This window comes from Flavobacterium sp. HJSW_4, assembly GCF_042436695.1.
Classification (GTDB): Bacteria; Bacteroidota; Bacteroidia; order Flavobacteriales; family Flavobacteriaceae; genus Flavobacterium.
In genome coordinates this window covers 1-57,671 of sequence record NZ_JBHNPP010000024.1, presented here as the reverse complement: position 1 = coordinate 57,671, position 57,671 = coordinate 1, and the positions used below count along the sequence as shown (strand labels likewise).

The window sequence follows — 57,671 nt, the reverse complement described above, 5'->3', positions numbered from 1 at the left end:
TGTTCATACTTTAATGGCAAATCCAACGCGTTCGGTTTTTGATGCGAATGGAAATTACACGAATTTCAACATGAATGCGCATTACAATCCAGCGTATTTGTTGAGTATTTACCAAGATCAAACGAGAACTTTGAGAGTTTTAGGAAACTTAGAAGCTTCTTTAAGAATTATTGACGGATTAGAATATAAATTAAATATTGGTGTTGACCGTTCGATGGCGGAAAGAAACACGACTATTTTTCCAAACTTAACAGATTTGAATCCGAAAGGGAAATATGTTCAGAATAATTTAGATTCTAAAAACTCTTTGGTTGAGCATTATTTGACTTACAATTTAAATTTAGATAAACATAAAATCGAAGCTTTGGCTGGTTTCTCTTACCAAAAATTTGAAAGATCAGGAACAAGTTTCAGTATTGACGGAATCTCTGATCAAGGTGTTGGAGTTCCTCCATCAATCAATCCTGGATTTAAAGGAACACAATCTGGAACAACGGGTTATGCTCAAGAAAACGAATTGCAATCTTATTTCGGAAGATTGAATTATAGTTTTGACAACAGATATTTGGTAACGGCTTCTATGAGAGGTGACGGATCGACTCGTTTTGGTAAAAACAATAAATACGGTTATTTCCCATCTTTCGCTTTAGGATGGAATATTGCTAACGAAAGTTTCTTAAAAGAGTCTTCTACTTTAAACAATTTAAAATTAAGAGCGAGCTGGGGGCAAACAGGAAACCAAGAAGTTGAAAATAAAATTACGCAAGCAAGTTATTCATTGTCTGGAGCTGATGGATATTATTTATACGACGATTTAAATCTAGTAAACGGAGTATCTGTAAATAGAACACCAAATCCTGATTTGAAATGGGAAGTTGTAACGCAGTATAACGTAGGTTTAGATTTCAATTTATGGAACGACAAATTGTACGGAACATTAGATTATTTCAATAAAACAACAACAGATGCAATTTTGAATGTTCCTTCTCAAGCTTTGAGTCCGACAACTACAATTTGGACAAATATTGACGGTAAAATCATCAATAAAGGTATTGAGTTTATGTTGGGTTCTAAAATAGTTGACACTAAAAACTTCACTTGGAATATCGATATGAACGGTGCGACTTTGAACAATAAAATTCAAGATCTTCCAGTTTCAGAAATCTTAACAGGAACAATTTCAGGTCCTGGACAATCTGGTGTAAATGCTAATATTTACAAAAGCGGATATGCAGCTGGATCATTCTATTTATTGGAGCATATTGGTTTTGATGCTAACGGAGCAAATATCTTTAAAGATCAAAATGGAGACGGTGTAATTGATAACAGCGATAGAATTATTATTGAAGGAGCGCTTCCAACTTTCTATTACGGATTTAACAGTGACATGAGATACAAAAACTTCTCGTTCTCGTTCTCTATCATCGGACAAACAGGTGGTTATTTATTGAATAATACAGGTTTGAATGCATTAAATATTAACAACTTGGCATCAGATCGTAACGTGGCAACAGGTTATTATGAGTCTGGAGCAAATGCAGCAAACTCGCCAATCTTGTCTACTTTATTCTTAGAAAAATCAGATTTCATTAGATTGAATACAGCTCGTATCGGTTACAATTTTGATTTGAAAGGATTAAACTGGATCAATGGGTTAACGCTTTACATTACAGGTCAGAACTTAATTACGATTACAAATTACACAGGTTACGATCCGTTAATCAACAGTCCGAAATCAAACGGAGGAAACCAATCTATCGGTATCGATTATGCAAGTTATCCAACTTCTAGAACATTCAGTTTTGGAGCAACTTTAAAACTATAATTATTATGAAGACAAATACAATTTTTAATATAAAAACATTAGCGATATTTTCTTTTATATGGCTTTTTGCAAGCTGTACAAATCTTGACGAAGTTGTTTTGGATGAGGTTTTAGGAGAAGATGCTTCAAATCCAGCTGGAGCTCTTGCAGCAGCTTATGACCGTTTGGGAGACGGAACTTTTGTAGATCACGGAGGTGTTTTCTCTTTACAAGAATATACCACAGATGAAGCAATCTTGCCAACTCGCGGAAGTGACTGGGGAGACGGTGGAAAATGGAGAGACATGCACGAGTTTACATGGAAATCGGATAACGCAATTGTGGTAGACAACTGGAATAAATTGACAAACGGAATTACGCGTTCGTTAACAGCAATTCAATCAGTTGAAGAAAGTTCAATTCCGGAGAAGAAATTATTTTTAGCGGAAGCGAAAGGACTTTTGGCGTATTATTTATACACAACTTTAGATTTGTACGGACAAGCGCCATACAGAGATCCGATGAACCCGAATGCGCCTTTGCAGATTTTAAAAGCTGATACGCAAATCGATAAATTAATTGCTGATGTTGAAGCTTTAATTCCAGATTTAGCAGAAATGGGAACACAGCAAACGCACCACGGAAGATTTACAAAAGAAGCTGCTTACGGATTCTTAGCAACAATGTACTTGAATCGTGCTGTTTTTAAAGATCGTTTCAATACAGCTTCAACCTTCAATTTTAATGAGGCTGCAGCAACTGGAACGGGAACAGACATGGATCGTGTAATTTATTATACTTCATTATTGATTAATTCTGGAAAATATTCTTTAGAAAGTGATTATTTCAAAAACTTCGCAAGAGACAATGAGAAAGGAAAAGAATTGATTTTTGCGATTTCTCAAAAGATCGATTACATCAGAAATGGTTCAAACAGTTTCGCTTATGTGTGTATGGAGCGTAACCAAAGAACTTCTGCGGCAAATAGAGGAACAAACGCAGCGTGTACAACTCCTGAGTTTTTTGCAACATGGGATGGAAACCACGATGATCCAAGGTTCCAACAAAAATACCAATATGCAGATGGAACATGGTTTATGAATGACGGAACAGATGTTAGCGTTCCAGCAACAGACATCGTACCAAAAAGTGCAAATTTACCTTGGTTCCACTTTAACAGAGGAATTCAGTACGGACCACAATACGGACCAATTTTATTGTCTTCTGGTTCTTTAGAAATTGTAAACGGACGTATTAAAGTTTCGCCATTAGTAATGGAAAAAAGCACGACAACAAGAATGGATTTCACGCCTTCTTTAACATTTAAAAATCCAGCTCAGGCCGTTTTTGCTCAAAACGAAATCAATCAAGGAGCGCGTATTTTTAAATATGAATTTGATCCGGAAGGAGGAAACGGTAACAGTAATGTTGATATTCCATTATTCCGTTTAGGAGGAATGTACACGATGAGAGCCGAGGCTTATTTCAGAAAAGGAAATACAGGTCTAGCAATGGAAGATTTGAACAAATTGCGTACAAGCAGAAAAAGAGAATCTTTATACGGAGGCGTAGCAGGTATAGCTTTGACTTCAATCGATCAAACTATTTTATATAATGAAATTGGTTTCGAATTATACTGGGAATTGTACAGAAGACCACAAATGATCCGTTTCGGAAAATTTGATCTTCCAGGAACAGCAAAACCAGCTTCAGAACCATACAGAAGAGTATTCCCAATTCCGCAGTCAACAATCGACGTGACTAAAGAATTTGAACAAAATCAAGGTTACAATTAAGTTTGTGTGTTTATTTTTTATTTTTTTTCAAAAAGCCTGTTTCGAGTAGAAATGGGCTTTTTTTTGGGGAGGGACAAAGGTTCAGAGTTACAAAGGGACAAAGGTTTCTCTGATTGTGGAAATTCTTTGCGTTAGATGCATTATTTAAGGTTCAAAGGCGCAGAGTTACAAAGGGATAAAGGTTTCTTTTAGGAACTTGGTATTCTATGTAGTAATGTAGAGATGCACTGCAGTGCATCTAACGCAAAGAATTCCACAATCAAAAAAAACTTTGTCCCTTTGTAACTCTGAGCCTTTGAACCTTAAAAAAATATAATAAACGAATAGTTAAATGTAAGTGTTATCTGATTGATAATGAGTATATTTGAGATAGTATTGAGCATTCTAAAAATGTTCTAAATAAAACCTCATAAATTAACTCAAAAAAGTATAAAAATCATGATACATCAAATTGATACTACAGATAATATTGTTGCCTTTAGAGCATTGGCAGAAGTAACAAAAGAAGATTTTTTGACCACAGTAACTCCAGCGGTTGAGCATTTGGTAAAACAGATCAATGAAATTAATTTTTTATTGGTTCTAGATACGGATATTAAAAATTTTACAGCAGGAGCGTGGCTAGAAGACGGACTTTTAGGGCTTAAACATTTGGGGAAATGGAATAGAGCTGCAATTGTTACCGATACAGACGAAATTATTTCTTTCACAAACGGATTCAGTTATATTGTTCCAGGCGAGTTTCGTGGTTATAAAAAAATAGATTTTAATAAAGCATTAAATTGGGTCGAAGGGAACATAAATTAATGCAGAAAAAAATAAAAAAAGAGCGCTTATTTTGAATAAGCGCTCTTTTTTATGTTAGTTTATAAACGAATTAGTGGTTGTATTCGATACCGCTGCTTGATTTTGCATCAATTTTATCTTTACTAACTTGACTGTATTTTTTATAGCAAGCCGATGCTAAAATTGGCAATGCAAGACTTCCTACAACAGCACTTGCTTTTGGATGTCCCGTTTTCTTCAAAACTGCTGATGCCAAAAGAGCACCAACTCCAGCGCACACCATTTGTTTTACTGACAGATTTAACGGTTTGCTTTCAGGTTTAATTCCGTGTAATAATGGGTCTATAAAATTTAAATTCTCCATGATGTCAATTTATTTTAATTATACTTACTTTTTAATTGTTATTTTAATTTTTACTGTCGTCGCTGTCAGTTTCGCTTTCAATTTTTTCAATTTCGACTTTTTCTTTCTTAATCGCTTGGCGTAATAAGGCAAAAAGACTCATATAAACGTTTGCCATAAAAACTAGAGAAAACCCTGCCAAAATATATCCTCTCCAATCATTTAACAAAAGTTTATAATCGCAAATGATCAAAAAGGCAATTGTAACATAATGACTAAAACAATACTCGCATGTAAGAAGGTAAAAGAACTTTCTAGATAAAATATATCTGTCATTTTTGGAATGTCTGACACACCATTCATGAGGCTCTCTAAAAATCTCTTCGTGAGTTACAGTCCAGCTGATACAAGCAATTGGAATAGCGAGAACAAATAACCAGACAATTTGAGTAACTAAAGTCATATTGATTAATGCATTACAATTTACAATAATTTTCGTTATTCTCTAGGATGATTTTCTGGATAATGTTCTGCGTCAAAATCATCCAATTCTTCGTCTTTGTCATGATCTTCATCTCTTTCGCGATCATTTTCATATTCGAAATCAGGATCATATTCATCGTTTAAATCATCTTCGGTATCATCATTAGTAATGGCATCATCTTCGTTGATGATTCTTTCCTGATTCGGAATATTTTCTGCTTTAATATTCATTTCAGAATCTCCTTGTGGATGAGAAGGATCTTCGATAAACTCTTCCTGATATTGATACGGATCTTCATCTCGTGCATAATTGTCATTATCAACAGGAGTATTTTGTTCGTAATAATCTGGATCGCTTTCGCCAAATTCTCGGTTATCATGCTTTTTCAAAACTTGTTTAAACTCATCTTCATTCGAATAAGTTCCATCAACAAGTGTGTTTTGTTCGATATAATCAGGATCAAATTGACCGTAATCATGGTTATGTTGCTTTTCCATAATAGTGTTTTTTTGATTTGTTATTGTCTAATAATTGCTAATAAAACTTTTCTTTATAGTGACATTTTTTTAGGTTTTTACTTTTTTAAAGGCTTGTAATTAAGAGGTCACAGAAGAAAAGCTGTATTTACAAATTTACCTTATAAATAAATCAGAAGCCTTATAAGAAAAAGCATTATAGTTGTATAATTAACAGTTACTTATAATGTAAATATTGTAAGAAATTATGTAAGTGTACTATAACGGAACAATCTACATTTGATATTAAATTATGTGCAATTATATTTAAATCAATATGGCATCAGAAAAGGTAACGTCGTGCTGTCAGGCTTTAATAGAAAAGAACCTGACAATAGCATTTGCAGAAAGCGCTTCTGCAGGAAAAATGTGTTATGAATTTTCGACAGTTTTTAATTCTGGAAGAATTCTCATAGGAGGAATAGTGTGTTATCATTCTTCTATGAAAGAAGATTTATTGCAGATTCCGTGGGGAACAATTGAGGAATATAGTGCCGAATCTGCTGAAGTTACCAAGTTAATGGCGCAGAATTTTTACCGTTACATTAGTTCTGATATTTGCGTTGGATTAACAGGATTGACAACGCCGGGCGGAAGCGAAAGCGATTCAAAACCAGTTGGAACTATTTTTTTACACATTATTTTAGGAGAAAAACAAATTGCCAAACGTTACGAGTTTAAAGGAACGCCAGAAAGTATTATCAATCAGGCGATAGATGTTGTAGCCGATTTAATTTTGAAAGAATTGTAGATTAAAAATTAGGGTTTTAATATTAGTAAACTTTTTATTCATATCGTTAAATTTGAATTGATTTTTAATCATATAAAATGAACACAATAATTTATACTATTGGAAGTCTAAACCCAATAAAAAGCGAAGATATTGAAAGTGTTGAGAAATTATCGCCAGTATTATTGCTAAAAGATTACATATCTTTTTTAACGAAATACGGTTTTGGTAATATAAATGAATTGTTGATGATTCAAAATCCCGATCCTGAATATGTAAAGTCAAATTTTGAAGATTATATGGATTTTTGGGAGCTCAAAGATGATGAAATAACTTCTGCATTAAATTCTTTAACTATTGCTACAACTATTGACGGAGATATTGTTTTAGTGATTGACAATAAAGAAACCCCAATTTTGATCCTGCCTCGTCATTCAGAAGAACCTATTCGTTTTACAAATTTTGAAAAAGTAATTGAATATTATAAGGATACTTATGGCTTAAATAATGATTTATATTTTGATCCCATTTACGATTTTGGAAATGAATATATAAGTTTCGTAAAAGATGGTCAGCTGGATAAAAAGTCGTTTGAACATGTTTATCAGATGTTTTTAAATCAAATTCCGTTTGATAAATTATATAATGCAGAATCACAGCCAAAATATATTATTCAAAAAATAGGAGGATGGGTTTATTTTGATAGTATTGGAAAAAGCGCCATTCGAATAAAATATCAAAAGCAGTTTAAAGAAGAAGCTGATAAAATATTGGATTTTATAAATGATCAAATAAACAAAAGCCGTAAAGATTAGACTTTACGGCTTTTTAATTTTTAAATTTGCATCTAAAGAATTTTGATTTCCTCATTATGAAACCTCTCTCAAGTTTTAACGTAAGAGCATACGCGATCTGCGAAAACGATAATAAAATTTTAGCACTTTACGAATACCACAAAGGCAAAATATTCTGTAAACTCCCTGGTGGAGGCGTAGAATTTGGCGAAGGCGTTTTAGATTGTTTACACAGGGAGTTTTTAGAAGAACTTAATGCTAAAATCGAAATCGTAGATCATTTATACACGCAAGAACATTTTGTAGAATCTATTATCGACGACGGAAGACAGATTCTCTTGGTTTATTACATTGTAAAAATCACTAATCTTGAAGAGATAAAAATCAGTACTCCAGATATTGAAAGAATGGAATGGATTGATGTTAATGAAAATCCGTTTGTTTTGCCAATTGATAAAATTGCTCTTGCGAAATACAGAGAACGATTTAATATTCTCAAGTAATAGATTATTTTTTGATGTAAAGCGAACCATTTCTGATGGTCTTTTTATCCAATAAACCTTGCTTATGTAATTTTTCTAAAATAGAAGTAGCTTCAGAAGTCGATTTGTCTAAAATCACAGCATATTCTTTTGGAACTAATGTTGGGAAAACTTCAAACAAATCCATCGGATTTTCGTTTTTAATGTTCTTTTTCTTTGCTTCAGGAAATAACGCTAACAAAGAATTTTCATAAGAAGCATAAGGTTTAGAACCGTAAACAGTCAGTTGGTTATTATCGGCATCAGCCAAAAACAAAGTAGGAAAGCCTCGCACGCCAAGTGTTCTTCCTAAATTTAAATCTTCTTGGAAAAGTTTTTTGGCATCGCCATCATAATCTGCTTTTAACTTCTGAACATCCAAACCAGCGATTTTAGCAGCTTCTGCTAAGTTTTCCCATTTTGCGATATTCTTTTTATCTAAATAAAGCTTTTCGCGAAGAATACGCATAAAAGAAACGGCTTTTGATTTACTCTGCATTTGAGCCGCTTTCATGGCAATGCAAGAAGGATAAGAAGAATCTAACGGATCTTCAATCCAAACATTTCCGTCAATTGGCATTTCGTAATGCAAACTCGCTTCATCCCAATGATGCGCTACGTCAGAAGGTTTGCTTATTCCGCCGCTGTTGTAATTCCAATCGGGCAATAAACCGCCCATTCGGTAATCAATTTCAAAATAATCGCCGTATTCCAGTTTTAATTTTCTAAGCTGAGGCTCAATTCCCCAACAAGAAGAACAAATAGGATCAGTATAATAAATAATTTTTACAGGTTTGTTTTCTGTTGGAATCGCGGTTTTTTCATTCGATTTTTCACCAACAGGCATTTCGCACATTCCACTAACAGGATCGCATAATAGCGGATTTGTTTTGTCTTCACTCATTTTTGAATTCGTTTGTGATTGGCAGCTCGTACTGCAAATCAAGATTAATAGTAGCGACAGTATTTTCATAATTTTTTAAATGTACTCTCGAGTTTTTGAATTTGTTGCAAAGTTCAGACGAATATCATTGCCAGTCAATTAGTCAAAAAAATATGACTAGAAAATAAATTTCAATTTTAAGAAATTGTCATTTTTTATAAGAAATAATATACTTCTAGTATTAAGTAGTTGCAATCTTACATAGTTTTTGTGTATTTTCACGATTGATTAAATCTACTGCCGATGAATTACATTCAAAAAATTAAACGCCTTTACAATCTGTCTGAAAATGAAAACTATGGATTTTCAGAAAGTGAAATGCTCGAACTTGAGAAAACACTAGAAACTAAACTTCCTTCAAAATTTAAAGAATATTATCTGGAATTAGGAAAAGAAGAAAACCTAAATTATAGCTTTAATAGACTTTTGCAGCCTGATGGTGAAATCGGATTTTCAGATGATGATTATTTGGTTTTTTATGAAGAAAATCAGAATGTTGCTTTTTGGGGAATCAAAAAAGAGGATTTAAAAGAAGACAATCCGCCAGTTTACGGCAATTACGATACAATAGAAAAATCGGATTGGGAAATCGAAACCCAAACCACAGAGAACTTCTTCCTGTTTATGGCGGTTTTTAGCGGCACTTTGGGCGGACTGCAGTATAACGGAAATTACATGGGAGAAATTGAACCCGAAATCGTAAAATTTGTTGAAGACAATTGGAAATTAGTTCCAGAAATAAGCAGAGAAAATCAGAAAGTTTACACCGATGACTTTTATGATGTAATAAGTCTTTCTTTCGATCAAAATAACAAATGTCTGGCAGCGTTTATTGGTTCAAGCGATCAAGAACGTTTTGATAATATTTTGGACGGAATAGATATCGATTGGTCTTATCTTTCTTATGATGATGAAGAATATGACGAGGATGATGAAGATTAACGAATTAGAAACAGATAATTATGTGGTTTAATAAGTTTAATTTTTTCGACAAACTTTCTGGCTTAACAGAACCAATTTCAAAAGATTTCTTTACAAAATCGTATTCAGAAAGCGAATTAGTGATATTAAACGATATCAGAAAATTATATCCCGAAGGTCTTGCTCCGAATATTGTTTCTATTCCAAAACAGCTTAGACTTCCAGAAGATTATGTCGAACTTTTGAAACATTCTAACGGAGGCGGCATTTTGAACGGCGAGCGAGAGTTTGGTTATTTTTCGCTTGACAGCATTAGAGAAATGTACATTGCATATGGTTTTCCGTTTTGGGCGCCGGCATTTCTTCCTGTAGCTTTTAATGGCGGAGGAAAGTTTTATGCTTACGATTTAAGAGAAGAAGGTAAATTTCCTGTAATTGTTGTTTCCTCGGGAAATATCGGTTACGAAGTGGATTGCTGGGCATTCTTAGGAAATACAATGGAAAATGTATTAAACAATACCACTAATATTGAAGATGAACTTGATTAATGAATACAGTTAAATAAAAAATGAGAGAATTAAATTATTTAGTAAAAATAGAAGGAAACGAAGCGCTTTTAGAAAGATTTATTGAAGCAATAGATAACGGAACTGTGAAATTGGATAAAGATTATCCAAATCCGTATTTGTTAGATTCAGGTGAAAAATTCTTGAATAGTGCTGTAATTAAATACTTTTTTCAAACAAGACCATTTTCAAAAGAACTTTATGTTGATTTTTTTGAAAAATTAAGAAAGCTGAACAGTTTTAAAGAAATCAGTTATACCATTGGAGAATGGATCAAGGAGCATGTCACGAATAAGTTTTTTGATGTGAAAAAAGAATATTGGGAAGAAATTATGACCAAAAAAACAAACTCAGAAATCTCGATATCTGAAGAAGAAAAAGAGATTTTATCGTTTGTTTGTTATGTAGCAGTTTGTCATATAAAATACGGAGCAAGTTACGAATCTGTTACCGCAAACCGATATTTTGACATGGTGACCGAATTAGGTTCTAATGAAGTATCAGAATTAAAGAAAAATGGAACAGGAAAACTTCCAAAAGAATTAATTGCATACAAAGACAGTGATTTAACCGCTAAAGCGAATGATGTTTTTGCAACAATAAATATAAAACTGAATACAGAAACAGAAGAAAGTTTTAGAAAGGCTTTAAGCTTCGTAAACAATCTTTTGAAAGCTGATTTTCCTAAAAGTTTTGAAATAGCATTTTCTTCAAAAAACAAAGAATTGCTTCCAATAAAAGGACTTCCAAAATGTGGACAGAATTATCTTTTTGCTGGAGCTTCGAAGTATAAAAATCTTCATAAAGACATTTTAGAATATATCAATTTGGCGAAAAAAGAATACGAATGGTACACTAATCTTGAAGACGAGAATTGTGCCATGCCTTCGACTTTTGCCGTTTTTTCTTTGGGATTACAAGACGAAAAGTACTTCGATACTTTGATTGATTATTACAAAACTGTTGACGAAGAACATCAGTCTCTTCAAGAGAAGTTCACACCTGTGTTTTTAGAGAAATTCGGCATAACTGAAAAATCGATAAAAGTCTTTATCAATGCGGTTTTATCCATGCAGGAACATCCGCACAATAAAGCTTTCGTTTCTTATTTTACAAATGAAAAAAGTTTGAAATTACTGTTGGATAGCAAAGAGAATTTCGTTTCGTATTATTTCACAGAAGAAGATTTAAAGGACTATTCAAATAGTGGAGATAGTCCACAGGAAATGGCAGATTATTGTTGGGAAAGTGTTATGTATACCATTTTTGGACAAAGTAAAGGTTTCGCTAAAATTAGCAAACAGCTTACAGATGTAGAAAGAGAAATTTTTGAAAAACTTTTGTAACAAGAAGCGATGGATAGGGAGCAGTTTAAAAGTAATTTGTTGCAGACGATACAAGAAGCTGTAAATGAACTGGAAAATAAAACACTTCGGTTTTCGATAACTCCAATTAAAGAAGAAAATGTTAAGTATAATTCAACAGATGATTTAGCTCGATTATGGATTCTAACGGAGAAAAATCTAAATAAGCAATTTACTTTGGATGAGGTTGTAGATCTTTTGTCATTGCCTAATTACAAATATCCGTTATGGGTAAAAATTATTTTAAGTGAAAGCACTGATGAAACTATATCTTTTGAATTAAAAATAAGTATGAGATTTAGAACGCCTACACAATTAAAACATTTAGAAGTTGGATATCCGCCCTTTGTTTATGAACTTAAGTAAGATTTAAACATAGAATCATACAAATAATGAAATAGAAACAAAAATCCATTTAACATGATAAAAGATTTAGGTTACGGTTACAAAATCATTGACAACGAATTTATTCTTTTTTATGAAAGTGAAGTCTTTAAGAAATTTTATAAAACAATAGATTTTGAAACTTTTCAAATTATAGCGGTAAATGCAGAAACAGAAGATGATTATGCTTCAACAATCTATTTTGCAGACAAAAATCATGTTTATCTACAAAGCGCATTCTGCAGTTTTTGTATTTTAGAAGATGCCATTACGCAAGATTTTAAAGTAATTGACGTTCAAAAAGGATATGCTTTTTCAAACGGAAATTATTATCGTCATAGCGATAAAATGCCATTTGATTATAGTAAAGCAAAATATCTCAATGATTATTATGCTGTTGCAGATGATAAACTGTATTTTGGAGACACGGTTTTGGGAGAAAATGTGGATATAGCATCTTTCACAATTCCGCATTCAGAACTAATTGGAAATCTTGGAATGGATAAAAATCATGTATTTTTTAAAGGAAAAATAATTCAAGATGCCAATCCAAAAACGTTTAAAATTCTAGAAACCTGTTTGGATGGAACGTATTATCTAGAATGCGATAATGCCTTTTACGCGAAAGATGATAAACAAGCTTATTTTGTGAGAACGATAAGCAATGAGGTAAAAATAATCAAAACGAAAAGTCTGAACGATTTCCATTTTAAAGTAATCGACGAAAGAGGTTATGCCTTTGACAAAGAATACAGTTATTATATGGGCAAACGAAATAAATTATAAAGAAGCAAATGGCAATAGAAAACGAACTTCTGCACAAACGCGATGGTTATTGTCTCACGGTTGTAAACGGCAGGATTTATTTATATACGATTCCGTATTTGAAAGATTTTACAAAAAAGAAATAAGATTAATATGAAAATGTACATTTTAGTAAAACAGGACGTTCCCGACAAATTGGTTCCGGTAATAACTGCCCACGCATCTTTGGCCTGTTTTAGAAAATTTGAGCAAAACGAAAATATGCAGAAATGGATAAACGGAATATTTAAAAAAGTGGTCTGCGTGGTTTCTGAAAGAGAATTTATAAATGCAGGAAAAGAACCTGACCATATTATTTTAACTGAGTCAGCATTAGATAACCGAGAAGTTTGTATGGCATTTGTACCACGGGATGAATACTCTAAAATGTTTAAATTTTTTAGAATGTGGACACCTCAAGATAATTTGTAATTATGAATCCAGCAATACAAATAGAAGAACTCAGCAACAACACTTTCTTTTGGAAATATTATTTCTGCTGGTCGCGCGGTTACGATGAAAAAGAAGAAATAAATATTGATGAAGCTATTGAAGTTGTAGAAATTAACGAAACTGAAGCTTACGAATGGGAAAGAGTATTTTTTAATTATGAAGATATAGAAGAAAATCCAAGATATATTTCGAATAAAGTAAATGATGATTTAAATGTCGTAGTTGAGTTTGCCGAATATGAAATCAATTTTTTTCTGAATGATATTTATTTCGGAAATCTAGGCGGACATTTTGAAGCTTGGTTTTTTACTTTAGAAGAATTATTGTCTTTCGAAAAATATCCAAATCTCTTCCTTCTTTTTCTTCCAATGACTGGAATTTCTGAAGATCAAAAAGCTATTTTAAAACCCGTTATTATAAAGCATTTAAATGCAATTCCAAAATTTGAAGAACGTTCCGATTATATTGCAGATTGCCTCCTAAACGGATTAATTATGCAATCTCCATTTCAAGAAATAGAAGGAATTGGTTTAACCAATAATGAAAATCATAGCGTGAGAAATATAACAGATTATCCTCGCTATAAAGAAGAGGTACTAGCTCTAAATAAAATTCTGATTACGCTGAAATAACTGATTTCAAAAAAATATTAATATAAGCCAAAATTGACTTTTATGGAAAATCAAAAATTTGAAACCGAAACATTTTCTCTCTTAATTCCTTCTGTTTATACCGATATGCAGGTGGTTTGGGAAAGCATTCGAGCGGCTCACGAACTGCCCGATAATGATTATTTGTCGTATGCAACTACAACACTTATTCCTGTAGCATTTTTTAATGAATTTACTGGAGAGACTCTTGTTTTACGCTACTGGGAATCTTGTAAACACGAAGACCAAGAAACGAAGCTGTTAGAGGAAAAGGAAATTCAAGTAGCAGGTCATACATCAAATATTCAGATGTTGAAATCAAACGATGGTCTTTTCTATTATTACGCTATTGTCCAAATAAGCGATGAATTTTGTTATATTTTTAAAGGCGATTGCAAAATAAAAAATAGAAGTTTTTATGAACCTCTTTTTGAAGAAATATGGAAAAGTCTTGAATATTTTGGAAATCCTAAAGAAGCAATAAATAAACTTCCTCAGTTTTTACTTGATCTTTATTATCATACAGAATCAGATAAAAATTTAGAATTTGATGATGAAGAAGAAAACGATATTCCTCCAATTATAGAAGAATTTTATATTCCGGAAGACGGCAAAGAATATTGGAAAATAGATGATATTGAATTGCAGTTTTTACCAGAATGCAGTGCTTCTGTAAATGGAACTTTGAGCGTTAATCTGGAAGGAATTATTCCTGAATTTGACAAAGAGAAACACGGTTACATAGTAGATTCTTATAATGGAGCTGTAGGATTAAATTTTTCTCTTGCTCAGATCTATAACCAAGGAATTCCGACTGGCGTAATTCCGTTTGAAAAAGGCAGAGATGAAAGTCATAATCATTATTTATGGGATCGAGGTTTTCATTATTCGATTGCTTTTACGGGTAATGTTACTTTAAAAGATGGATGGGTAGGATTAACGGGTTATCTGGAAGACAAATGGGATCCTAAAAGATATAAAATAAGTCTGGCAAAGAAAATAAATGTAGGAGAATTAGAATGGGAAAAGTATGATTTTACGTTGCTTAAAGAATTGGAAAAAGCATCTCCTAAAATTGTACGTCAATTAAAATTAAAAGATCCAGATCCAATTGAATTAAGAGAAGAACTTCATTCATTAATTCATTTGGAAACCCTTTCCATTCAGTTTTCAAATGATAGTAAAGAAGCAGAAGCTTTTGTCGAAATCCCTACGCCAATTAAGTATCTTAAAAATTTAAAAAGTTTGCATCTTTGGGGAATTTCAGAAGTTACCAAGTTTCCAGAATGGTTAGGAGATCTTCGCGAATTGGAATTTCTATTGTTAGTAGGAAGTAAAGCCGAAGGAATTCATCCGTATACATTGCAGTATCTTTCAAAACTTAAATATTGTTATCTTGAAGGTAATAAATTAGAATCTGCTCCTAAGTCAATACCAGATAATTTAGAGGTCTTGCATTTAGAGGGAAATCAACTGACAGATATTCCAAGTTCGTATACCCAATTAAAGAATCTCAGAAAACTGCATATTCAAAATAATCCTCTTAAATCGCTTCCTGCTGGACTTGAAAATATTCCAGGACTTGATTTAGAACTGGAAAAGAAAATGATTTTCCTAGATTACACTTATAAAGGCGCAAATAATAGTGGAGTAATACCTTATAACGACGAATTATTTTATGCACGAAATGATTCAGATTTAAATTCAAAGCTTCAAAAAGCTATTAAAGAAACAGATTTTCAGGAATATGAAAATGGACTTTCTAAAATAGCGCGTCATGCAGTAAATGTTGTTACTACAATTCCAGATTCTTATGATGAAGTAGGGAATAACCGATTTGGTGGACTTCCTGATTTGCCTGTAAATGTAGATTATCCGACGTTGACAATCGATGAAGAAAAAAAAGGATATCAGTTTATTGCTCAGATTAATTGCGCATCTATAGCCAGTTTACAGGATTATTTGCCTCGAATCGGAATGCTTTATTTCTTTATTAATGACCAAGAAGATTTTACTCCGAAAGTTATTTATTATGAAGGAGAAACAGATCATCTAAAATCAGCAAAAGAATTGAATATTGAGGAAGAGTTTATTTATGATGAAGCTGGTATTTTTCATCCATTTAAGGCTAATTCGGCGAAATGTGTAAGTCTTCCATCGTTTTATAATGATGAACATTATTATGAAAAAATAGCGCCAGAATTAAAGGAATTAGAAGAGAAATACGATGAAACTGAGGCTCTGAATGAAGCACTTTTGCCTTTTAATGAAAAATCTTCTCACGGAATTAATAGTTATGTTTTCAAACAGCATGATTCACCTGAAATAGAAGCAGTAAATATACTCAAAGGAAAGCCAGAAGAATGGATGATGCTTTTGCGTGTAAGCAGTGATAATAATCCAGGTTTTAGTTTTTGGGATGCAGGCGAAATTTATTTTGTCATTCACAAAAGCGATCTTGCCAAAAAAGATTTTTCAAATGTGTATTGCGGATTAGAAACTAGTTAATAGAAAATATGGAAAGTACACTTCAAAAATTAGATCAAAATTTATCTTCGTTAAGGCCAGAATTTTATGAAAGCTTGAAAGAGCCATTAAAAGATACAGAAATCGAATCTCTTGAAAACAGATATAATATTGTTTTACCAGAAGATATAAAAGCGCTTTATAAATGGAAAAACGGACAAGAAAACAGTAGTTTTGAATCGTTTGTAAATAATTCCACGTTTATCGCTTTAGAAGAATCTCTTGACATTGCTTCTGAAAATACATCAATGATTGGTTTTGATTTTGAAATTGAAAATTGGTGGAATGCAAAATGGATTCCTTTATTCCATAATGGAGGAGGAGATTACATTTGTTATGATTGCGAAGGAACTTTCACTGGAAATTCGGGGCAAATTATTGAATTTTGGCACGCAGATAATGATAGGGTTGTTATAGCTCCAAACCTCAAAGCCTTTCTTTCTCAATTAAATTTTTATTTCGAAAATAATAAAATTGAAGATTTCGATGAATATTTTGAAGTTGAAAAAATGCAAGGATATCCAAAGAGCTTTATCGTAGGTTAATTTAGTTGCAATTGTTTTAGATTAAATTTTCATTAACAAAAACTAATTTGACATTAGTTTATATTTGTAGGAAACAAATTAATTTTAAGATCAAAAAGGTCTATGAAAAATAAACTTTTAAAAATTTCCTTTCTTCTATTTTTGCTTTTTTCGGTAAAAGGATACAATCAGAATGTAAAGCTTTTAACTATAAATCAGTTGAATGAAAGAATTAAAAACGGAAAAGACAGCACTTATGTGGTTAACTTTTGGGCGACTTGGTGCGCGCCATGCATAAAAGAATTACCGCATTTTGAGAAACTGGGAGCAGAGCACAAATCAGAGAAATTGGCTGTTTTATTGGTGAGTTTGGATTTTAAATCGAAACTGGCTTCCAATGTAGTTCCGTTTGTAAAAAGGAAGAATTTAAAGAATGAAGTTTTTCTTTTAAACGAAAGCAGTCCGCAAGAGTTTATTGATCGAATTGATCCAAGTTGGTCAGGAAGTATTCCGGCAACGCTTTTCATTAAAAATGACAAAAGAAAATTTGTGGAAAGCGAATTTACCTACGAACAATTATTAACTGAATATAAAAAACTGTAAACCATTATGAAGAAAATAATCTTATTACTAGCATTAGCATTTTCTGCTTTTCTATCTCATGCACAAAATGCAGTAACGCTTAAAGCGGGCGACGCAGCTCCAGATTTCAAGCTGAAAAATATTGATAACAAAGAAGTTTCTTTCGGAACTTTTAAAGATGCAAAAGGATATATCGTTGTTTTTACATGTAACACTTGTCCGTACGCAATTGGATATGAACAGAGAATTATCGATTTAGATAAAAAATTCAAATCACAAGGATATCCAGTAATTGCAATTAATCCGAACGATCCAGAAGCTTCTACAGCAGATACATTTGCAAAAATGCAGGATTTAGCAAAAGATAAAAAATATTCTTTCCCATATTTATTTGATCCAGGACAAAAAATTACAGATGAATATGGTGCAAAACGTACGCCTCACATCTTTATCGTTTCTAAAACGGCAAAAGGAAATGTTGTAGAATATGTTGGAGCAATCGATAATGATCCAGAAGGAAACAATCCTCAAAAAATAAAATATGCAGAAGATGTAATTGCGTCATTAAAAAGTGGTCAAAAACCAGCAATTACACAAACTAAAGAAATTGGCTGTACTGTAAAAAGAAAAGCTAAAGCTTAACTTTTTTGTTTCATGTTTAAAGTTTAAAGCTCTAACTTGACGCATAGTGTAAAAACTTGAAACCTGAAACTTGAAACAAAAAAATACAAAAACACGAAACGCCCCATAATTGGGGCGTTTTTGGCATGTATAGTGAACAAGTTGTTTTTATTTTTTATCTATTCGATAAAGTCTTCCTTGATCGGTAACGGCGTATAATGCTTCATCTTTTCCTTGAGTAATATCTCTAAATCTTTGTCCTTCTCCGGCTAATAATCTTTCTTCACCAGCCACTTTATTGTCTTTAAAAGCTAAACGGATAATGTGCATGCCGCTAAGCGAACCAATAAAAAGATTATTTTGCCATTCTGGAATACGATTTCCTGCGTAAAATGTCATACCACTTGGCGACACTACAGGATCCCAATAATAGACAGGTTGCTCCATTCCAGTTTGCTGTGTAATACCTTCTCCAATTTTCGTACCACTATATTCGATTCCGTAAGTAATTGTAGGCCACCCATAATTTGCTCCAGCTTTAATTCTATTAATTTCGTCACCACCTCTTGGGCCGTGTTCGCTTTGCCATAATTCACCAGTTGTTGGATGCATCGCCAATCCTTGCGGATTTCTATGTCCGATAGTGTAAAGTTCAGGTAAAGCGCCTGTTTGTGAAAAAGTTGGATTTCCTGGTGCTGCTTGTCCACTTGTGGTAATGTGCACAATTTTACCCAAACTGCTTGTAACTGATTGCGCCAATGGACGTGTTTCTAAAACAGATCTTTCGCCAATGCTCACAAATAAGTTTCCGGTTTTGTCAAACAAAACTCGACCTCCATAATGAAGCGTACTTGCATTTGGCGTGTTTGAACGGTAAATAACAGTTGGATTTTCAATAGCAGTTTCGTTATCAGAGATTCTTCCTTTCGCTACAGCGGTAATATTTCCGCCAGCAACGATTTCAGAAAATACCCAATAAATCATTCTGTTTGTAGCGTATGCAGGATCTAGACAAATTCCTAGTAAACCACCTTGACTTGCGGGATTAACAGCAGGAACACCTGTTAAGGCATTTCCAACAACTCCTGCTTGGGTAACGATTTTAATGTTACCTCCTTTTTCAGTTACTAATAGACGTCCGTCAGGAAGATAGGCAACTCCCCAAGGAGCGCTTAAGCCGTTGGTGATAATTTTAGCTTCATATTCTGTGGTGGTTTGAATGCTTCCTGCTCGCGTTTGTCCAGCAAATGCTGGCTGATAAGTGGTATTGGCTGTGCCAGTTTCTACAGGCGGACCCGTTGGCCCTGGATCTACGTTTCCTTCAGTGTTGTCGTTACTTGAACAGCTGCCTAAAACAAGAATTCCGGCAAGAAGAAAAATACTTTTTTGAATTATCATAATGCTTCATTTTAATGGTTAAAAAATAATTTTTGCATTATCGAACATTTCGAAAAAGAAGATTGTTGATTGAGATTCGTTAATTTGAAATGGTCAGTTTCTAACGAAATTCTCGGTTTTATTTTCAATTAAGAATGCCTAAATGCTTGTAATATTTTAAAGAAAGCATATGAATTTCATTAACAGAAATTAAACTTCTTTTGGAAAAGCATTTAGTGGGACATGCCTAATTGGAACGGAAAATTGCTACAAAATATTGCCAGTAAGAATTGTATTATTTTTTTCTTAGCAGAAATTTAACATTCAAAAAATCAATAAAAATAGAGCTGAGGTCTTATTTTTAAAGAGAATTTTAAAGACTTTTTAATTTTTTCATGAAGACAGGAAAAACTTCATTTAATTCTTCAAAGAGAGGATTTTTTCGGTTTTTTAGTTTGATTTCGCTAAATAATTTTAATCCTAAAGCAAATTGAGTAGCTTCAGACTCGTTGGCAAAAATGTTCTTAGATTTTATTCTTTCAATGATTCCGAAGATTTCGTCGTGATTGTCAAATTCGATTCCCAGTTCTTTTGCAGGGGCAGTTTCACCGTTTGCATATTCCTTAAGGCTTAAAGTAAGGTAATATTTGTTTGATCTTTTTTCCATGATTTTTGTAATTCTAATTTTATTTCAGCCACTTATCGACCAATGTTTTAAAAGCTTCTTTGTATTGTTCGCCGACTGTGATTTCTATTTTGTCGATAAAAATCGAGTTTTTGCTGATGGCACTTATTTTGTCAAGCGAAACGATAAACGAACGATGAACGCGCATAAATTTTGATGAAGGCAGTTTTTCTTCTAACGCTTTAAGCGAAATGAGAGACATTAAAGCTTTTTGAGAATCTTCGAGATGTACTTTTACATAATCTTTTAAACTTTCGATATAAGTGATGTCTTTCAGGGAAATTCTAACCCATTGATATTCGACTTTTAAAAAGATAAATTCGTCATCTGCGGCGATCGTAGTAAAGGTATTGTTGGCTTCTTCAGTTAATTGTAAAACTTTGCTTGAAGCGCGTAGAAATTCTTCGTAGCTGAAAGGTTTTAAAAGATAATCGACAGCGTTTACGCGATAACCTTCAATTGCATAATGATTGTAAGCGGTTGTAAAAACGATTTTTGGCAACGGTCCAGCTTGATCTTGAAGAAGTCTTGCCAATTCCATTCCGCTTAAATTAGGCATATTGATGTCTAAGAAAACCAAATCTGGTTTTGTTTCTCGAATGATGCCCATTGCGTCTACAGCATTATCGCAAGTTGTAATTAGCTCTAAAAAAGGAGTTTGGTGTATAAACGTTTCTACTAGTTTTAAAGCCAATGGTTCATCATCTACTGCTATACATTTTAATACCGTCATTGCTCAAGATTTATTTTCAATTTAATTTTATATGTTCCGTGATCGGTAACGCCAAAAGAAATGAAATGCTGATTCGGATAAATCAATTGCAGCCTTCTTTTGGTGTTGGTTAAACCAATTCCGCCTTCATCTGAAGTTGATGTTTTTTCGAAAAAAGTGTTTTCTACTTCAAATTCCAGATTGCTTCCATTTTGCGTAAGCTTAATGTAAATTTCGCTTTTATCAGTGGCATGTACGCCATGTTTAAAAGCATTTTCTACTAAAGGTAGCAATAACATCGGAACAATAGGGTAATCGTGTATTTTTTCAGGAATATCTGTTGTAATGGTCAGTTTGCTGTTGGCACGAAGTTTCATTAAAGCAATAAAATCTCGCATAAATTCGGCTTCTTTCAACAACGTTGTTTTTTCTTCGGTACTGTAAAGCAAGTAGCGCATCATTCGGCTTAAAGTATGCAACGCATTTCTAGAATCTTCAATATCAGTATAAGTCAAAGAATAAATGCTATTCAATGAATTAAAGAAAAAATGCGGATTAATTTGCGCTTTCAGCATGGCTAATTCTGCCATTGTTTTGTCTTGTTCCAGTTTTAATTTGTGCTGTGCCGCTTTTTGCCAATGCGTTAACATCGCCCAACTGGTACTGATTCCTAAAACCAATAATGTCAGAGTAAAAACGTAATTATCGAAATACGGATTTTTATATTTTTTAAAGCCAATAGCTTTACTAATCTGATTATGAAGATCGGTTTGTGAAGTATAAAAATAGGCAATTAACTGAAGGGTTATAATTGCAGCAAATGCCCAAACCAAAAAAGCGGAAGTATTGTCTTTAATGATCGTTTTTGGAACTATAATTTTTGCTGTATAATAAAACAGAATGATTAATTGAAACAATATAATGCTCTGCCAAAGCCAGAATGCCTGCGGAAGCACAACATTCCAAGTCAGCGGAATATAAAACAGCATAAGATACCCTAATAAAGACCAGCCAAGAATGTGTAATCCGGTGAATAAGTAAGGTCTAAAAAAGTTTGGTGACATTATAATTTATGATTTATAAGGCAATATTACAGTTTATTTGAATATAAAAATTAGGCAATCGCTAAACCCCGTTTTAGAGTCTCTAAAAAGCATTTTAGAACCGACGGGACAAAAATTAAACACTTGTTTAATATTTAAAAAAAATCCGTCGGTTCTCATCTTGCCTTTATCGATTCTGTTTCGCTCTTCGTCTATTTGAAAATTTTTGTGTGTTATATTTTAGTTCTTTTGTTGTCATATAATAGATAATCACACATTTTTCAAGATGAATAAGCAATCATTTTTAAGCATTCTTGCAGCATCACTTATTATCGCTTCTTGCGGTAAAAATGATAAATCGGCACAGGCCGGAGGAGCTCCGCAGATTAAAGAATATAAGACTGTTACCTTACAGCCAGAATCAGCTACGTTAAACAGCGATTTTCCGGCTAGTATTCAAGGACAGCAAAATATAGAAATTCGTCCAAGAGTTGAAGGTTACATTGACAAGATTTTTGTTGATGAGGGAGCAGTTGTAAAAGCTGGTCAGCCATTATTTAAGATTAGTGCTCCAGAATATGAGCAGCAAGTTCGTACTGCAACAGCAAGCATCAAAAGCGCTCAAGCTGAAGTAAGTTCTGCAAAATTGGCTGTAAATAAAGTAAAACCTTTAGTTGAAAAAGGAATTATCAGTAAATACGATTTAGAATCAGCACAATTTACTTATGAGTCAGCAATGGCTTCTTTAGCGCAAGCAAACGCAGCTTTAGTAAATGCTAAAACTAATTTAGGATATACTACAGTTACAAGTCCTGTAAATGGAGTTGTTGGTTCAATTCCGTTTCGTTTAGGAAGTTTGGTAAGCTCAAATAATGCTGATCCGTTAACAACAGTTTCTAGCATTGGAAACGTTTATGCTTATTTTGCAATGAACGAAAAAATGCTATTGAACTTTACGCAAAGCAATACTACAGGAGCTTCTTTAGCCCAGAAAATCAAAAGCATGCCAGCAGTTTCGTTATTGCTTTCTGATGGGTCGACTTACGATCAAAAAGGAAATATTGAGACTGTAAACGGATTAATCAATACAGAAACAGGTACTGTAAATGTGAGAGCACGTTTCCCTAACTCAAAAGGAATTATCAGAAGCGGAAGCAGCACTACAGTTAGAATTCCGAACGAAGTTAAAAATTCAATTATAGTTCCTCAAAGCGCAACATTCGAACTTCAAGATAAAATTTTCGCAGTAGTTGTTGGTAAAGACGGAAAAACTAAAAATGCAAATATCACAGTTCTAGACAATTCTGCAGGTAATTATTATGTAGTTACAAGCGGTTTAAATGCTGGAGATCAAATTGTATTAGAAGGAGTAGCCTCTTTAAAAGAAGGAACTGAAATAAAAGCCCAAAATCAAAGCCCAGAAACAGTTTACGCCGATTTAAAATAAAAAAAATGTTTAAAAAATTTATACAAAGACCCGTACTCTCAACGGTAATATCTGTTATTATCGTTATTTTAGGTGTTTTAGGCCTAATTGAGTTACCGATATCGCAGTATCCAGATATTGCGCCTCCAACAGTAAACGTCGCGGCAAGTTATACAGGTGCCAATGCCGACGTGGTACTGAAAAGTATCGTAATTCCGTTGGAAGAACAAATTAATGGTGTAGAAAACATGACTTACATGACTTCTACAGCAACAAATGACGGAAATGCGTCTATCAAAATTTTCTTTAAAGTAGGAACAAACCCAGACTTAGCAGCGGTAAACGTTCAGAACAGAGTTTCTAGAGCAACAAGTTTATTGCCTGTAGAGGTTACTCAGGCTGGGGTTACCGTTACGAAAAGTCAGAGTAGTAACTTGTTGATTTTCTCTTTATATAGTGATGATAAAGCTTACGATCAGACGTTTCTTCAGAATTATGCGAAGATCAACCTTGTACCGCAAATTCAGCGTGTAGTTGGGGTGGGAGATGTAACCGTTTTTGGTGCAAAAGATTACTCTATGAGAATCTGGCTGAAACCAGACGTTATGCAACAATACAAATTGATTCCGAGTGATATTTCGGCTGCTTTAGCAGAACAGAATATCGAAGCTGCGCCAGGTAAATTTGGTGAAAATGGAGATCAAGCTTTTCAATATGTAATTAAATACAAAGGACGTTTAACAAGCGCTCAAGAATTTGAGGAAATTGTAATTAAGTCTGTTGGAAATGGACAAATGCTTCGACTTAAAGATGTTGCTAAAGTTGAATTAGGATCTTTAAGTTATGCTTCTACAATTAAAACAAACGGTGTAGAATCTGCAGCGATGGCAATTAGCCAGACTCCGGGATCTAATGCGCGTGACGTAATCAACAATTCTAAAAAATTGATTGAAGAAGCGGCGAAGAATTTCCCAAAAGGAGTTAAATATACCACAATGGTTGACGTTAACGACAACTTGGATGCTTCGATTGAAAAGGTAATTCATACTTTGATAGAAGCCTTTATTCTGGTTTTCATCGTAGTATTTATTTTCCTTCAAGATTTTAGATCGACTTTAATTCCAGCAATTGCGGTTCCGGTTGCAATTGTGGGTACATTCTTCTTCCTGAATTTATTCGGTTTTACGATTAACTTATTGACGCTTTTCGCGATGGTTCTGGCGATTGGTATTGTGGTCGATGATGCGATTGTGGTTGTGGAGGCGGTTCACGCCAAACTCGATCATGGCTATAAATCGGCTAAAAAAGCGACAATTCATGCGATGGATGAAATTTCGGGAGCGATTATTTCGATTACATTAGTAATGGCTGCGGTATTTATTCCAGTAACTTTTATTGGAGGATCTACAGGGGTTTTCTACAAGCAGTTTGGTATTACGCTTGCGGTTGCGATTATTCTTTCGGCAGTAAACGCCTTGACTTTGAGTCCAGCATTATGTGCTCTTTTATTGAAACCGCACGCAGACGATCATAAACATAAAAGCTATTTACAACGTTTTTACACTTCATTTAACGTAGCATTCGATAATGTTACAGCAAGATACAAACGTTCTGTAAGTTTCCTTTCTGCAAAAAAATGGATTGCAGTAGCTTCAATTGTAATTGCTGGTATCGCATTAGTTTATATGATGAAAACTACGCCTTCAGCTTTCGTACCTTCTGAAGATCAAGGAACCGTTTTCGCTAATATTAGTTTGCCACCATCAGCTTCTATGGAACGTTCTGATGTTATTGCCAAAAGAGTAGATAGTATTGCAAAGACAATTCCTGGAGTTAAAAATACGCTGCGTATTGTTGGACAAAACTTTACAGCGGGTGCGGGTAGTGCTTACAGTATGGTTATTGTGAAATTGAAACCTTGGGATGAACGTGATTTAAGCGTTGATGATGTAATCGGACAGCTTTTCGCTAAAACAAGCGGAATTCGTGAAGCGAGTATTTTCTTTATTTCGCCACCAACGATTCAAGGTTTTGGGCAAAGTGGTGGATTCGAATTCCAATTGCAAGATAAAGGAGGTCATACAACCGCTGAATTTTATAAAGTAAATAATGAATTCTTAGCCAAATTATCAGAGCGTCCAGAAATTCAATACGCTACAACGCCATTTAACCCTGGTTTCCCTCAATATATGATGGATATCAATTTAGCGAAAGCGAAAGATGCAGGAGTTTCGGTAAACACGATTTTATCGACAATGCAAGGATATTATGGTGGATTATATGCTTCGAACTTCAATAAATTCGGTAAACAATATCGTGTAATGATTCAGGCTTCTCCAGAGTTTAGAACGAACACACAAGGATTAAATAAAATCTTTGTTCGTAACAGTGCTGGAAACATGGCGCCAATTACAGAGTTTGTAAAAATGACGAGAGTTTTTGGTCCAGAATCTATTTCAAGATTTAACTTGTTTACTTCGATTTCGATTACAGGAGCGCCAAAACCAGGCTTTAGTTCTGGAGACGCAATTAAAGCAATTCAAGAAGTAGCTGCAGAAAATCTTCCTGCAGGTTACGGTTACGAATTCTCAGGTTTAACGCGTGAGGAATTAGCATCAGGAAGTGAGACGATTTTCATTTTCATCTTGTGTTTAGTATTCGTTTATTTCTTGTTAAGTGCGCAATATGAAAGTTATATTTTACCATTTGCAGTATTATTCTCAATTCCGTTTGGATTGGCGGGAGCGTATTTGTTCTCGATTATTTTCAAATTGAACAGTAATATTTACTTGCAGATTTCCTTAATCATGTTGATCGGACTTCTTGCGAAGAACGGTATTTTGATTGTCGAATTTGCCTTAGACAGAAGAAGAAAAGGACTTCCAATTTTGCAATCAGCAATTGATGGAGCTGTAGCACGTTTACGACCTATTTTGATGACTTCGTTTGCCTTTATTTTAGGATTAGTTCCGCTGATGTTTGCTACAGGAGCGGGTGCGGTTGGTAACAGATCGATTGGTACTGGAGCCGTAGGAGGTATGTTAATCGGTACAATTTTAGGGGTTTTCGTAATTCCGGTATTGTTTATCATTTTCCAGACTTTACAAGAAAGAATAAGTGGTCCGGCGAAAGATGGTTATGATGAAGACGATGATGAAGACGAAATTCATTTAATAGAAGCTCACAAAGAGTAAAATTTAATTACAACAAAGATGACGAATAGTTCAAATAAATATATTCTACTGGTAATGACAGCCGCACTGATTAGTGCGTGCTCTGTTACCAAGAAATACGAACGTCCCACTACTTTAAAAACCGATCAATTGTACCGTGATGAGTCTTCTACAGATTCGACTACAATTGCAGATATGCCTTGGAATACTGTTTTTAAAGATGAAAAACTAAATGCTTTAATTCAAAAAGGATTAGATCAGAATCTGAACTTGAAAAATGCGATTGAGAATATTGTACAAGCAAGAGCTTCTCTGCGTCAGAGCAAATTAGCTTATTATCCTTCATTGCAATTAGACGCGAATGTAACGCATAACAAGCAGTCTCAGGCAGGATTAAACTTTCCGGCAGGAATCAACATTAACACTTTAACAACAACTTATAAGTTGGGTGTAAGCACTTCTTGGGAAATCGATGTTTGGGGGAAATTAAGTAGTTCTAAAAGAGCCGCTTTGGCAACTTATTTAGCTTCTGATGCTGCTAAACAAGCCGTTCAAACGCAATTGATTGCTGATATTGCGAATAATTATTTCTTGTTGTTAGCATATGATAAACAACTTGAAATTACAGAACAAACTTTAAAAAGCCGTATCGAAAATGTGGCAACTATTAAAGAGTTAAAAGAAGGTGCAATTGTAACCGGTGCAGCTGTTGTTCAAAGTGAAGCCAATCAGCATGCGGCAGAAGTTTTAATTCCAGATTTGAAGCAAAACATCCGTGAGGCAGAAAACGCTTTAAACATTTTGTTAGGACAAGCGCCTGGACCAATCGATAGAGGTGTTTTAGGAACGCAGATTATTCCTGAAAAAATTGCAATCGGAATGCCAGCTCAATTGTTAAATAATCGTCCAGATGTCCGTCAAGCGGAATTTAACTTCAGAGTGGCTTTCGAATCTACAAATTTGGCTAAAACGTATTTCTATCCAAGTTTGACGCTTACAGCAAGCACAGGATTCTCAAATTTAGAGTTAAACGATTTCTTCAGCCATTCGATTTTTTATTCGATTATTGGAGGATTGACACAGCCTTTATTCAATAATGGTTTGAATAAAATGAGATTGACAACAGCGCAATCACAACAATTGCAAGCATATAATAGTTTCCAGCAAAGTCTTCTAGTGGCAGGTCAGGAAGTTTCAAATGCTTTGTATTCGTACCAAATGGCTGTTGAAAAAGAAGATTCGAGAGCGAAACAAATTGCAGCATTAGAAAAAGCAGTAGACTTTACTCAAGAACTTCTAGAATATAGTTCAGCAACAAATTATACAGACGTATTAACATCTGAACAAAACCTTTTGGCAGCGCAATTAAGTGGAGTAGCAGATAATTTGCAGAAACTACAAGCTGTTATTAATTTGTACAGAGCATTAGGTGGAGGTTGGAAATAATATCCTGATTGGCTAAAATTGTGCGTTTGTCGCTACAAATATGCTTTTGGTCTAAATTATATTTTAAATCACAACAATGTATTTACCTTTGAATCATTCAAACGAATACGACAGATTTGTGAGTTAGTAGCCGTTCCACATAGATAATACTGCGCAAAGTATAATCGATAAATAAAACATGACACTAAAACGCCCCAGAAATGGGGCGTTTTTCATTTTAATCTCTATCGTTTAAAAAAGCCTTTTCGTCGATTAGTTTGGTACCTTTGTATAATGAATGTTGAAACCACTAACATTTGGCACTACTTTCGATTAATATCTACTAAAATTAACATTTAAATTCTAAAGACATGAAAAAGTTAGTATTCGCCTCAGTGCTTTTTATGAGTGTATTTTTTGCTCATGCGCAAGTATCAGTAAATGTAAACATTGGAACTCCACCAAATTGGGGACCACAGGGTTATGACGACAATAGATATTACTATTTACCTGATATTGATGTATATTATGATGTAAATCAAAGCGTATTTATCTACGATAACGGTGGAAAATGGATGCGTGAAAAAAGACTTCCATCAAAATACAGACAATATGATTTGTACTCTGGCTACAAAGTAGTTTTGACTGATTACAGAGGAGATGCTCCTTATAATTATCATACGAAACACAGAGCAAGTTATCCGAAAGGTTACGTTGGAAAACCTCAAAAAAATAGAGGAGAAAAACCTAAAGGAAACAACGGAAATCATTACGGAAATGATAAAGGAAATAGTGGTAACAATGGCAAGAATAAAGGAAATAAGTCAGACAAAAACCACGATCACTCTAATGGAAAACACCATTAATTCTAAACATGACTAAAAAGAAACGCCTCCAATTGGAGGCGTTTTTTGTTGTTTTATAGTTTTAGCCACGAATTACACGAATTATGCTAATTTTTTATAAAATTAATGTAATCGCTTAGCCTGTTTTTTTATTGCTCGGGTTGTGGCTAAAAATAGTAAATGAATTGCCTCCAGCTTTAGCAGGAGGTAAAAAGGTCTTGCATTTATTAGGCTTTAGCCAAATTAAGCGTAAAGTTTGGCTAAAGCCTTTGTTGACTATAAACAAAAAACCTCCAGCTAAAGCTGGAGGCAATTGATATTTAGTATTTATTAAAAATAAATTTGTGCCAATTCGTGTAATTCGTGGCTAAAAAAACTATTCTGAAACTGTTTTCACTTTGTGGCCAATCGCTCCAAAAGAAAGAATGATCAAAAAGCAGATTAACGGAATAATATATCCTGACTGAATATCATCATGATTCATATCGATTAAAGTTCCCATTCCGTAAGGAATAATCGCTCCACCAACAATTGACATAACCAACCAAGAAGAACCTGTTTCTGTATTCGATTTTAAGCCTTTAATTCCTAAAGAGAAAATAGTTGGGAACATAATAGACATAAAGAATCCGATTCCGCCAAGTGCATAAATTACTACGATTCCAGATCCGTAAATTGCCACTAGACATAATAAAACGCTCATAATGCAATAGATTGAAAGCAAAACATAATCTTTTACAAAACGTAAAAAGAATGTCCCGATAAAACGTCCTGCCATAAAAAGGAAACCGTAAATTCCTAAATAATATCCTGCTGTTTTTTCGTCTAATCCAGCACCTTGTTGTGCAATTCTAATAAAGAAACTTGTAATGCAAACTTGTGCACCAACATAGAAAAACTGCGCTACAACTCCCCAGCTTAAATGTCTGAATTTTAAAACAGAGAAAAATCCAGGCTTAATTTCAGCTTCAGAATGAGTAGCTTTCATTGAAGGCAATTGTACAAAATAGAATATAATAGCAACCAAAACTAAAATGCTACCTAATACGATATAAGGCATTTTTACAGATGCTGCTTCGCCTAGTAAATAAGCTGCTTTTTCTGCTTCTGGCATTGCAGCCATTTGTTCTGGTGTATGGTTTGTTCCTGAAAGAATAAATAAAGAACCCACAATTGGCGCTACCATAGCCGCTAATCCGTTGAAAGAAGCAGCTAAATTCAATCTTTTTGACGAAGATTCAGCTGGCCCTAAAATCGCTGCGTATGGATTGGCACTGGTTTCTAAAATCGTTAATCCACAACCAATTACAAATAAGGCGAATAAGAATAACTCATAAGTTCTAGTATTAGCCGCAGGAACGAATAGAAATGCTCCAATTGCAAAAACTAATAAACCTGTGATAATACTGTTTTTGTAACCAAATCTTTTAATCAGCATTCCCGCTGGAATTGCCATAATAAAATAAGCAAAAAATACAGAAGTATCGATAAGAGTAGATTGTCGATTGTTTAATTCGCACGCTTTTTTTAAGTGCGGAATCAAAACAGAATCAAGATTGTGGGCCATTCCCCACAGAAAAAATAGGCATGTAACTAAAATAAAAGGCAGCAGATATTGTTTCTGATTTCCGCCTTCTGTCGGCACTTCGTGTTGATCGCCAGCTTGGTTTGTAATTTGCATTGTGTTGATAGTTTTTTTTAGGTTCAAAGTGACAAAGTAACAAAGGTTCAAAGTGTAGAAACCTGTATTGCTTTGTATTTATTTTTTGTTTTATTTTTTCAAGTTTAAGTGACAAAAAGAATATGTTCAAAGTAGAGAAACCTTTGTCCCTCTGTAACTTTGTCCCTTTGCCCCTTAAAGAAAAAGTTTACTTTTTCTTGACAAAAAGCAAGTGATCACAAACCAAAACAACTTCTCCGCGTTGGTTAATGATTTCCACATGTTCTGTAACAGCACCCAATTCAGGGTTTTTAGCTTCGCCTTTTTCAGAAATCGTAATTTCAGAATGGATTGTATCGCCAATATGAACTGGTTTTACAAAACGCATTCTATCATAACCTCTAGAAAAAGCTTCTGGATTTATTTCTGATGCCGTTAAACCGATTCCAATACTGAAAACCATGGTTCCGTGCGCAATTCTTTGTCCGAAAGGTTGTGTTTTACACCATTCTTCATCCATATGGTGCGGGAAGAAATCTCCCGTATGTCCAGCATGAACCACAAAATCTGTTTCTGTGATTGTTCTGCCGACAGTTACTCGTTTATCGTCGATGGTGTAATCTTCGAAAAAAGTCGATTTAAAATACATAATTTAATTACTTTTTATTCGTCAAACTCTTTCAAATGAATGTCAAAATAACGCTTGTTTTGAAGAGGACTTAAATATTTGTTTTTTGGTTTTGAAATATAGTGTTTTAATTACACTTCATCAAAAGAAATTCCGCCATTTTTACTGCTGATGTAGCAAGCTTCCACAACTTTCATTGTACCCAAGACATCTTGAACACTTGCTGATAATATCGAGTCAGAACCTTCTTTAAAACGCATCAGATTAGACATTGCACCAATAAAAGCTTCTGGAAACCATGAACCTTCTAGTTTAACTTCTGTCCATTCGTACTCCGTCTCGCCTTCTTTTTTAGGCAAAGCATATTCAAAAACGTCAGGAAGACCATCAGGATAGTTCATCAACAAGCCCATTTTTGCTTTAACCGCGCCTTTTGTTCCTTCCCATTTGATGTAACTTTCTTCGTGTTTTGGACCAAAATGATGATCGTGGTTTGTATTAATCACCACATGCATATCTTCGCCATAATCTAAAATAATCGTAGATCGGCTAGAAGATAATTTTTTAAGCGGATGTTTCGCCGTTTTCGCCATTACACCTTTTGGATTTCCTAAGAAAGAACGAATGCAATCAATGTAATGAACGCTATGAAAAAGAATCTCCAATCTTGGATGTTCTTTAATTAGCGGAAACAATTCCCAAGGCGTATTTACAGTCACTTTAAATTCAAAATCATATAACTGACCCAAAATTCCTTCGTTGATTAAATAACGAGCAGCACTTACAAACGAAGCAAAGCGCAATTGAAAGTTAATCGCAGCAACTAGATTTTTTCTTTCGCAAACCGCTACAATTTCACGTGCCTGAGATAAATCATTACCCATTGGTTTCTGAATCAAAACAGCAGCTCCGTCAGGCAATTGTTCTAAAATTTCGATGTATTGATCAGGCAAAACCGTAATGTCGTAAACAGCATTTGAAGGCGCATTTTTAACGGCATCGGCAACACTTTCAAAAACATGATCGATTTTGAATTCTTTTTGTAAATCGTATGCTTTTGAAATCGTTCTATTGGTAATACCAAAAACTTTAAAACCAGCCATTTCGTAAGCAGGAAGATGCGCGTCTTTTACAATTCCGCTTGCACCGATGATGATGATAGGCTGTTCTGTTTCAGGTAATAAAGGTTTATATGGAATATTCATATCTATTCTATTTTTTGAATATTAATTTGTGTCTCTTCTAATAATTGTGCCGAAGGAATATCGCTATTAATAGCTTTTAAAACCATGTGATCGATAAATTCGCAAACCTTTGGCCAGATTGGAGTTTGTGGTAAGGTCAAAGCATTTTCGTGCAGCATTTCCAATTTATGATAAAACGGAATCAACGTATTGATTTCCTCATCTTTCCAAGTTGATTTTCTGCAGCCAATTCCGCCTTCTTTAGTCAGCAATTTGTCACTTTCGGCAGTCGTTGCAAAACGTAAAAAATCGTAAGCCAGTTTTTTATGTTTACTTCCAGAACCAATTGTATACAACCAATACACATTCAAAGAAGCCGTTTTATGATTTGGATCGGATGGAAGAGAAGTAATGTCGATTTTACCTTTTACTTTCGATTCTTCGATAACTTCCGCCATCGAAGCAAATCCGAACCAATTGATTGCCATTGCCGCTTGTCCATCGGCGAAAACCAAACCAGCTTCAACCGAACCAAATTCTCTAGATTTTGGATGAACAGCATTTTTGTCATTGACTATTTTTCTGTAAAAATCTAAAGCTTGAATGCCAGCTTCACTATTAATACAAATCTGATTTTTATTATTAATTAAAGAACCACCGCGCGTCCATAATTGTAGGCAGAAGTCAAAAACCATATTGTGTCCGTCTGGATAATTGGCGAAGATACAGCCATATAAATTTTCTTCTGGTCGATTGAAAAAAGTAGCAATATCAACAAATTCTTGCCAAGTTTTTGGCGTAGAAAGTTCGTAACCAAATTGTTTTTTGAAATTCTCTTTTTCTGTTTTGTTTTCGAATAAATCTTTTCTGTAAATCAAACATTCAGGCCCGTCGTGAAAAGGAAGTCCGTACGTTCCGTTATCTAGCTTTTGCAGATGCAGAAGCGATTTATGCCAGCCATAAGGATAATTTTCTGGCGGATTTTCTGCTATAAAAGGATATAAATCTTGAACCGCTTTTTCGTGTACAGCATCAAAAATCCAGTCGGTGTTGATGTGCGCAATATCCCATTTTCCTTCTTTTAAGCCTTTTTTAGAAATCGTGGTTTCATACAATTCATGAAGTTCCATCGGAATCATTTCGGCTTCAGCTTGAATGTTGTTTTGAAGGCAGAAAGCATCCCACAACTTTTGCAATGTACTTTCGAAGGGATCGAATTTTCGAACGGCGATTCTAATTTTGTCCATATTTAGCAGTCTATAAATTCTTTAATAATACGTTCATTATCCTGGCCTAATTTTGGCGAACCTTTTCCAGAGGTCAAATATTCGCCATCAATTTTTATCGGACAGCGCGTAGTTTTATAACTGTAGCCATCTAGCATTTCTACTTGTTGGGTGAAATTCAAAATTTTAAATCCGTCTTCTTCAAAAAGCTGTTGATAGTTTAAAACTCCCGCACACCAAATGTCTGCTGGTTCTAAAATATCCAGCCAAAATTTGGTTTCCTGCGTTTGCAAATGATCTGCCAAGATGTTTTTAATCTCGTCTCTAAGCGTGAATTTATTCTCAGGAAATTGTAATAATGCATCACATTTTAGCAAAGAAGCTAAAACAATAATTGATCCCATAGCTAAAGCTAAATAGCCATTTTTGGTTTTGTAAATTCCGTATGGCGCGCCTAAATAAGTGTGTGCGTTGTTGGTTTTCGTTCGAACAGGCAATTCACCACCATCATTGAAAAATGTAGTAATGGTTTCAAACTGAAAATCAAAAGCCGATTCCAACATGCTGACTTGAATTTGCGCTCCAATATTGTGAGTTGCTTTTCTGTATAAAGCAGCCAAGATTCCTTGTGCCAAATGCGCTCCCGCAAGCATGTCTACAATCGACAATCCCATAGGAACGGGGCCATCTTCTTGATTGCCGCTTAACCAAGTTAAAGCCGTTAAAGATTGCAAAAGCAAATCCTGCCCTGGTAAATCTTTCAAATCTGGATGTTCTCCAAAACCCGAAATAGATCCGTAAATCACATTTGGATTAATGTTTTTGACATCTTCATAACTCAAACCAATGCGCTCCATAACTCCAGGTCTGAAATTATGCATGACAACATCGGCTTTTGCTAATAATTTTTTTAATTTTTGAAGTTCTTCTGGCTGTTTAAAATCAATCGCAAAAGATTCTTTGTTTCTGTTGATGGTATGAAAAACAGACGATTCGCCGTTCATAATCAAATCAGAAGTATATAAGGTTCTGCAGATGTCTCCCGTTCCCGGTTTTTCAATTTTTATCACGCGCGCACCCAAATCGGCCAATCGTAAACTGGCTGAAGGTCCCGAAAGAAACTGACTGAAATCTACAATTAAATAATCTTCTAATGGTTTCATATTATGTTTAACCGTTTAATTGGTTAATTGTTTAATCGTTTTATCTAATAATTAAAAATCTAATTTGATCTGCTAAAATCTTTTTAAATCTGCGTGAAATACTTTTTGCGTAAAGATTTTTTCACGCAGATTTATACAGATTGAAGCAGATTTATACAGATTTAACTCAAATTATCGAATAAACTCTTCGTGTATTCTTAAATTATCCTGACCTACTTTTGGAGCTGCTTTTTCGCTTAGTAAAATTTCACCATCCAATTGAATTGGACTTCTGGTTGTAACCAAAGTTTCTCCTTCGGTATTTTTTACGGTTTGTTTCAACTGTAATTCATTTACAAAAGGCTGATTGTCCAATTCTTCGTAATTATAAACTTTACCGCACCAAATGCCTTCTTTCTGTAAAATTTCAATCCAATAATCAGATTTTTGAGTTTTAATTCTTTCGCTTAAAATCGTTCTGATTTCATCACGTTTTTCAAACCACAAATGTTTATCCGCGAAAGCGTTTAAATCCAATCCTAATGTTTTTCCAATGAAAATCAAATCGCCCATGGCAAGAGATAAATAACCATCTTGCGTTTGGTAAACTCCGTAAGGCGCACTTAAAAAAGCATGCGCACTTCCTTTAATATCGCCACGTTCAGGCAATTGACCACCATCGTTTAAGAAAGACGTAATTGCTTCAAACTGTACATCTAAAATCGATTCTAACAAGCTCACTTCTACCAAAACGCCTTTCTTAGTTTTGGCTCTTTTTAAAAGTGCAGCTAAAATTCCTTGTACAAAATGGTTTCCGCACATTAAATCGGCAACCGCCAATCCAAACGGAACTGGGCCCTGACTTTTGCGTCCGCTTAACCAGCTTAAACCAGAAAGCGATTGTAACAATAAATCTTGTCCCGGCTTTTTTGCCCACGGACCTTCATTTCCGTAACCTGTAATCGTTCCGTAAATAATCTGCGGATTTATAGAAAGTGTATTTTCATAATCTAAACCGATTTTCTCCATCACACCAGGTCTGAAATTATGCGTCATAATATCAGCTCTTTCGATTAGTTTTTTAATCAAAACCAAATCGTCTGGATTTTTTAAATCGGCTGCAAAAGATTCTTTATTTCTGTTTATCGTATGAAAAAGCAAACTGCTGTCGTCTACAAATAAATCTTTGATGCTTAATTGTCTACAAGCTTCACCTTTTACAGGACGCTCGATTTTAATGACGCGTGCGCCCAAATCTGCTAGTTTTAAACCAGCAGAAGGTCCAGCCAAAAACTGACAGAATTCCAGAACAATTAGTCCTTCTAAAGGTCTCATATTGTCTGGATTTTTAAAGATTCTGCGTAAAGTCCATTCATTTCTTCTAATACTTTCAATTCGTCTCCACCATTCATCAAATAATTGCGAACCACATCACCCGCATGATCTTGGAAATACATATGACCATAATATCTCGGACGAAGGAAAGCGCGTTCTAAAGCTGGCAATGTGTTTTTGAAATAATCATGCGTTACACCATTAATTCTCTCACTTTTCCAAGCTTGCAAATGTCCTGGCTGACCGCCGTTATCGGTGTAAATATTTTGTTGTACTTGTGAGGAACATGTAAATTCAGCATATTTTATTGCCGTTTCAATATGTTCGCTGAATGAAGAAACAGCCAATCCTGTTCCGCCCAAAGAAGAAATCATCGGATTGTCATTCAAACGCACTAAATCATAAAAATGTAAAAGTTTATTGCTGTAGCCACTTCTAGAATAGTTAGAATAACCGTAAGCAAAAGGGCAGTAGGCAATTTCATCAGAATTTACCATCGCTTCGTAAACTTGAATTGGATTTCTGTTAAAGTTAGCTGGATCAATCAATTGCGCCAATTCTCTAAACATTTGAAGGGCTTTTTTTCCTGTAGTTTCAGAAATCACTTTTTCTTCAGAAAGAAACGGTGCTTCTCCCAAACTGCAGCAAAACATATAAAAACTCATTAAAACATCTACCGGAATTCCGGCGAAAGCCACTAAACCTTTTTTCGCTAAGGCTAATAAATCTTCGTAAGTTTTAGGAACTTCTAAGTTGTTTTTTTCCAAAAGATCCAAGCGGGCAGAAGCAACTGGTGTTGCCGCATCAATAGGAAGCGCCCATAATTTGTCGTGAAAAACATAACTTCCGTATGATTTTCCAACCGTATTAATTTCTTGATCTTTAATATATTCGTTTGATAAATAATCAGATAAAGGAAGAATTGCTTTCGTCTGCGCTCCAAAACCAGTCCAAGGATGATCGATTACCAATAAATCAAATCTTTTGGCTAAGTCTTCGATCGAAGCATCGGCAAATTCTTGTAAACTTCTCTTTTCCCAAGAAATTTCAACTTCTGGATGTAGTTCTGTAAAACGCTGAGATGTGGCAACCATTGGAAGCAAACCTCTTGTGTGGTTCCAAGTTATGCCTTTTAATTTTATCATTTTTATATAGGAATTTTGGGTAGTGAAATCGATTGAAATAATAAATGTAAAAAATACAATTACAAAAGTAGGAATAAGATTCAAATGCGCAAGAAATACAAACTTTATTCAAGAATCTTTTTGCATAATTTGGCATTTAGTGATGTTATTTTTACAAACCATCTAAAAAATGTTATAAAAATTTAAAGTTTGACCACTTTTAGATGAGGAAAATAAAATATATATCGGATATTAATTTTTAAAAGGTATTTTTGTAATTGTGTTTTTTACATTTATTATTTTTGATGCAGCTTTTTTAGCAGATTTTGAAATTAATGGATGCTTGAAAATCTTTAAAAATAAACTAACAATAAAAATATACGATTATGAAATTAATACGTTTTGGAGCAATCGGAAAAGAAAAACCAGGAGTTTTAATTGGAGAAAAGAGATTTGATGTTTCTTCGATTGTTGCTGATTTTAACGAAAGTTTCTTTGAAGAAAATGGATTAGAGAAATTACAAAAAGCTTTAGATAGCAATCCGTCTTTGCCAGAAGTAGATGCTTCGGTACGTTTGGGTTCGCCTGTGGCAAGACCTTCAAAAATTATCTGCATTGGATTGAATTATATTGATCACTGTAAAGAAACAAACGCTCCGATTCCGACAGAACCTATTATTTTCTTTAAATCTACGACTTCTTTGTGCGGTCCAGACGACGATTTGATTATTCCAAAAAACAGTGAAAAAACAGATTGGGAAGTTGAATTGGCTTTCGTTGTTGGAAAAAAAGCGAGTTATGTAGAAGAAACGGAAGCTTTAGATTATGTTGCTGGATATGCTTTATTGAATGATTACAGCGAAAGAGCTTTTCAGTTAGAGCGCGGCGGACAATGGGCAAAAGGAAAAGGAAGCGACACTTTTGCGCCTCTTGGACCTTTTTTGGCAACAAAAGATGAAATCGCAGATGTTGACAATTTAAAAATGTGGCTGACGGTAAACGGTAAAAAATACCAAGACAGTAACACGCTAAATTTAGTTTTTAAAATTCCTTATTTGTTGCATTATTTAAGCCAGTTTATGACATTGCTTCCTGGCGATATTATCAGCACAGGAACACCTCCGGGGGTTGGTTTAGGAATCAAACCAGATCCGATTTATATTAAAGCGGGAGATGTTGTAGAATTAGGAATTGAAGGTTTAGGAACGAGCAAACAGAAAGCTGTTGCGTATCAAAAATAAAAATTAAGAAAGTATAAAATGAAATATATTGTTTGCGAAAAACCGCAGGAATTTCTATTGAAAGAAACGAATATTCCAGAACCAAAAGAAGGTGAAGTTTTATTAAAAATTAAAAGAATCGGTATCTGCGGAACTGATATTCACGCTTTTGGCGGAACTCAGCCTTATTTTGAATATCCTAGAATTTTGGGGCACGAATTGGCTGCAGAATATGTAAAAGGAAATGCAGCAGGTTTTAAACCTGGAGATAAAGTAACTTTTATTCCGTATTTCAATTGCGGAAAATGCGTTGCTTGTAGAAACGGTTTGACAAACTGCTGTGTCAATATTAAAGTTTTTGGTGTGCATATCGATGGTGGAATGGCTGAATATGTTTCGATTCCAGAACAATATTTATTGCACGGTCAAGGTTTAGATTATGATGAATTGGCTTTGGTTGAGCCTTTGGCAATTGCAGCGCATGGCGTTAGAAGAGCGGCTGTAAAAGCTACAGATACGGTTTTGGTAATGGGAGCAGGGCCAATCGGAATTGGTTTGATTCAGTTTGCTAAAATTGCTGGAGCGAAAGTAATCGTAATGGATATCAACGATTACAGATTGAATTTCTGTAAAGAACAATTGCAAGCAGATGAAACTATTAATCCATTAAATGATGATGTTGCTGAAAAATTGGCTGAATTGACTAATGGCGATATGGCAAATGTAGTAATTGATGCGACTGGAAATCAGAAAGTGATGAATAGTGCTTTTAATTATATTTCGCACGGCGGAAGATTTGTTTTGGTTGGACTTCAAAAAGGGGAATTAAGTTTTAGTCATCCAGATTTCCACAAAAGAGAATCGACTTTAATGAGCAGTAGAAATGCAACTATTGAAGATTTCGAATATGTAATGAAATGTTTGAAAGAGGGAAAAATAGATCCTAAAAAATACATTACACATAGAACGAGTTTTTCTGAAATGATTAATGATTTCAGGAATCTAATTGATCCTAAAAATAATGTGATCAAAGCTTTAATTGAGATTGAGTAAAAGTATATTATAAAGTACTGTTTGTCATTTCGACGAAGGAGAAATCTCCGTAAGAGACTCTACAAAGATTGGCGAATTTCTAGATGGAGCTACTTGTGGAGATTTCTCCTTCGTCTAAATGACAAAAATCAGTGAAAATTAAACACATAGAAACATAGATTTTTTTGTTTTGCGAAAGAGAATGGAAAGAAACTAGTTTCTAACACATAGAACTATGTGAATTAATGCAAGTGAAACGCCTTTTAAGCGGTTTCAAAAACTATGTTTCTATGTGTTAAAATTTAAGCGTTGCTAATTATTAAATAACCACGAAAAATGGATTTAAACTTAAAAAATAAAATTGTTGTCGTTTCTGGTTCGGCTGGAAAAGAAGGCAGTATTGGAGAAACAATCGTCAACAGATTGGCTGATGAAGGTGCGATTCCGGTTTTGGTTGATCGAAACGCAAGAGGTTTTGAATACGTAGAAAGACTTCAAAAAAGAGGCGTTAATTCTTTATTCGTGCAAACTGACGTAACTGATCCTATTGCAATAGAAAATGCCGTAAAAGTAATCGCAGCGAAATACGGTAGAATTGATGCTATAATCAATAATGTTGGAGTGAATGACGGTGCAGGATTAGATTCTAGCTACGAAGATTTCATGAATTCTTTGAAATTGAACGTGGTAAGTTATTTTCTTTTAGCTAAATATTCGCTTCCTTTCCTAAAAGAATCAAAAGGAAATATCTTAAATATTGGTTCAAAAGTGGCTTTAACAGGGCAGGGTGGAACTTCGGGTTACGCTGCTGCGAAAGGTGGAGTTTTGGGTTTAACAAGAGAATGGGCAGTCGATTTGATTCAGTTTGGAATTCGTTCTAACGCGATTATCATTGCTGAAAGTTATACGCCGGCATACGAAGATTGGATTAAAACATTGCCAGATGGTCAAACAGTTTTGAATAAAATCAATAAAAGTATTCCGCTAGAAAGCAGAATGACGAAAACGGAAGAAATTGCAGATACGGCACTTTTCATCATTTCAGAAAAATCGTCGCATACTACAGGACAATTTGTTTTTGTGGATGGAGGTTACGTACATTTAGACCGCGCATTAATCAGCGATGTTAACTAAGAAATTATGAGTAAAAGAATTGATTCCCATCAGCATTTTTGGAAGTTTGATCCTGTTAGAGATAGCTGGATTGATGAAACGATGCAAAATATTCAGAGAGATTTTCTTCCTGAAGATTTACAACCAATTTTAAAAGAAAATCAATTTGAAGGCTGTGTTGCTGTTCAAGCAAGTCAAACGGAAGAAGAAACACATTTTTTATTGGATTTAGCTTCAAAAAATGATTTCATAAAAGGTGTTGTCGGCTGGATAGATTTGAGAAATGAAAATATTGAAGAACGTCTACAATTCTTTTCTAATAAAAAAAAACTAAAAGGATTTAGACATGTTGTTCAAGGCGAACCAGATGATTTTATGTTTGGAGAGGAATTCAGAAGAGGAATTCAAGCTTTAAAACCATTCGATTATACGTACGATATTTTAATTTTCGAACGTCAATTACCCGCTGCAATTAGTTTGGTAAAAGACTTCCCAAATCAGCGATTTGTGATTGATCATATTGCAAAACCAGATATCAAATCAGGAAGTATTGATTCTTGGAAAAAAGGAATTGAAGAAATCGCAAAATACGATAATGTTTACTGCAAAATCTCAGGAATGGTAACAGAAGCCGACTGGAAAAATTGGAAACCTGAAGATTTAAAACCGTATTTAGATGTAATTTTTGAAAATTTCTCGATAGATAAATTAATGTACGGTTCAGATTGGCCAGTTTTAAACGTTGCTTCCGATTATAATGAAGTGGTAAAAACTTTAGAAGATTATATTGCTGAATTTTCAATCGAAGACCAAAATAAAATTTGGTTTGAAAATGCTAAAACATTTTATAAAATATAGTTTTTTTGAACCATATAAGTGATATAAGTTCAATTTAGCTGTTCTAATTAGTTCTCGCAAAGACGCCAAGTCGCAAAGTTTTATTTTCTTAGCGACTTGGCGGCTTTGCGAGATTTTTTATTCGCATTTAATTAAATGAACTTATATCACTTATATGGTTAAAAAATTAAAACTTCACTGCTTTCTTAGGAACATCTTTTCCGATTGTAGTAGTTTTCGATAAACCACTCAAATCAATATTTTTACTTGCTCCACCATCAATTGTAATGGTATTTGATGAACCAGAATTAAATTCTACACTCTTCAAAGAAAGGTTTTGAACATTGTATATTTCAAATGCATTTTTAGCTTCGATATCTAATTTTACATTGTTGATTTTAATTCCGTTAGCATCAATTATGGAAAAACCTTTTTTTGATTTTGAGATCAAGTTTGAAATCTCAATATTTTCCAAATTCATTTCAGGAAGACCTTGTAAAAACACAGCTTGCTGAGCGCCTCTGATCGTAATATTTTTGATTGAAATATTTTTAAACTGGGGCGTTTCTTCGTTTACAGGAACCAATTTTGTAGTTACCGTATTTCCCCCTTCAGCCAAAGTTTCAGCGATTGATTTCCCTCCATAATACAAATCAAAAGAAATAGCTTGAGACGGAATATCAGTCATATAAACATCAGAAATAAAAATATTTTCTACAACACCGCCGCGTCCGCGTGTGCTTTTGAAACGAAGTCCAACATCAGTTCCCATAAAAGTACAGTTTGAAACGTGCAGATTTTTTACACCTCCAGACATTTCGCTTCCTACTGTAACACCTCCGTGACCGTGATAAACGATATTGTTTTTTACGATGATATTTTCGCAAGGAACACCTCTGTCGCGTCCGTCTTTGTCTTTTCCAGATTTAATGCAAATTGCATCGTCACCAACATCAAAACTTGAATTTTCTATGACAACGTTTTTGCAAGATTCAACATCAAGTCCATCACCATTTTGAGAAAACCACGGATTACGAACTGTTATATTTCGAACAATTAGATCTTCAATTAATAAAGGATGAATATTCCAAGCAGGAGAATTTTGAAAAACTGGTCCGTCAAACATAACTCGTTTACTGTTTTGAATGCTCACTAAAACCGGGCGAAGAAAATCGTGAATTGCTTCAAAATCTTCTTTAGTTTTCAAATCAGGACGTACGTTTTGATCTGCGCCTTTTGCACCTTTTAAATATTGTTCTGAAGGATACCAGTTGTCTTTCTTTTCGTTTAAAACTCCGCCAGAAGCCACAAATTTCTTCCATTGTTCATCTGTCAATTTGCTCTTTTTAACTTGTCTCCAAGCTTCGCCAGAACCATCCCAAACGCCATTTCCAGTAAAAGCTACGTTCTCTAGGTTTTTACCGTAAATAGGAGAGATACAACGCCAAGTATTTAAACCTTCAAAACTAGTTTCGATAATTGGATATAAAGTTTTGTCTGTAGAAAATTTGATCAAAGCTCCTGTTTGAGCGTGAAGTTCAATATTGCTTTTCAAAATAATCGGACCTGTAAGCCAAATTCCAGGTGGAATAATTAATTTTCCGCCTCCCTTTTTAGTAAGAGCATCAATCGCATCTGCAAAAGCTTTGGTGTTTAAAACATAACCACCATTTACTGCTCCGAAATCTTTTAGATTTACTGTGTTAGAAGGAATTACGGGCTCGTTAACTTTTGGCATTTTGAATTCGACATTGGCATAAGTATCGTAAGATGTGCTTTGAGCATTAGCATTTTGTAAACTCATACAAAGGATAATTGCCATTGCAAGAGAAAAAAGATTTAATCGGTTGGTTTTCATTGTTAGTAATTTTTTGGTGTTATTTTTATAGATGTGAAAAATTACTTCTCACATAAATAATAATATTTAAATGTAATCGATTACACAAATCTATTAAAAAAGTTTAAAAGATAGCCACGAATTCACGAATTTTCTTTTTAATACTTTATCTAAAAAATATTATTCGAATTAATTCAAATAAATAATACCAAAGATTTTAAAAATAAATTCGTGAATTCGTGGCTATAAAACCAACTAAACAGGAGGGTACAGGATACATATAACTTTATGTTCAAGTAAATTGGACGAATTATTTGGCAAAAGTGTTAAAAATACATTTATTTGTAAATTATATACGCTTAAAATTGACTGCCTCATAATTTTTACCCAGAAAAAAATCAAAATATTAAATAATGCGTTTGAATTCATTTACTAAAATCCTGAGCTTCTTTTTAATCCTCTGCGTTTCATTTTCTATGAGCGCGGCTGAAATTTGGGTTTCCCCGAAAGGGAGCGACAAAAATTCAGGGACAAAAGAAAGTCCGTTGGCAACGGTTCATATGGCAATGAGAAAAGCTAGAGAACTACGTCGTTTAAAAGATTCCTCTATAAAAGACGGTATTCGTATCATTATAATGGGTGGAACGTATTATTTGAATGAACCTCTGTTTGTTAGACCTGAAGATTCTGGAACAGCAGACAGTCCAACTACAATTGAAGCTGATGTAAATGCAAAACCAATCATTAGCGGTGGAATCGAAATCAAAAACTGGACAAAATCGACAACTATTATCAACGGACTTAAAAAAGGTTCGGTTTGGGTTGCTGATGCTCCTAAAAAAGCAGGAAGTATTATTGATTACAGACAATTATGGGTAAATGGTAAAAAAGCTGTGAGAGCCAAAAATACTGCTGGAACCACAATGGAGCGTATTCTATCATGGAATCACGAAGAGCAAACGTGTTGGATTCCGTTTAAAGATAAGTCGGTGAAGTATGAGCCGGGAATGGAAATGTTTATTGTGCAATGGTGGTCGAATGCCAACTTGCGTATCAAAAATATTGAAGTACAAAAAGACAGTGCGAAACTTTCGTTTGAAGAACCAGAAAGCCGTATTCAGAGCGAGCACCCGTGGCCGGCACCATGGATTTCTAAAAACAACGGAAATTCAGCTTACTTCTTAAACAATGCTTTTTCACTTTTAAACGAACCCGGAGAATGGTATTTAGATAAGAAAAATGCTAAAATCTATTATATTCCAAGAGCTGGTGAAGAGATTAATTCAGTTACAGTTACTGCTCCGGTTTTAGAAAATTTAGTTGAAGTAAAAGGAACAATCGATTCTCCTGTGCATCATTTTAGATTTAAAGGAATTTCGTTTCAATACAGCAACTGGCTTCGTCCTTCACAGCAAGGTCATGTGCCGTTGCAATCTGGTTTGTATTTGTTAGACGCTTACAAATTGAAACAACCAGGAACTCCAAATCAGGCGAATTTAGAAAATCAGGCTTGGGTGGGAAGACCTCGTGCAGCGGTTGAAGTTAATTATTCAAATAACATTCAGTTTGAATCTTGTCGTTTTGAGCATTTGGCATCGACTGGTTTAGATTTAAATAAAGGAACAAATCACAATACCGTAAAAGGAAATTTATTTAAAGATATTGGCGGAAGTGCTATCAATGTCGGCATTTTCTCTGAAGAAGCTTTTGAAGCGCATTTGCCTTTAATTATAAAAGACGAAAGAGAAATGTGTTCGGATGAAGTAATTGCTGATAACTTAATCACAAACGTAACCAATGAAGATTGGGGAACTTTGGGAATCAGTGCTGGTTTTGTTAGAAATATTACGATTGAACACAACGAAATTTCAGATGTATCGTATTCTGGTATGGCAATGGGCTGGGGTTGGACGCATACGCCAAATGTGATGCAGAACAACAAAATTTTAGGAAATAAAATTCATCATTACGCGAAACATTTACATGATGTAGCGGGAATCTACACACTTTCTGCACAGCCAGGAAGCCGAATTGAAGAAAATTATATTGATAAAGTTTACAACAGTCCGTATGCGCACGATCCGTTTTTATGGTTGTATTTATATACGGATGAAGGAAGTGAAGGTTTTACGATTAAAAACAACTGGATTGCCGAAAAGAAAATCCTAAAAAACCATAACGGTCCAAAAGGAAATATTTGGGAACACAATGATCCTTATGTAAGTACGAAAATTAAAGATGCTGCCGGAATTAGAGCGCCTTATAAAGATTTAGAAAAAGAAGTCGTAATCGACGAAAAATGGGGATTGCAGGAAATGCCAAAACCATACGCAATAGAATTGATTGGTTCTGATTTTGACATCGAAAAAATCAAATCGACTTTAGTTGGATTCAGAATTGTTGGTCAGGAATTGTACCAATGGAAAAATCATTTGGTAATTTATGGAAAAATGAATCAGCCAGAAAGAACGAAGCGAAAACTGGCGGGCGCTTTTCCTTCTTTAGAAATAAAAATCTATGAAGATCTGGTTTACGATTTCCAAAACTTTGAAAGATGTAAAGATTCTAAACCTGCGTCAGATTGGGAAAATGTAGTTTTGACAGCCAATCTTCCTGCTGATGAAAAAGGGCAAAAAGAATACGTAGAATATCACAAAACGCAATTCGAAAAATGGCCAGAAGTAGCAAAAGGTTTCTGTAATGCCGATTTCCAGCAATTGCAGGTTTTCAAAAAAGACAGACAATTAATCTTGGTAATCAGTATTCCGAAAGGCGAAAATTTGGATAAACTAAATCCAAAAACAACACAAAACAATCCTCGCGTAGACGATTGGAATGCTTTAATGAAAAAATACCAAAGCGGAATCGATGGCACAAAACCAAACGAAACTTGGATTTTCTTAAACAAAGTAGAAGTAGAAGCAAAAAAATAAAAAGATAGCCACGACCCGAGCGATAGCGAACAGGCGAAGCAATTCACGAATTTTCTTTTTTAAAATCTTTGCGATTATTCTTTCGAATTAATTCGAATAATATTAGATAAAGTATATAAAAAGAAAATTCGTGAATTCGTGGCAAAAAAAAAACTAACAATCTAAAATAACTAACCCCATGTTAAAAATAGCCATTCTAGGACTTGGAGAAGGACGTAGCACAATGTCGGCGGCTTTAGAAAGTTCAAAATTAGAACTTGTAAAAGTGTGCGACAGAAGTGAAGAAATCTGCAAGCAGAGAGCCAAAGAATTCGATTTTCATTCGTACACAACCAATTACGATGATTTACTAAACGACGCATCAATTGATATTATCGCGATTTATACGCCAGATCATTTGCACGCACAACACGTAAAACAGGCATTATTGCATGGAAAACATGTCGTTTGTACAAAACCGTTTATCGATGATCTTTCAGATGCAAAAGAATTGTTAGAACTAAGCAAATCAACAGGAAAAAAGGTTTTTATCGGGCAAAGTTCACGTTTCTTCGAACCAGCAAAAAGACAAAGAGCAGATTACGAAGCAGGATTAATTGGCGATTTAATTACCATTGAAGCACAATACCACGCTGATCACAGATGGTTTTTAAAGAAAGAATGGTCTTTATTACAGTCATTTAAATGGTTGTACGGAGGTTTGAGCCATCCTGTAGATTTCATAAGATGGTATTTGCCAAACATTCAGGAAGTAATGGGTTACGGAATGATCAGCGCTAACGGACAATCGGCAGGATTGAAAAATGAAGATACAATGCACTTTATTTTCAAAGCGACTGATGGAAGAATTGCCCGTGTGAGTGGTGTTTATACTTCGCCAACTCAGCCAGCGCAACGTGACAGCGGGATGAGTACCATTTTAAGAGCAACAGAAGGAGCAAGCCAAGCCGATTATCACGAATTGCGTTATGCAGTTACCGATAAAACAGGTGAGGAAAAAGTAGTGACTTGGGGCGACAGCACTTTAAAATATTATTTCCGTTTTGAGGGACAAAGTCATCACGGCGGAGAATATCAGAATTATTTAGAATATTTTGTAGACAGTATCGAACAGAATTTCGAAGCGTATCCAAACATGGAAGAAGGAATTGGAACCGTAGCTTTATTACAAGCAATGGACAAATCGCTGCAAACTGGAATGCCGGTTAAAATTGCCGATATTCTTAACGAATACGGACTATGAACAGTATCTACGATAAATTAACGACACTTGATTTTGTAATTGTGGCTGGTTATTTAGTCGCATTATTAATCATTGGTTATGTGGTAAGTGTCAAGCAGCGAAAGAAAGACGAAACGCTTTTCTTGGCTGGAAATTCATTAAACTGGTACAGCATCGGGTTTAACATGTGGGGAACCAATGTGGGGCCGTCGTCTTTATTAGCCTTTGCCAGTATTGGTTATGCAACAGGAATTGTAGCAGGAAATTTCGAATGGTACGCCTTTGTTTTTTTACTGCTTTTGGCGATGGTTTTTGCACCGCGTTATATTGCGAGTAAAGTAAGCACAATGCCCGAATATATGGGAAAACGCTACGGCGACAGTACTCAAAACATTTTAGCTTGGTACGCTTTGGTAAAAATCTTGGTGAGCTGGTTGTCTTTGGGATTATTCAGCGGAGGCGTTTTAGTGCGTCAGATTCTGGGAATTCCGATGTGGCAGAGCGTTACCGTCTTAGTAATTTTCTCAGGAATTTTTACTTTTGCAGGAGGATTAAAAGCGATTGCTAAAGTCAATGTTTTTCAAATGATTCTGTTGATTGTGGTTTCATTAACGCTTTCGTATTTAGGGTTGCAAAAGGTTGGCGGAATTGAAGCTTTAGCAGCAAAAACACCTTCTAATTTTTGGAATTTAGTTCGTCCTTCAGATGATACAAGTTATCCGTGGCCAGCTATTTTATTAGGATATCCAGTTGCTGCAGTTGCTTTTTTCTGTACCGATCAATCGATGGTTCAGAGCGTTTTAGGAGCAAAAAATTTAGAACAAGGACAACTTGGAGTTAACTTTATTGGTTGGCTGAAAGTTATGGCGCTTCCGTTATTTATTTTACCTGGAATTTTATGCTACGCTTTATATCCAGAATTAGGAAGCAACTCCGATTTGGCTTATATGACGATGGTTACAAACCTTTTCCCAAGTGGAATGAACGGATTGGTAATCTGTGTAATGATTGCGGTTTTGGTAGGAACAATTGGTTCTTCGTTGAATGCTTTGAGTACCGTTTTTACGAATGATATTTATGTAAAGAAAATCAACCCGACAGCGACTATTAAAGATCAAATTAGAATTGGTCGTTTAACGATTGCTGCAGGATGTGTATTTGCGATTTTGATAGCCGTTGCGATTGACAACATCAAAGGACAGAACTTATTCAACATTTTTCAGGCGGTTTTAGGTTTCTTGGCGCCTTCATTATCTGTTGTTTTCCTTTTGAGTGTTTTCTGGAAACGCACCACTAAAAAAGCTGTAAATGCAACGCTTTCTTGGGGTTCTGCTTTTAGTTTATTTGTTGGAGTTTTATATTTATGGATTTTCCCAGCCGATAAATACCCAGTTTGGCCTCACTTTTTATTGATTTCGTTTTACATTTTTGCTGTGCTTTTAATTGCTGCAGTGCTAATTTCGTTAACCGATAAAAATCCTGAGGTTAATGTTTCAGATGAAACTGATATTCCTAAAACTAGTAAGAAAGTCAAGTTGTTGTTTGGATTGTTAGGATTGGTGATTTTGGCTTTGTATTTGGTTTTTAATGGGAATTAGGTAATTCAATAAAAACATAATAATAAAAAACGCTTCTTTATTTGAAGCGTTTTTTTACACCTCAATAATTAGGAAATAAAGTTTTCAAAAATATTTTTTAAATCAATTATATTTGATAGAAACTTTGTAGACTTTTTAATTGAGTGTTCAAGATTTTATTGCAAAATAAATTAACCACTATAAACCAAAAACGATATGGATCATTCAATAGAAAATTTGATTGACAATATTTACAATTCAAAGACAAAACAATATTTTCAAGAAGTTGTTCAAACTTATTATTCTAATTGTTTTAGATCTTCAATTGTAATGCTTTACTCAGTTGTTATATGCGATTTAATTTTTAAACTTGAAGATTTACGTGATATTTATAATGATTCGACAGCAAAAAAAATATTGTTAGAAATAGAAGTATTACAAAAGGAAAACCCAAGATCTCCTGATTGGGAGAATAAGTTAATTGAAATGATTCAATCTCGGACTAAATTATTAGAAATACCCGATCTTGAAAGTATAAATCAACTCCATAAGCATAGACATCTTTCAGCTCATCCTGTTCTAAATCAAACTTCTATTTTATATCAACCAAATAAAGAAACGGTTAAAGCTCATATTAAAAATATTCTGGAGGGTGTTCTAACAAAACCACCAATTTTTTCTGCAAGAATATTTCAGGATTTAATTGTTGATTTGGCAACAAATAAGGATAGGTTTGTAACGGATGATGAATTAAGTAGATTTCTTAATGCAAAATATTTTAAAGGCTTAAGAATGGAAACTTTCAAAGATATATTTAAAAAACTTTGGAAATTTGTTTTTAAACTTGAGAACGACGAGGCTGATCAAAATAGAGAGATTAATTTTAAAACTTTAGAAATTATATTTAGAAAAAATCAACCTAACATACTTGAGATGTTAAGGACAGAAGAAACTCATTTTAATGAAATTACGCCAGGTATATGCACAGATCATTTTTTTAATCTTTTGTTTAGAAATCCAAAAATATATCCAGTTTTAAGTGAACTTAATAAACAAAATATAGGAATTGAAATTTTAGCATCACAAGAATATAAATTAATGAGCTGGTTTGTATATGATTCATTTGATGATTATGCTATTAATATAATATCTGCCTTTGATGATAGTCCTAGATTTTTTATCAGTGATAATAAATATTTAAATATTTTAAATTTATATAAAGAATTTGATAAAAAAACGGAATTTATTAATTTGTTGAATTTGATTTATTTTAAAAGTAATTCTTTTGATTCAGCAGATTATAACTATCGACGTCTAGAAAGTTTTCTTAGTGATTATTCAGCCGATCAACTTATTCGTTTATTAGAAATTGTAAATAGCAACGGACAAATATCCGGCAGAGGTCAAGCTGTTTATTCTAATAGGATGATAAAAGAAGAGTGTGAAAAAAAATTACCAGCTGATTTTGATTACAGAAAATATTATCATTTTAGAACATAATTTACTTCCCAGTCGAAACCAGCAACTCCCGAATATCAACCTTCAAATATTTGGCAACCTCATAAAGTGTTTCAATAGAAGGCTGATATTCATTAGTACACCAACGCGAAACAGTAGCTACCGTTTTACCTAAATGGTTAGCTAATTCCTTACTACTTCTGTTGTTTTCAACTAAAACAACTTTTATTCTATTTAACCTAAGTTTCGACACAATGATGATTTATTGCTATATTATGCAAATATGATGCATTTTAAATATAATTAAAAATTATAAAAAAGTTAATCAAAAGCATCATGAAATTATAATTTGATGATATTTAATTATTATTTGTGATAAAATTATTACTATTTTTGTTTCTGTGAAAAAATAATGAGATGAAACAATCAGCAAAAAGGCAATTAAAAATTCATAGAAAATACATTTCAAGATCGTATAGTCGTTATGTGATATTTCCTGAAATTCGTCTTTGCGGAAAATGGCTTCAGGAAATCGGTTTTAATTGCGGGAAGTCCGTTACGGTTGAACAGGAGAAGAATAAAATTGTTATCACATTAAATAACGAATCAGAATAAAATCAGGCATTCAAACATAGCCCAAGGTTTCAACATTGGGAAACGTATTATTGCGGATTTACATTACGCTCCCAAGGTTGATACCTTGGGCAATGTTCTGAAAAGGATTATAAATAAAAAACACATAGCTTCTAATCTAGAAAACTATGTGTTTTATTAATAAAGAATTGCCTTTTTCAGACAATCTAAATACTATGTTTCTATGTGTTTAGAAAAAAAGAAAAATTATTTCTCAGTCTTTTTTCTTCCTTCAATATTCGGTAAAAAACCAGTGATAATACCGATCAAAGGCAGGAACGCACAAATTTTAAATACATATTCTATACTCGTTGCATCGGCGATTTTTCCTAAAACAGCAGAACCCAATCCGCCCATTCCGAAAGCAAATCCGAAGAAAAGACCCGCTACTAAACCAACTTTTCCTGGCATTAATTCAGTTGCGTAAACTAAAATTGCAGAGAAAGCAGAAGAAAGAATCAAACCGATAATTACAGATAAAGTTCCAACCCAGAATAAAGAAACGTAAGGCAATATTAACGTAAATGGAGCAACTCCAAGAATAGAAACCCAGATTACATATTTTCTTCCGAAACGGTCACCAATTGGTCCTCCAATTAAAGTTCCTGCTGCAACAGCTCCAGAGAACAAGAATAAATATACTTGCGATTGTTGAATTGAAATATGGAATTTATCAATCAAAAAGAAAGTGTAATAACTCGTAATACTACTCATGTAGAAGTATTTAGAGAAAATTAAAACTAATAGAATTACTAATGAAACAATCACACGGTTTTTAGATAAATGGTGTGTTTCAATTTTCATTGCAGATTTATTAGCCATTCTCTCAGATAAATGATCTGTGTACCAAATTGCAATTTTATACAAAGCAAAAATTCCAATTAAAGCGATAATACAAAACCAAGCCACATAACTTTGTCCGTTCGGAATAATGATAAAAGCCGCCAATAAAGGTCCGATCGCACTTCCTGCGTTTCCTCCTAATTGAAAAATAGATTGCGCCAACCCTTTTTTACCGCCCGATGCCAAATGCGCTACACGCGAAGATTCTGGGTGAAAAATCGAAGATCCAATTCCGATTAAACTTACTGACATTAAAAGGAAAGTAAAATTCGTAGCAATTGAGACTAGGAATAATCCGGTCATTGTAAAACACATTCCAATAATTAATGAATATGGTTTAGAATTTTTGTCGGTATACATTCCTACAAACGGCTGCAGGATTGAAGCTACGATTTGGTATGTAAAAGTGATGATTCCGATTTGCGTAAAGCTCAGTCCGAAATTGTCTTTGATAAGTGGATAAATCGACGGAACAATAGCCTGTAAAAGATCATTAATTAAATGCGAAAAGCTGATTATAAAAAGTATCGAATACGTCGTTTTTTTAATTACTTCTGGTTGTACTTTAACGGTTTCCATGAGTGTTTTTTAGGTTAATGGTATTTTTAAAAATTACAGCTGTATTAATTTTTTACAAAATTGAAATAAATAAGAATGTCAAAATTGCTATATTTGGACAATGAATAGTCAATATCGGACATATAGAGTTGCAACGGATTTTGGATACAAAGTAGATTCCTCAATCCCAGTTGTTGGTTATACTGAAATGGTAACCAACGAAATGTGTATTTCACACTCTCATCCAAGAGGGCAATTAATCTATGCAACGCGCGGTGTAATGAATGTTGTAGTAGGCAATAATATTTGGGTTGTTAATCCGCTTCAGGGCTTGTGGCTTCCGGGTGGAGTAGAGCATCAGGTTACTTTTCAGAAAGATGTAAATTATTATAGCGTTTTTATTGATCCGTCTGCAATGGAAGGATTGCCAGAAAATAGTTTTTCATTTGATATTCCGATGTTTTTAAAACAATTGGTTTTCAAAATCATTTCTTTCGGAACAAGCGGAAACTTAACAGATTCACAACGACGAATTATTGCCGTTTTTCTAGACGAATTGGCTTTAATAATGCCAAGCGCCACTTTTTTACCCACTACAAATGATGAAAGATTGCAGAAAGTAGTTGAGCTTTTAATGAGTGATGTTTCGAGCAAACAAACGATTGATTATTACGCCGAACTTTCTTTTATGAGCAGTAGAACTTTGTCACGCTTATTCATAAAAGAATTAGGAATGAATTTCAGCGATTGGCGAACCCGAATGAAATTATTGGAAGCCATAAAAAGATTAGGCGAGAAACAATCCATCAAAGAAATCGCTTTAGATTTAGGTTATGAAACAGCCAGTGCCTTTATTTTTATGTTTAAGAAACATTTAGGCACAACGCCTTCTAATTATATTTTAGAAGATGAAAATGAATCTGATAAAATGATTGCTTAGATTATAAATCCGTTTCATCAGCGTCCCATAAAAAATCGAGACATCATTTTTTTTAATACTAAAAAAGTGATACCTCATAATTTTTCCCTTAAAAAATTATCAAAAAGTAGTGTTTTTTATGAAATAGCAGGATAGTACAGGTTGTGAAATGTAAAGATAACACTTATCTTTAGTCCCAAAATACACTTACTATGCTAAACCGCTTTTCCATTTTTAAACTTTTATTGGTTCTTATTATTTTCTGTCCTTCCGATTCCTTGTTTGCTCAAGAGAAATCAAAAGAAGCGACATGGATTTGGTATCCAGGCGATTTCGAAGTTTGGTTAAGCAATAAAATGCAAGTAAGACGTACAGAACGCGAAGCAGTTTTTCCGCCGCTTTGGCAATATTATAGTCCGTATGCTTTGGTAACTTTTCAAACCGAAGTAGATATTCCAAAACCAGACGAAGTAAAAATCTTCTCTGAAGGACCTTTTCAATTACTTTTAGATGGCGTTCAAATTTACGGACAGCCAAAATCAATAACAGTTCCAGCTGGAAAACACAAAATTTCATTTAAAGTTTACAATCAAGAAGTTTTGCCAGCAATTTATATTTCTGGAAAATATGTGAAATCTGATGCTTCTTGGAAAGTAACCAACGAAGATAAACTTTGGATTGACGAAGCTGGAAAAGCACAGCAATCTGGCACGCCTTGGGTTCCTGTTGGTTCTTGGAATTTTAATTCGCCAGAAAGTAAACCTTCTGAATTTAAATTAACTACAAAACCTTTAAGTGCTAAAAAAACAGAAAAAATAGCTGGTGGTGAATTAGTAGATTTCGGAAAAGAAACTTTTGGTTATATCAAAATTCACGGTTTAAAAGGAAAAGGCAAAGTAGCGCTTTATTATGGTGAATCTCGTGAAGAAGCTTTGGATTCTGCCAAATGTGAAACTTTAGATCATTTAACTTTTGATGGAAAACAGACAGAAACTTACACACACGATGGATCAAAAGCATTCAGATATGTTCAAGTACAGGCAGATGCAGGCGTAAAATACGATTCGATTTCGATGCTGTATGAATATTTACCATTAGACTATCGTGGGGCATTCAAATCTTCAGATCAATTGTTGAATAAAATTTGGGATGTGTCGGCTTACACGATGCATTTAACTTCTCGTGAATTTTTTATTGACGGAATCAAACGCGACCGTTGGGTTTGGTCTGGAGACGCTTATCAAAGTTATTTAATGAATTATTATTTATTCTTTGATTCGCCTTCTGTAGAACGAACGATGTCAGCGCTTCGCGGAAAAGATCCTGTAACGGCTCACGTTAATATCATTATGGATTATTCGCTATATTGGTTTGTGGGTGTTTACGATTACTACTTGCACACAGGAGATACGAAATTCATCAAAACATACTATCCAAGAATGAAATCGCTGATGGATTTCTGTTTAGAAAGAAGAAACAAAAACGGATTCCTAGAACCATTAGAAGGTGACTGGGTTTTCATTGATTGGGCAGATGGACTGCCAAAAACAGGCGAAGTTAGTTTTGAGCAAATGCTTTTGGCAAGAAGTTTAGAAGCTATGGCTGTAAGTGCTGAAATCGCTGGTAAAAATGATGACCAAAAACAATATCAAAAATTAGCTGCTGATTTAAAAACTAGCTTATTTGATGTCTTTTGGGATAAAAAAGAAAACGTAATGAAGCACCAGCGTATCGATGGAAAAATGCAAAATATTGTAACTAGATATGCTAATATGTTCGGTATTTTCTTCAATTATTTTACGGAAGAACAAAAACAAAGTGTAAAAAATAAGGTATTATTAAATAAAGATGTTCTTCAAATCACAACACCATACATGCGTTTTTATGAGTTGGAAGCCTTATGTGCGATGGATGAACAGAAATTTGTTTTAAATGAAATTCGCGATTATTGGGGCGGCATGTTAAATCTTGGAGCAACATCATTCTGGGAAAAATACGATCCAAAACAAACCGGAAAAGGCCATTTAGAAATGTATGGTCGTCCTTACGGAAAAAGCCTTTGCCACGCTTGGGGAGCAAGTCCAATTTATTTATTAGGAAAATATTATTTAGGTGTAAAACCAACAGCTCCAGGATATTCAGAATATGAAATCAAACCAAATTTAGGAGGTTTAAAATGGATGGAAGGAAAAGTGCCAACACCAAACGGAGAAGTTGCCGTGTATTGCAGTACCAAAGAAATTAAAGTAAAAGCAGGCGAAGGAGAAGGAAAATTAATTTTCAAAAGCGCAAGCAAACCCAAAACAAACTCAGGAACAATTACAGAATTAGCAAAAAATAAATATCAGCTTATTGTAAAACCGAATGTGGAGTATATAGTGAATTATAAAGCGATTTAATTTCTTAGTGATTAGCTCTTAGTAATTAGTGATTAGCGCATAGTTTATAACGTTCAGTTTGTCATTTCGAGGAACGATAAATCACACTCGTAACCACAAAGATTATCACGCTAGTTTTGTCATTTCGACGAAGGAGAAATCTCCGCGACAATATTCGACAAAGAGAAGAAATACTTTGTAGAGCTTCTTGCGGAGATTTCTCCTTCGTCGAAATGACAAGATTGTGGAAATGCTGAAATTAATAAAAAATAAAAACCAATGTTTTCAAAAAGTAAAAAATACAATTTCAAATTAAAAACGGCCATTTTCTTTGCGCTGGCATTCTGCATTCAAGTTACAGCACAAAACGCTTGGAAACCAGCTTCATTTGAAATCGTAAAATCCAACTACAAAACTTTCAAAACCACTCAATACGCTCATGTTTTTTCAGGAAGCAAACACAATATTGTTCGTTTAGCTCCAGAATTGCAAGGATTGACAGGAATTGAACTTCCTTTAGATAAATATAAAAACGGAACAAATGCTCCTTTACAATTAAAGTTTAAAGAACCTGTAACGGTTTTGGTTGGTGTTTTTCAGGATAAAAATGCTGAATATCTTCAATCTGAGAATCTTAAAGATGCGAAATTAATTTTAGAAAATGGAGTTACCATTACAGGATTACCTCCAGTAAATGTTTATGCGCTTTCTTTTTCAAAAGGAACTCAAACTATAAATCCACAAGGAAAAGGATTATTTGCCATTTTAGGAGTTGTAAAAGCTTCTGAAAATTTAAAATCAAGAAACGCCGAATTACCAGATGGAAAACTTTGGAATCCAACTTTTATTGTAGAAGGATTCTCAGATGAAAAACCGCTTTTTGAAGTTATTGGTGGAGAAAATAAACCCGTTATTGATGAAGGAATGTCTGGAACTGAAGGAATCCAAGGAGGTTTTGAAGGTGGACGCGTGGTAAAAGTGGGCGATACGTATCATATGTTTCCAACAGAAAGAGCGGGTGAAAAAGGCGTTGATTACTATTATGATCGTGTAAAAACTAAAATCGGACATTGGACAAGTAAAGATGCCATTCATTGGAAAAGAGAATCAACAATCTATCAAGCAAGCGGAACTTACGCTGTAACAGAAGACGATAATCCAATGAACGATCGTCGCGCTGCAATTTGGTCGTATATGCCTGTTTTTAATGAAAAAGCAAACAAATGGTACGGCTATTATTTGGCGTATACTGTAAGTAAAGAAATAGAACCAAATCACTCATTCGGAAGAATTTGGCGTTGTGAATCGATGGTAGAAGGAATGGAGGGAATCGGTGGTCCGTATAAAGATATGGGAATTATTATGGAACCAGGATTAGATTCTCAACCTTGGGAAGGACGTCAAGGTGTTGCTTCTTTTTTTCCATACCAAGTTGGCGACAAATATTTCGGATTTTATAGCGGGGCTTATCCGTTTAATTCTTGGGCAGACTATCCAAAGAAATCAGGAAAAGGATGGTTTGTAGCTTTAGCCGAATCCAAAAGTTTAGAAGGCCCTTGGTTGAGAATGAACAAAGGTTTGGAACCAATTAAAACAATGCATCCGCTTTTTGTTGAAAATCCAATTGTGAGCCAATTACCAAACGGATTGTATATCGCAATTTTCGACGGAGGTCCAGACGGTTGGGGACATCATTTACCTAACATGATTGCGTATTCATTATCAGCAGACGGTGTTAATTGGGCAGAAGCACATTATTTGCCAATCGAAACCAAAGTAGATAAATGGTGGGATATTATGAGAACTCCACTTTGCCTAATCCCAGAAGGAAACGACGTTTATACCATAGTTTATAATGCAATCGATTTAAAAAGAAGATTTCATCCAACAGGAATGGTAAAAGTAAAATTGAATAAAGATGTGATGGAATCGAAGTTGAAAGAATTGAAGAAGTAAGAGACGGGATAGAAGAAAGAAGCAAGAGGCAAGATTTTTAGAATATGAAAGAAAAAACT

At 34.2% G+C, this 57,671-nt stretch carries 51 protein-coding genes (1 of these 51 running past the window's edge); 33 read left to right on the top strand and 18 right to left on the bottom strand.

The window, feature by feature from the left end; all coding sequences use genetic code 11:
• From ACE01P_RS19060 to ACE01P_RS19050, 3 genes are all read left to right on the top strand, one after another.
• Positions 1-1,825: the 3' portion of a SusC/RagA family TonB-linked outer membrane protein gene (locus ACE01P_RS19060; RefSeq protein ID WP_379700622.1), read on the top strand. Its footprint begins 1,460 nt before the window's first position; 1,825 of the gene's 3,285 nt are visible here — the last part of the coding sequence; the start codon falls outside the window, past its left edge; its stop codon occupies positions 1,823-1,825.
• Between the two features lie 5 nt (positions 1,826-1,830).
• The gene (locus tag ACE01P_RS19055) at positions 1,831-3,600 is read left to right on the top strand and encodes a RagB/SusD family nutrient uptake outer membrane protein (RefSeq protein ID WP_379700620.1); all 1,770 of its coding nucleotides are present in this window, start codon (positions 1,831-1,833) and stop codon (positions 3,598-3,600) included.
• A gap of 438 nt (positions 3,601-4,038) precedes the next feature.
• Positions 4,039-4,407 carry an STAS/SEC14 domain-containing protein gene (locus ACE01P_RS19050; protein ID WP_306160753.1) on the top strand — a complete coding sequence of 123 codons (369 nt, stop codon included), beginning with the start codon at positions 4,039-4,041 and terminating at the stop codon, positions 4,405-4,407.
• Positions 4,408-4,477: 70 nt separating this feature from the next.
• Here ACE01P_RS19050 and ACE01P_RS19045 read toward each other — a convergent pair whose 3' ends face one another.
• From ACE01P_RS19045 to ACE01P_RS19035, 3 genes are read right to left on the bottom strand one after another with little or no spacing between them, the layout of a single operon-like run.
• Positions 4,478-4,750 (bottom strand): PrgI family protein, encoded by a 273-nt coding sequence (locus ACE01P_RS19045; protein WP_008467559.1) that lies wholly within the window; start codon positions 4,748-4,750, stop codon positions 4,478-4,480.
• Between the two features lie 43 nt (positions 4,751-4,793).
• Entirely contained in the window at positions 4,794-5,192 is a 399-nt protein-coding gene (locus ACE01P_RS19040) for a hypothetical protein (protein WP_379700617.1), read from the bottom strand.
• 35 nt (positions 5,193-5,227) lie between these two features.
• On the bottom strand, positions 5,228-5,710 hold the full coding sequence (locus ACE01P_RS19035; protein ID WP_379700615.1) for a hypothetical protein: 483 nt from the start codon (positions 5,708-5,710) through the stop codon (positions 5,228-5,230).
• A gap of 295 nt (positions 5,711-6,005) precedes the next feature.
• Between ACE01P_RS19035 and ACE01P_RS19030 the strand changes: the two genes are divergently transcribed.
• The 3 genes from ACE01P_RS19030 (at position 6,006) to ACE01P_RS19020 (ending at position 7,755) form a co-directional block, all read left to right on the top strand.
• Positions 6,006-6,479, top strand: coding sequence for a CinA family protein (locus ACE01P_RS19030; RefSeq protein WP_379700613.1), 474 nt, complete (start codon positions 6,006-6,008; stop codon positions 6,477-6,479).
• 77 nt (positions 6,480-6,556) lie between these two features.
• Positions 6,557-7,273 carry a hypothetical protein gene (locus ACE01P_RS19025; protein ID WP_379700611.1) on the top strand — a complete coding sequence of 239 codons (717 nt, stop codon included), beginning with the start codon at positions 6,557-6,559 and terminating at the stop codon, positions 7,271-7,273.
• Between the two features lie 56 nt (positions 7,274-7,329).
• Positions 7,330-7,755 carry an NUDIX domain-containing protein gene (locus ACE01P_RS19020; protein WP_379700610.1) on the top strand — a complete coding sequence of 142 codons (426 nt, stop codon included), beginning with the start codon at positions 7,330-7,332 and terminating at the stop codon, positions 7,753-7,755.
• A gap of 4 nt (positions 7,756-7,759) precedes the next feature.
• On the opposite strand, the gene ACE01P_RS19015 is transcribed toward ACE01P_RS19020, so the two are convergent.
• Positions 7,760-8,677, bottom strand: a complete 918-nt coding sequence (locus ACE01P_RS19015) for a DsbA family protein (protein ID WP_379700608.1) — start codon at positions 8,675-8,677, stop codon at positions 7,760-7,762.
• Positions 8,678-8,959: 282 nt separating this feature from the next.
• Here ACE01P_RS19015 and ACE01P_RS19010 point away from each other — a divergent pair, with 282 nt between their 5' ends.
• The 11 genes from ACE01P_RS19010 to ACE01P_RS18960 all read left to right on the top strand — a co-directional run bounded on the left by ACE01P_RS19010 (position 8,960) and on the right by ACE01P_RS18960 (position 18,132).
• Positions 8,960-9,658 (top strand): SMI1/KNR4 family protein, encoded by a 699-nt coding sequence (locus ACE01P_RS19010; protein WP_379700606.1) that lies wholly within the window; start codon positions 8,960-8,962, stop codon positions 9,656-9,658.
• A 20-nt stretch (positions 9,659-9,678) separates the two neighbouring features.
• Positions 9,679-10,185, top strand: a complete 507-nt coding sequence (locus ACE01P_RS19005; RefSeq protein ID WP_379700604.1) for an SMI1/KNR4 family protein — start codon at positions 9,679-9,681, stop codon at positions 10,183-10,185.
• A 20-nt stretch (positions 10,186-10,205) separates the two neighbouring features.
• Positions 10,206-11,549 carry a DUF6138 family protein gene (locus ACE01P_RS19000; RefSeq protein WP_379700603.1) on the top strand — a complete coding sequence of 448 codons (1,344 nt, stop codon included), beginning with the start codon at positions 10,206-10,208 and terminating at the stop codon, positions 11,547-11,549.
• 9 nt (positions 11,550-11,558) lie between these two features.
• Positions 11,559-11,933 (top strand): hypothetical protein, encoded by a 375-nt coding sequence (locus tag ACE01P_RS18995; RefSeq protein WP_379700602.1) that lies wholly within the window; start codon positions 11,559-11,561, stop codon positions 11,931-11,933.
• A 54-nt stretch (positions 11,934-11,987) separates the two neighbouring features.
• On the top strand, positions 11,988-12,737 hold the full coding sequence (locus ACE01P_RS18990; RefSeq protein WP_379700600.1) for a DKNYY domain-containing protein: 750 nt from the start codon (positions 11,988-11,990) through the stop codon (positions 12,735-12,737).
• Positions 12,738-12,869: 132 nt separating this feature from the next.
• Positions 12,870-13,187: a hypothetical protein gene (locus ACE01P_RS18985; protein WP_379700598.1), complete on the top strand. Its 318-nt coding sequence runs from the start codon at positions 12,870-12,872 to the stop codon at positions 13,185-13,187.
• Positions 13,188-13,189: 2 nt separating this feature from the next.
• A complete protein-coding gene (locus ACE01P_RS18980; protein WP_379700597.1) occupies positions 13,190-13,840 on the top strand; it encodes an Imm19 family immunity protein in 651 nt (216 codons plus the stop codon).
• 42 nt (positions 13,841-13,882) lie between these two features.
• On the top strand, positions 13,883-16,366 hold the full coding sequence (locus tag ACE01P_RS18975) for a DUF1963 domain-containing protein (RefSeq protein WP_379700596.1): 2,484 nt from the start codon (positions 13,883-13,885) through the stop codon (positions 16,364-16,366).
• An 8-nt stretch (positions 16,367-16,374) separates the two neighbouring features.
• Positions 16,375-16,929, top strand: coding sequence for an SMI1/KNR4 family protein (locus ACE01P_RS18970; RefSeq protein WP_379700594.1), 555 nt, complete (start codon positions 16,375-16,377; stop codon positions 16,927-16,929).
• Between the two features lie 102 nt (positions 16,930-17,031).
• Entirely contained in the window at positions 17,032-17,511 is a 480-nt protein-coding gene (locus tag ACE01P_RS18965) for a redoxin domain-containing protein (protein ID WP_379700593.1), read from the top strand.
• Positions 17,512-17,517: 6 nt separating this feature from the next.
• A complete protein-coding gene (locus ACE01P_RS18960) occupies positions 17,518-18,132 on the top strand; it encodes a thioredoxin family protein (RefSeq protein ID WP_379700591.1) in 615 nt (204 codons plus the stop codon).
• Between the two features lie 147 nt (positions 18,133-18,279).
• Here ACE01P_RS18960 and ACE01P_RS18955 read toward each other — a convergent pair whose 3' ends face one another.
• From ACE01P_RS18955 to ACE01P_RS18940, 4 genes are all read right to left on the bottom strand, one after another.
• Entirely contained in the window at positions 18,280-19,509 is a 1,230-nt protein-coding gene (locus ACE01P_RS18955) for a PQQ-dependent sugar dehydrogenase (RefSeq protein ID WP_379700590.1), read from the bottom strand.
• A 352-nt stretch (positions 19,510-19,861) separates the two neighbouring features.
• Positions 19,862-20,155 carry a DUF3861 domain-containing protein gene (locus ACE01P_RS18950; RefSeq protein WP_379700588.1) on the bottom strand — a complete coding sequence of 98 codons (294 nt, stop codon included), beginning with the start codon at positions 20,153-20,155 and terminating at the stop codon, positions 19,862-19,864.
• 19 nt (positions 20,156-20,174) lie between these two features.
• On the bottom strand, positions 20,175-20,906 hold the full coding sequence (locus tag ACE01P_RS18945; protein ID WP_379700587.1) for a LytR/AlgR family response regulator transcription factor: 732 nt from the start codon (positions 20,904-20,906) through the stop codon (positions 20,175-20,177).
• The gene (locus tag ACE01P_RS18940) at positions 20,903-21,949 is read right to left on the bottom strand and encodes a sensor histidine kinase (RefSeq protein WP_379700585.1); all 1,047 of its coding nucleotides are present in this window, start codon (positions 21,947-21,949) and stop codon (positions 20,903-20,905) included. Before ACE01P_RS18940 ends, ACE01P_RS18945 begins: the two co-directional genes overlap by 4 nt.
• Positions 21,950-22,214: 265 nt before the next feature.
• Here ACE01P_RS18940 and ACE01P_RS18935 point away from each other — a divergent pair, with 265 nt between their 5' ends.
• The 4 genes from ACE01P_RS18935 to ACE01P_RS18920 all read left to right on the top strand — a co-directional run bounded on the left by ACE01P_RS18935 (position 22,215) and on the right by ACE01P_RS18920 (position 28,818).
• Complete coding sequence (locus ACE01P_RS18935) at positions 22,215-23,375, top strand: efflux RND transporter periplasmic adaptor subunit (protein ID WP_379700583.1); 1,161 nt, start codon at positions 22,215-22,217, stop codon at positions 23,373-23,375.
• 5 nt (positions 23,376-23,380) lie between these two features.
• Positions 23,381-26,548, top strand: coding sequence for an efflux RND transporter permease subunit (locus ACE01P_RS18930; protein WP_379700582.1), 3,168 nt, complete (start codon positions 23,381-23,383; stop codon positions 26,546-26,548).
• A gap of 18 nt (positions 26,549-26,566) precedes the next feature.
• The gene (locus tag ACE01P_RS18925; RefSeq protein ID WP_379700580.1) at positions 26,567-27,973 is read left to right on the top strand and encodes an efflux transporter outer membrane subunit; all 1,407 of its coding nucleotides are present in this window, start codon (positions 26,567-26,569) and stop codon (positions 27,971-27,973) included.
• A 350-nt stretch (positions 27,974-28,323) separates the two neighbouring features.
• A complete protein-coding gene (locus tag ACE01P_RS18920) occupies positions 28,324-28,818 on the top strand; it encodes a hypothetical protein (protein ID WP_379700579.1) in 495 nt (164 codons plus the stop codon).
• 355 nt (positions 28,819-29,173) lie between these two features.
• On the opposite strand, the gene fucP is transcribed toward ACE01P_RS18920, so the two are convergent.
• The 7 genes from fucP to ACE01P_RS18885 form a co-directional block, all read right to left on the bottom strand.
• Complete coding sequence (gene fucP / locus ACE01P_RS18915; protein ID WP_379700577.1) at positions 29,174-30,478, bottom strand: L-fucose:H+ symporter permease; 1,305 nt, start codon at positions 30,476-30,478, stop codon at positions 29,174-29,176.
• 187 nt (positions 30,479-30,665) lie between these two features.
• A complete protein-coding gene (locus tag ACE01P_RS18910) occupies positions 30,666-31,106 on the bottom strand; it encodes a MaoC/PaaZ C-terminal domain-containing protein (protein ID WP_379700576.1) in 441 nt (146 codons plus the stop codon).
• Positions 31,107-31,216: 110 nt separating this feature from the next.
• Positions 31,217-32,290, bottom strand: coding sequence for a Gfo/Idh/MocA family oxidoreductase (locus ACE01P_RS18905; RefSeq protein WP_379700575.1), 1,074 nt, complete (start codon positions 32,288-32,290; stop codon positions 31,217-31,219).
• A 2-nt stretch (positions 32,291-32,292) separates the two neighbouring features.
• Positions 32,293-33,516 carry an extracellular solute-binding protein gene (locus ACE01P_RS18900; protein WP_379700573.1) on the bottom strand — a complete coding sequence of 408 codons (1,224 nt, stop codon included), beginning with the start codon at positions 33,514-33,516 and terminating at the stop codon, positions 32,293-32,295.
• 2 nt (positions 33,517-33,518) lie between these two features.
• Complete coding sequence (locus ACE01P_RS18895; protein WP_379700571.1) at positions 33,519-34,658, bottom strand: CaiB/BaiF CoA transferase family protein; 1,140 nt, start codon at positions 34,656-34,658, stop codon at positions 33,519-33,521.
• 171 nt (positions 34,659-34,829) lie between these two features.
• Positions 34,830-35,972, bottom strand: a complete 1,143-nt coding sequence (locus ACE01P_RS18890; RefSeq protein ID WP_379700570.1) for a CaiB/BaiF CoA transferase family protein — start codon at positions 35,970-35,972, stop codon at positions 34,830-34,832.
• Entirely contained in the window at positions 35,969-37,117 is a 1,149-nt protein-coding gene (locus tag ACE01P_RS18885; RefSeq protein ID WP_379700568.1) for an ABC transporter substrate-binding protein, read from the bottom strand. Before ACE01P_RS18885 ends, ACE01P_RS18890 begins: the two co-directional genes overlap by 4 nt.
• Before the next feature lie 365 nt (positions 37,118-37,482).
• Between ACE01P_RS18885 and ACE01P_RS18880 the strand changes: the two genes are divergently transcribed.
• The 4 genes from ACE01P_RS18880 (at position 37,483) to ACE01P_RS18865 (ending at position 41,319) form a co-directional block, all read left to right on the top strand.
• A complete protein-coding gene (locus ACE01P_RS18880) occupies positions 37,483-38,337 on the top strand; it encodes a fumarylacetoacetate hydrolase family protein (RefSeq protein WP_379700566.1) in 855 nt (284 codons plus the stop codon).
• Between the two features lie 18 nt (positions 38,338-38,355).
• The gene (locus ACE01P_RS18875) at positions 38,356-39,369 is read left to right on the top strand and encodes a zinc-binding alcohol dehydrogenase family protein (protein ID WP_379700564.1); all 1,014 of its coding nucleotides are present in this window, start codon (positions 38,356-38,358) and stop codon (positions 39,367-39,369) included.
• A 315-nt stretch (positions 39,370-39,684) separates the two neighbouring features.
• A complete protein-coding gene (locus ACE01P_RS18870; RefSeq protein ID WP_379700563.1) occupies positions 39,685-40,482 on the top strand; it encodes an SDR family oxidoreductase in 798 nt (265 codons plus the stop codon).
• Positions 40,483-40,488: 6 nt separating this feature from the next.
• Positions 40,489-41,319 carry an amidohydrolase family protein gene (locus tag ACE01P_RS18865; RefSeq protein WP_379700561.1) on the top strand — a complete coding sequence of 277 codons (831 nt, stop codon included), beginning with the start codon at positions 40,489-40,491 and terminating at the stop codon, positions 41,317-41,319.
• A gap of 166 nt (positions 41,320-41,485) precedes the next feature.
• Here ACE01P_RS18865 and ACE01P_RS18860 read toward each other — a convergent pair whose 3' ends face one another.
• Positions 41,486-43,156, bottom strand: a complete 1,671-nt coding sequence (locus ACE01P_RS18860; protein WP_379700559.1) for a glycoside hydrolase family 28 protein — start codon at positions 43,154-43,156, stop codon at positions 41,486-41,488.
• A 392-nt stretch (positions 43,157-43,548) separates the two neighbouring features.
• On the opposite strand from ACE01P_RS18860, the gene ACE01P_RS18855 reads away from it, so the two are divergent.
• From ACE01P_RS18855 to ACE01P_RS18840, 4 genes are all read left to right on the top strand, one after another.
• Complete coding sequence (locus ACE01P_RS18855) at positions 43,549-46,068, top strand: L-rhamnose mutarotase (protein ID WP_379700557.1); 2,520 nt, start codon at positions 43,549-43,551, stop codon at positions 46,066-46,068.
• A gap of 178 nt (positions 46,069-46,246) precedes the next feature.
• Complete coding sequence (locus ACE01P_RS18850; protein ID WP_379700555.1) at positions 46,247-47,311, top strand: Gfo/Idh/MocA family protein; 1,065 nt, start codon at positions 46,247-46,249, stop codon at positions 47,309-47,311.
• The gene (locus ACE01P_RS18845) at positions 47,308-48,888 is read left to right on the top strand and encodes a sodium:solute symporter (protein WP_379700553.1); all 1,581 of its coding nucleotides are present in this window, start codon (positions 47,308-47,310) and stop codon (positions 48,886-48,888) included. The genes ACE01P_RS18850 and ACE01P_RS18845 overlap by 4 nt, the downstream gene beginning before the upstream one ends.
• A 195-nt stretch (positions 48,889-49,083) precedes the next feature.
• Positions 49,084-50,367 carry a hypothetical protein gene (locus tag ACE01P_RS18840; protein WP_379700551.1) on the top strand — a complete coding sequence of 428 codons (1,284 nt, stop codon included), beginning with the start codon at positions 49,084-49,086 and terminating at the stop codon, positions 50,365-50,367.
• A gap of 1 nt (position 50,368) precedes the next feature.
• Here the strand turns inward: ACE01P_RS18840 and ACE01P_RS18835 are convergent, their stop codons facing one another.
• Positions 50,369-50,578 carry a helix-turn-helix transcriptional regulator gene (locus ACE01P_RS18835; RefSeq protein WP_379700549.1) on the bottom strand — a complete coding sequence of 70 codons (210 nt, stop codon included), beginning with the start codon at positions 50,576-50,578 and terminating at the stop codon, positions 50,369-50,371.
• A gap of 164 nt (positions 50,579-50,742) precedes the next feature.
• Here ACE01P_RS18835 and ACE01P_RS18830 point away from each other — a divergent pair, with 164 nt between their 5' ends.
• Positions 50,743-50,940 carry a SymE family type I addiction module toxin gene (locus tag ACE01P_RS18830; protein WP_379700547.1) on the top strand — a complete coding sequence of 66 codons (198 nt, stop codon included), beginning with the start codon at positions 50,743-50,745 and terminating at the stop codon, positions 50,938-50,940.
• 225 nt (positions 50,941-51,165) lie between these two features.
• Here the strand turns inward: ACE01P_RS18830 and ACE01P_RS18825 are convergent, their stop codons facing one another.
• Positions 51,166-52,380: an MFS transporter gene (locus tag ACE01P_RS18825; RefSeq protein ID WP_379700545.1), complete on the bottom strand. Its 1,215-nt coding sequence runs from the start codon at positions 52,378-52,380 to the stop codon at positions 51,166-51,168.
• A gap of 100 nt (positions 52,381-52,480) precedes the next feature.
• Between ACE01P_RS18825 and ACE01P_RS18820 the strand changes: the two genes are divergently transcribed.
• The 3 genes from ACE01P_RS18820 (at position 52,481) to ACE01P_RS18810 (ending at position 57,612) form a co-directional block, all read left to right on the top strand.
• Positions 52,481-53,299, top strand: coding sequence for an AraC family transcriptional regulator (locus tag ACE01P_RS18820; protein WP_379700542.1), 819 nt, complete (start codon positions 52,481-52,483; stop codon positions 53,297-53,299).
• 191 nt (positions 53,300-53,490) lie between these two features.
• The gene (locus ACE01P_RS18815) at positions 53,491-55,677 is read left to right on the top strand and encodes a family 78 glycoside hydrolase catalytic domain (RefSeq protein WP_379700540.1); all 2,187 of its coding nucleotides are present in this window, start codon (positions 53,491-53,493) and stop codon (positions 55,675-55,677) included.
• Between the two features lie 258 nt (positions 55,678-55,935).
• The gene (locus tag ACE01P_RS18810; RefSeq protein WP_379700538.1) at positions 55,936-57,612 is read left to right on the top strand and encodes a hypothetical protein; all 1,677 of its coding nucleotides are present in this window, start codon (positions 55,936-55,938) and stop codon (positions 57,610-57,612) included.
• Positions 57,613-57,671 lie beyond the last annotated feature (59 nt).

Excerpts from the sequence above, each read along its gene's own strand:
- ACE01P_RS18820 (WP_379700542.1), top strand. The coding sequence starts at position 52,481 with ATGAATAGTCAATATCGGACATATAGAGTTGCAACGGATTTTGGATAC.
- ACE01P_RS19000 (WP_379700603.1), top strand. The coding sequence starts at position 10,206 with ATGAGAGAATTAAATTATTTAGTAAAAATAGAAGGAAACGAAGCGCTT.
- ACE01P_RS18910 (WP_379700576.1), bottom strand. The coding sequence starts at position 31,106 with ATGTATTTTAAATCGACTTTTTTCGAAGATTACACCATCGACGATAAA.
- ACE01P_RS18995 (WP_379700602.1), top strand. The coding sequence starts at position 11,559 with ATGGATAGGGAGCAGTTTAAAAGTAATTTGTTGCAGACGATACAAGAA.
- ACE01P_RS18815 (WP_379700540.1), top strand. The coding sequence starts at position 53,491 with ATGCTAAACCGCTTTTCCATTTTTAAACTTTTATTGGTTCTTATTATT.
- ACE01P_RS18935 (WP_379700583.1), top strand. The coding sequence starts at position 22,215 with ATGAATAAGCAATCATTTTTAAGCATTCTTGCAGCATCACTTATTATC.
- ACE01P_RS18830 (WP_379700547.1), top strand. The coding sequence starts at position 50,743 with ATGAAACAATCAGCAAAAAGGCAATTAAAAATTCATAGAAAATACATT.
- ACE01P_RS18990 (WP_379700600.1), top strand. The coding sequence starts at position 11,988 with ATGATAAAAGATTTAGGTTACGGTTACAAAATCATTGACAACGAATTT.
- ACE01P_RS18825 (WP_379700545.1), bottom strand. The coding sequence starts at position 52,380 with ATGGAAACCGTTAAAGTACAACCAGAAGTAATTAAAAAAACGACGTAT.
- ACE01P_RS18855 (WP_379700557.1), top strand. The coding sequence starts at position 43,549 with ATGCGTTTGAATTCATTTACTAAAATCCTGAGCTTCTTTTTAATCCTC.
- ACE01P_RS18850 (WP_379700555.1), top strand. The coding sequence starts at position 46,247 with ATGTTAAAAATAGCCATTCTAGGACTTGGAGAAGGACGTAGCACAATG.
- ACE01P_RS18890 (WP_379700570.1), bottom strand. The coding sequence starts at position 35,972 with ATGAGACCTTTAGAAGGACTAATTGTTCTGGAATTCTGTCAGTTTTTG.
- ACE01P_RS18930 (WP_379700582.1), top strand. The coding sequence starts at position 23,381 with ATGTTTAAAAAATTTATACAAAGACCCGTACTCTCAACGGTAATATCT.
- ACE01P_RS18920 (WP_379700579.1), top strand. The coding sequence starts at position 28,324 with ATGAAAAAGTTAGTATTCGCCTCAGTGCTTTTTATGAGTGTATTTTTT.
- ACE01P_RS18860 (WP_379700559.1), bottom strand. The coding sequence starts at position 43,156 with ATGAAAACCAACCGATTAAATCTTTTTTCTCTTGCAATGGCAATTATC.
- ACE01P_RS19055 (WP_379700620.1), top strand. The coding sequence starts at position 1,831 with ATGAAGACAAATACAATTTTTAATATAAAAACATTAGCGATATTTTCT.
- ACE01P_RS19015 (WP_379700608.1), bottom strand. The coding sequence starts at position 8,677 with ATGAGTGAAGACAAAACAAATCCGCTATTATGCGATCCTGTTAGTGGA.
- ACE01P_RS18905 (WP_379700575.1), bottom strand. The coding sequence starts at position 32,290 with ATGAATATTCCATATAAACCTTTATTACCTGAAACAGAACAGCCTATC.
- ACE01P_RS19020 (WP_379700610.1), top strand. The coding sequence starts at position 7,330 with ATGAAACCTCTCTCAAGTTTTAACGTAAGAGCATACGCGATCTGCGAA.
- ACE01P_RS18895 (WP_379700571.1), bottom strand. The coding sequence starts at position 34,658 with ATGAAACCATTAGAAGATTATTTAATTGTAGATTTCAGTCAGTTTCTT.
- ACE01P_RS18950 (WP_379700588.1), bottom strand. The coding sequence starts at position 20,155 with ATGGAAAAAAGATCAAACAAATATTACCTTACTTTAAGCCTTAAGGAA.
- ACE01P_RS18865 (WP_379700561.1), top strand. The coding sequence starts at position 40,489 with ATGAGTAAAAGAATTGATTCCCATCAGCATTTTTGGAAGTTTGATCCT.
- ACE01P_RS19040 (WP_379700617.1), bottom strand. The coding sequence starts at position 5,192 with ATGACTTTAGTTACTCAAATTGTCTGGTTATTTGTTCTCGCTATTCCA.
- ACE01P_RS18840 (WP_379700551.1), top strand. The coding sequence starts at position 49,084 with ATGGATCATTCAATAGAAAATTTGATTGACAATATTTACAATTCAAAG.
- ACE01P_RS18965 (WP_379700593.1), top strand. The coding sequence starts at position 17,032 with ATGAAAAATAAACTTTTAAAAATTTCCTTTCTTCTATTTTTGCTTTTT.
- fucP (WP_379700577.1), bottom strand. The coding sequence starts at position 30,478 with ATGCAAATTACAAACCAAGCTGGCGATCAACACGAAGTGCCGACAGAA.
- ACE01P_RS18875 (WP_379700564.1), top strand. The coding sequence starts at position 38,356 with ATGAAATATATTGTTTGCGAAAAACCGCAGGAATTTCTATTGAAAGAA.
- ACE01P_RS18970 (WP_379700594.1), top strand. The coding sequence starts at position 16,375 with ATGGAAAGTACACTTCAAAAATTAGATCAAAATTTATCTTCGTTAAGG.
- ACE01P_RS18985 (WP_379700598.1), top strand. The coding sequence starts at position 12,870 with ATGAAAATGTACATTTTAGTAAAACAGGACGTTCCCGACAAATTGGTT.
- ACE01P_RS18845 (WP_379700553.1), top strand. The coding sequence starts at position 47,308 with ATGAACAGTATCTACGATAAATTAACGACACTTGATTTTGTAATTGTG.
- ACE01P_RS18870 (WP_379700563.1), top strand. The coding sequence starts at position 39,685 with ATGGATTTAAACTTAAAAAATAAAATTGTTGTCGTTTCTGGTTCGGCT.
- ACE01P_RS19010 (WP_379700606.1), top strand. The coding sequence starts at position 8,960 with ATGAATTACATTCAAAAAATTAAACGCCTTTACAATCTGTCTGAAAAT.
- ACE01P_RS18955 (WP_379700590.1), bottom strand. The coding sequence starts at position 19,509 with ATGATAATTCAAAAAAGTATTTTTCTTCTTGCCGGAATTCTTGTTTTA.
- ACE01P_RS18960 (WP_379700591.1), top strand. The coding sequence starts at position 17,518 with ATGAAGAAAATAATCTTATTACTAGCATTAGCATTTTCTGCTTTTCTA.
- ACE01P_RS19005 (WP_379700604.1), top strand. The coding sequence starts at position 9,679 with ATGTGGTTTAATAAGTTTAATTTTTTCGACAAACTTTCTGGCTTAACA.
- ACE01P_RS18885 (WP_379700568.1), bottom strand. The coding sequence starts at position 37,117 with ATGATAAAATTAAAAGGCATAACTTGGAACCACACAAGAGGTTTGCTT.
- ACE01P_RS19025 (WP_379700611.1), top strand. The coding sequence starts at position 6,557 with ATGAACACAATAATTTATACTATTGGAAGTCTAAACCCAATAAAAAGC.
- ACE01P_RS19035 (WP_379700615.1), bottom strand. The coding sequence starts at position 5,710 with ATGGAAAAGCAACATAACCATGATTACGGTCAATTTGATCCTGATTAT.
- ACE01P_RS18980 (WP_379700597.1), top strand. The coding sequence starts at position 13,190 with ATGAATCCAGCAATACAAATAGAAGAACTCAGCAACAACACTTTCTTT.
- ACE01P_RS19045 (WP_008467559.1), bottom strand. The coding sequence starts at position 4,750 with ATGGAGAATTTAAATTTTATAGACCCATTATTACACGGAATTAAACCT.
- ACE01P_RS18945 (WP_379700587.1), bottom strand. The coding sequence starts at position 20,906 with ATGACGGTATTAAAATGTATAGCAGTAGATGATGAACCATTGGCTTTA.
- ACE01P_RS18880 (WP_379700566.1), top strand. The coding sequence starts at position 37,483 with ATGAAATTAATACGTTTTGGAGCAATCGGAAAAGAAAAACCAGGAGTT.
- ACE01P_RS18810 (WP_379700538.1), top strand. The coding sequence starts at position 55,936 with ATGTTTTCAAAAAGTAAAAAATACAATTTCAAATTAAAAACGGCCATT.
- ACE01P_RS19030 (WP_379700613.1), top strand. The coding sequence starts at position 6,006 with ATGGCATCAGAAAAGGTAACGTCGTGCTGTCAGGCTTTAATAGAAAAG.
- ACE01P_RS18900 (WP_379700573.1), bottom strand. The coding sequence starts at position 33,516 with ATGGACAAAATTAGAATCGCCGTTCGAAAATTCGATCCCTTCGAAAGT.
- ACE01P_RS18975 (WP_379700596.1), top strand. The coding sequence starts at position 13,883 with ATGGAAAATCAAAAATTTGAAACCGAAACATTTTCTCTCTTAATTCCT.
- ACE01P_RS18940 (WP_379700585.1), bottom strand. The coding sequence starts at position 21,949 with ATGTCACCAAACTTTTTTAGACCTTACTTATTCACCGGATTACACATT.
- ACE01P_RS19050 (WP_306160753.1), top strand. The coding sequence starts at position 4,039 with ATGATACATCAAATTGATACTACAGATAATATTGTTGCCTTTAGAGCA.
- ACE01P_RS18925 (WP_379700580.1), top strand. The coding sequence starts at position 26,567 with ATGACGAATAGTTCAAATAAATATATTCTACTGGTAATGACAGCCGCA.